We start from the raw sequence: 57,671 nt of genomic DNA on the forward strand, positions 1-57,671 counted from the left end.
AACCGTAGATGGATTGGGCAATGTTCTGATTGATCCCTGGCAGTTTGGTGCTTACCAGACCATTGCAAGGCAGTGGGACAACGTTATGTTTAATGCCCCTTATTACCTAATGGTGAAAGCCGCAGGAAATGACGGGCTGGATAATAGCTCCAATCCAAGTCCGTTGGGAGGCAACGTAGGTTATGACAAACTTACCGGAGCGGCTACCAGCAAAAACAATCTGGTTATTGCCAATGCCAACGATGCGGTCATTAATGCTACTACAGGAGCTTTAACAAGTGTAACAATCAACACGTCAAGCAGTCAGGGACCTACAGATGATTTAAGGATAAAACCGGATCTTGCAGGTAACGGAACCTCAGTATATTCAACAGCTACCCTTACATCAACACCGACACCTTTGACAAACAGCAGTTATGGTAATGCAACAGGAACTTCCATGGCGTCTCCAAATGTTACCGGAACTTTACTTTTATTACAGCAGCATTATAAAAATTTAAAAGGTAATTTCATGCGTGCCGCAACATTGAAAGGATTAGCATTGCATACTGCAGATGATGCCGGAGTTACAGGTCCTGATGCTAAATTTGGCTGGGGGTTACTAAATGCCAAATTTGCAGCGGAAACCATTACCAAAAACGGAACATTTGCTATTATTCAGGAACATACCTTGCCAAACGGAAGTACCTACAGTTTTCCTGTAACCTCAGATGGTGTAAATCCGTTAATTGCTTCTATATCGTGGACTGATCCTGCCGGAACAGCCAATTTGGGAAGTATTGTAAATGTAAATACCGCCAGACTTGTAAATGACCTTGATATCAGGGTAACCAATTCAGCAGGTACAGTTCTTCCGTACAGACTGCTCTCGGCTACAGTAAACGGACTGGGCGATAATACCAGAGATCCCTTCGAACGCATTGCGATTACAGGAGCAGCAGGCAATTATACCGTAACGATTAGCCATAAAGGCACTTTGGTAAACGGCAGTCAGAAATATTCTGTAATCGTGACCGGTATCACAGTTCCTATTGCTGATTTATACATAAAAGACAGACCATTTGATACCGGTATAGAACCGAACCCGGATTCAGGTCCGATGTGGATCAGTGATGACATTTGGGTAAGACAAAATACAGACGCCGGACTAACACATGAAAATCCGGAATATAAAACAAGTTCACCTAATGCAGTATACATAAGAGTGTACAATAAAGGAACAAATCCGAGTTCATCAGCAAAAGTAAAACTCTACTTTGCAAAAGCGTCCTCGGGATTAACCTGGCCGACTAATTTTGTAAATTTCAGTATAGGAACTGTTAAACATGGTGACGAAATCGGAGAAGTGAGTATCCCGTCTATAGTGCCGGGCGGCAGTACAATTGTGATGGTACCGTGGTATCCGCCAAATCCGGCCGATTTTACAAATGATATACATCATTTTTGTTTGACAGCCAGAATTGAATCACCAAGGGATCCAATGCCAAATGAAGTAAATAACATCTCCATTGGTGCCAATGTCAAAAACAACAACAACATCGCATGGAAAAACCTGAGTGTGTATAATTTAAATACAACAGATTTTGTGGCGCCTACAGCAGTATTTATAAGAGGAATTAAATCGAAATTAATCAATATAAAATTCGTTGATAAAGGATTTAATGAAGAACTTAAAAATAATTTCTTTGAATTGGGAGGTACAATTGAAGCGACGCTGGACGAACGCTTATTCGAAAGAGCACAATCCAACGGAAGCCTGAAAGGAGTGAAAATTTTGGATAAAAATAAAATCCTGATCAGCTCCAGAGATGCATCGATTGCTAATTTACCAATCGGTATCGGAGAAACTTTCAGCATAAAATTCGATTTCAGAGTAGCCAAGGATTTTCCGGACGATCAGCAGATCACCTTAGACCTTGTTCAGGAAGATGCTCAGAAAGGAGAGCTTGAAGGAGGAGAACGTTTTGCCCTGGTAAAAGCAGAGAAGCCTAAAAAAGAGTCCAGTGAAATAATGCTTAAAGAGGCAGCAGAATCGGGAGTAATTACCATTTATCCGAATCCTACTGATGGTATCTTTACCATAAATGTAAACAATGACCAAAAGGGAACTTTAAAAATAATCAATATGTACAACGGAGTTGTTTTTGAAGAAAAAAACAGCAAACAACCGGAATTTCATGTCAATATTGCCAAACAGATCCCTGGAATTTACATTGTCCAGTTTACCTCTGAAAGCGGAGTTGTAACGACCAGAAAAATCATTAAAAAATAATTTACTATTCTTTTGACCTACGTGGAAAAGCAGCCTTCGGGCTGCTTTTTTAGTTTCTCAAATAGTGCTGAATACACAGTATTTATTGAAGTTTTGTAATAAAGAATACTAAATCCTGTAAAATTTTATAAGCAGATATTTGCTAATTTTAGGAATCTGAAAATTACAAAATGAATCCTCCACTACTAGCTTTTAACGATAAAGGAATCTACTGCCAGCAGGCCGATGTCTATCTTGATCCGTGGCGTCCGGTAACCAACGCCATTATTACCCACGGTCATGCTGATCATTCGCGCTGGGGGCATAAAAATTATATCACGCATCATACCAATGTACCCATCATAAGACACCGCCTGGGAGAGATCAATGTGACAGGAAAAGACTGGAACGAAACATTTACCATAAACGGCGTTACATTCTCACTGCATCCCGCAGGACATATCATCGGATCGGCTCAGATTCGCGTAGAATATAAAGGCGAAATCTGGGTTTTTACGGGGGATTATAAAACTGAAGATGACGGAATCTCTGTTCCTTACGAAGTGGTAAAATGCCACTCTTTCATAACCGAATGTACTTTCGGACTGCCTGCTTTCAAATGGACGCCGCAGGCCGAAGTCATGACAGACATCAACAATTGGTGGGCAGAAAACCGGGCGGAGGGAAAAACCTCTGTTCTTTTTGGATATTCGCTGGGAAAAGCACAGCGATTGCTAAAATACTTAGATACCGATATCGGTAAAATATATACGCATGGCGCAATAGAAAATATGACCAATGTCTTAAGACCGCTGGTCGATTTCCCGCCAACCACCCGAATAACTTCAGAAGTAAAAAAAGAAGATCTGTTAGGCAGCATTGTACTGGCTCCGCCAAGTGCCCACGGAAGTACCTGGATCAGGAAAATGACGCCTTTCGTTACCGGATCTGCCAGTGGATGGATGGCTTTTCGCGGGGCAAGACGCCGACGTGCAGTAGATCGCGGATTTGTACTGAGCGATCACTGCGACTGGACTGGATTACTTGAAAGTATAAAAGCAACCGGTGCCGAAAAGGTAATTTCAACCCATGGCTATTCGGATATTTTCTCGAAATACCTTCAGGAGTTAGGCTATGACGCCCGTACAGCCCACACACAATACGAAGGAGAAGCGGGGGAAATGGAGGTTAAGAAAGAAGATGAGGAAGAGAATATCGGGAAAAGAGTATAGAACATAGAATATAGAATATAGAGTATAGAATATAGAATAGGAAAGAAAAGAGCAAAGAATAAAAAGTAGACAAAATAATATAGAGTAAGGTAAGATTATAAATTATCCAGCAATCTTGTTTCTGCTGTCTATACTCTATATTCTATATTCTTTCATCTCCAACAAATAACTTAACGTTACGAAAATGAAAAACTTTGCCGAACTTATAAAAACACTGGACAGTTCTAATAAAACTTCGGTAAAAGTGGATGCTTTAACGAATTACTTCCGCAATGCCAGTGATGAAGATAAAGTCTGGACCATTGCGATTCTTTCGCACCGTCGTCCGCCAAGGCCTGTCAATACTACTTTATTGCGATTATGGGCCAATGAACTTGCCGGTATTCCGCTTTGGCTTTTTGAGGAAAGTTATCATATCGTAGGCGATCTTGCCGAAACCATTGCACTGGTAATTCCGACTACAAAAGAACATTCCGACAGAAGCCTGACCGAATTTTTACAGGAAATCATAGCCTTAAAAAAGAAAACAGACATAGAGAAAAAAGAGTATCTCCAAACCAACTGGCTGGCTTTAAATTATTATGAACGCTTTGTTTTTACAAAACTAATCACAGGAAGTTTCAGGATTGGAGTAAGTCAGAAGTTAATGACGAGGGCACTTTCAAAAGCCGAAAATATTGATGAAGATGCTTTGGCTTATAAATTAATGGGCGACTGGAATCCCAATAAAATCTCATTTCAGGAATTGATTCTGGACGAAAAAAACAGCGACTATTTATCGAAACCCTATCCGTTTTATCTGGCGTATCCAGTGGAAGGAGAACCTTCTAATCTCGGAAATGCGGAAGACTGGAGTGCCGAACATAAATGGGATGGTATTCGTTCCCAGACCATTATCCGTGAAAACGAAATGTATGTCTGGAGTCGCGGCGAGGAATTGGTTACGGACAAATATCCTGAATTTGCCGCTTTCATAGGAGTGATTCCGGATGGGACAGTTATCGACGGTGAAATTCTTCCCTTTATAGATAATGAGATAGGAACTTTCAATGATCTTCAGACCAGAATCGGACGAAAAACGGTTTCTGCGGCCATCCTGAAAAAAGCACCGGTTATTATAAAAGCGTACGATTTATTAGAATGGAAAGGAGAAGACATCAGAAATCTTCCTTTTGAAGAACGGCGTGTCCTGTTAGAACAATTATATGAAGATATCAAACACCATGAAATTCCGCTGCAGCTTTCCGAAAGGGTAAAATTTTCAGACTGGGAAGAATTAACAGCAGAAAGACTCCGTTCCCGCGAAATGAAAAGCGAAGGACTGATGTTGAAACGAAAGGATTCACCGTATTCGGTAGGACGAAAAAAAGGAGACTGGTGGAAATGGAAAATAGAACCTTTAGTTATCGATGCCGTTTTGACCTACGCCATGCGCGGACATGGACGGCGCTCGAACTTGTTTACCGATTATACTTTTGCCCTGTGGCAGCAAAATGAAAATAACGAACGCGAATTAGTCACGTTCGCCAAAGCTTATTCCGGCTTAACGGATGCCGAATTCAGAATGGTCGATGACTGGATCAAGAAAAACACACTGGAACGATTCGGACCTGTGCGAAGCGTAACACCGCAATTGGTTTTCGAAATTGGCTTTGAAGGAATCGCGCTTTCAAAAAGACATAAAAGTGGCATCGCAACGCGGTTTCCAAGGATTCTGAGATGGCGTCATGATAAAAAAATGGAAGAGGCCAATTCGATTGAAGATTTAAAAAGTATGATTGTATAGCTGTAAAATAGCACGCGGATAGAACGGATTTTTTGCATTTTTTGTCATTTCGACGAAGGAGAAATCACACGAGAAACTCCGCAACTAAAGTCGCTAATCTTTGTTGAATTTCGAATGCGATTTACTTGTCTGTTCGCTATCGTTCTGATTTCCTGCGACGAAAGGACAGGATTATGGCTATAAAAAATAATTTAAAGGATTAAAATAAAATGAACAGAGAACAGCTTTTTACCGTAGCAAATGATTGGTTTCATCAACAGGGTTGGAAACCTTTTCCGTTTCAGACGCAGACCTGGACGGCTTTTTTGCAGGGTAAAAACGGTCTTCTGAATGCCCCGACAGGCAGCGGAAAAACCTATGCACTCTGGCTGCCGATTGTTTTAAACTACATTAAAAAAAATCCTAATTATAAAACGAAACATACGCCCGGACTCAAAGCCATCTGGATTACGCCGCTGCGGTCCCTTTCGGTAGAAATCAAACAGGCTGCCGAACGTGTTGTGCTGGATCTGGAAACCAAAATGACTGTCGGAATCCGTTCCGGGGATACGTCGGCCAGTGAAAGGGCCAAGCAAAAAGGAAAAATGCCCGATTTACTGGTCACTACTCCCGAAAGCCTGCAATTACTGCTGGCAACCAAAGGCTATGACAAAATTTTTGGCAATTGCGAAGCGATTGTAATTGATGAATGGCACGAATTGCTGGGCACCAAACGCGGTGTACAGACCGAACTGGCTTTATCACGATTAAAAAAAATAGCACCCAATTTGCGTATTTGGGGAATTTCGGCCACTATAGGCAATTTGCAGCAGGCACAGGAAGTTTTACTCGGAGTGGATTCAGAAGCGTATCACAACTCGGTTTTGATTAAGGCAGTCATTCACAAAAAAATAAAAGTCATTTCTATCATTCCCGATAAGATGGAAACCTATCCCTGGCGTGGCCATATGGGGCTGCATCTGATTGACGAAGTTGCGAAGATTATTAAAGCCAGTAAAACAACACTCATTTTTACAAATGTACGTTCAGCCTGTGAAATCTGGTTTCAGCGCTTACTCGAAAAATATCCGGAGTTTGCTGGGGAAATGGCCATGCATCACGGCAGTATCAGCCGCGAAACCCGCCTTTGGGTCGAGGATGCGATTCGCAATGAAGAACTGAAAGTCGTCGTTTGTACCTCAAGCCTGGATCTGGGTGTTGATTTTGCGCCAGTTGAAACGATTATTCAGGTAGGAGGACCAAAAGGCGTTGCCCGTTTTTTGCAGAGAGCCGGACGAAGCGGACACCAGCCCGGGAAAGAAAGTGTGATTTACTTTCTGGCTACCCATGCTATTGAATTAATTGAAGCTTCGGCCTTAAAAAAAGCAGTCGAAGATAATGTTATCGAAGACCGGGTGCCGTATCTGAACAGCTGGGATGTGTTGGTACAGTATCTCAATACGCTTGCCGTGTCAGACGGATTTTATCCTGACGAAATTTACGAAGAAGTGAAGGGAACATTTTGTTATCAGGCCATGACGGAAGAGCACTGGAAGTGGATCCTGAATTTTATTTCAAACGGAAGCCAGAGTTTACAGGCATATGATGAATATAAAAAAGTAGATGTAGAGGAAGACGGACGTTTTAAAATCAACAGCCGTCTGATTGCCATGCACCACAGAATGCAGATCGGAACAATCATAGGCGATTCGGTTTTGAATGTGAAATACATGAGCGGCGGTTATATCGGAACCATTGAAGAGTGGTTCATCACCAAATTAAAACCGGGGGACACTTTTATTTTTGCCGGTAAACGACTCGAATTATTCAAAATTCGGAACATGCAGGTTTTGGTGCGAAAAGCAGATCCGAAAAAAATATCAAAAGTAGTAAGCTGGATGGGAGGCCGAATGGCACTTTCGGCACAAATGAGTGAATTGCTCCGACAGGAATTATACCGCGCCAATACGGATAATCTTTCGCCGGAATTAAAAGCCCTTCAGCCATTATTTACAAGACAGCGAAAGGAATCTATTGTACCTAAAGCAGATGAATTTTTAATAGAGACTTTTAAAACAAGGGAAGGATATCACGCTGTTTTTTATCCGTTTGAAGGACGCTTTGTACACGAAGCTCTGGCAAGCTTACTGGCCTATAGAATTAGTCTGTTGGTATCGATTAGTTTTTCACTGGCGTACAATGATTATGGATTTGAATTGCTTTCGGACCAGGAAATCAATATGCAGGAAGTCCTGGATAATAATTTATTTTCGACAGCGTACGTTCATGATGATTTGCAAAAGAGCCTGAATGCCACCGAAATGGCCAGAAGAAAATTCAGGGACATTGCCGTGATTGCGGGATTGGTTTTTACAGGCTTTCCCGGAAAAATGGTCAAAACAAAGCATTTGCAAAGCGGTTCCCAGTTGCTGTTTGAAGTTTTTCGGGATTACGAACCCGATAATTTATTATTTCAGCAGTCGTATCGGGAAACCTTCGAACACCAATTGGAAGAAGGCCGTCTGATTATGGCTTTGGAGCGAATTCAAAATCAGGAAATTGTGTGGAAATCCTGTGCAAAACCCACACCATTCAGTTTTCCGTTGATTACCGACAGATTAAGAGAAAAGCTTTCGAGTGAAACATTAGCAGAACGAATTAAAAAAATGACCGCTTCCTACATGAAATAATTATGAAAATAACAATACAAGATCAGACATTCGTTTTACATCCAAGTGGCGCTTTATTTTGGGAAGACAAAAAATGGCTCCTGATTTCTGATGTACATCTGGGTAAAGTATCACATTTCAGGAAACACGGTGTTGCCATCCCTAACAATGCGATTGCAGAAAACTTCAACAGGCTGACAGCGGTAGTCGCATTTTTCAGTCCCGAAAAAGTGATTTTTCTGGGCGATTTATTCCACAGCTCCAAAAATCAGGAGTGGGATTTATTTGAAGAATGGGTTTCCTGCTGTGTCAGTGAAATTACCCTTATTGCCGGAAATCACGATATTATTAATAAAAAACATTATACCGATATTCACATAGACGTGTTGCAATTCCTTGAAATTGATGGCTTTTTACTAACACACCATCCAAAGGAAAACAAAGGCTGGTTTAACTTTTCAGGACATATTCATCCCGGAGTTACCCTGCGGGGTTTAGGCGGCCAGTCTTTAAAACTTCCCTGCTTTTTCCAGAAAGAAAATCAGATGATTTTACCTGCTTTCGGAGAATTTACAGGTAAACATATCATGAGACCGGAACAGGGCGATCTTATTTATGCAATTGCGCGGGATGAAATTGTGATTGTCAACAGTAAATAACTTAGAACCAATTAAAAAACAATAATAAATTATGGAAGCGTCAGCAAATTATATACGTTACAGTGAAAATATAGAGGTGAAACAACCGGACGAAGACGAAATCAATCAGAAAATTGTAGACTCCATGGCAAGGATAAACCGGCTGATGTATGAAAAATACCGTCATGCCATTCGCGATGCACATGCCAAAAGTCACGGAATCCTGAAAGGGGAATTGAAAATATACGATAATCTTCCGGAGCATTTAGCACAGGGATTGTTCCGCGAGCCCAAAACCTATCCGGTTATCATTCGCTATTCTACGGCACAAGGCGCTATTGTACCGGATAAGATGTCCGCATTTAGGGGAATGGCCATAAAAATTATCGGAGTAGAAGGAGAAAAATTACTGCCGGACCTTGCCAATGCACTGACCCAGGATTTTCTGTTGGTAAATTATCCTGTCATCCCAACCGGTACCATAAAAGAATACCTGAAGTTGCAGGAAGGACTCGAAAAACAGGCAGAAAGTGGCGAACTGTTTCAAAAAATAGAACAGCAGGTTGCGGTTGGGGTACAAAATGTACTGGCTGCCGTGGGACTTGCAGACGACACAAATACGCTGAGCGCACCGGGGCCTCATATTTTAGGTGATACGTATTTTAGTATGGCAGCGATTCGGTACGGCGATTATGTGGCCAAAATCAATGTAAAACCGCTTTCAGAAAATGTAAAAGAAGTATCGGGCAAAAAAATAGATAAAGAAGAAATCGAAGCAGATGAAAATGCTTTTTTAACCAAACTGATTTCGGATTTTTTTAAGTCCGATACAGCAGAATATGAAATGTGTGCACAACTTTGCACAAATCTGGAAACTATGCCTGTTGAGGATGGTTCAGTACAATGGCCGGAAGAACAAAGTCCCTATCAGCCCATTGCTAAACTGACTATTTTGCCTCAAAATACGTTTAGTCCCGAACGCAGGGTGTATGCCGATGATGTTTTGAGTTTCAATCCGTTTCACTGTCTGCCGGAACACCGTCCGTTGGGGAATATCATGAGGGTTCGAAAATTAGCCTATGAAACGTCAAGCAGGTACAGGCATCATATGAATGCACAGCCAAGGACTGAACCGGTGGGAATTGATGAGCTTCCGGATTAATTATTTGATTAATAAAGTATTATATAAAAAAATAGCAGAATCATATAACAAAATCGGCTGTGAAGATTCTAAATTTGATACATAAATTAGTATTAATTAAAAACCCATATTATGAAAACGTCATTGAAATCAAAAATTGCAATCGTTGTTGTAATTGCAGGGCTTTCGTTCTCCTGTAAAACTAAAGATACAACCCCGGTTGACGAAAATACTACGTATGAAACAGATTCTGCAGCGACCACTATTGACAGTACACAAACGCCGGTAGATACTACAACTGTTGATACCACAAAAACTGTAACGCCTTAATAAACGTTACCATTTTGAATTAGTAAATAGAAAAAAGCCAGCAATGATTTCTCACTGCCGGCTTTTTTAGTTCTTAAAAACTAATTTTTAGTTATGACCGGATTCCAGATAGGTTTTTAGGTTCTGAACATCATCATTTACTATTTTCTCAAAAAACGGGTTTAGCAATTTGGCGGCGCTTTCACCTGCAATTCCCAGAGGCGCACGATATGAAATGGTGATATCAAGTTCTGTTGCTTTTCCTTTTTGTTTAAAAACCACTTTTCCTACATTTTCAACAGACGCATCTGCTAAAGAATGCCAGCTCAAAAGTCTTTCTTTTTCATCTTTTATGATTTCTGCTTTCCAGGTCAGTTTACCGATTCCGGCCGGACCTTTGGCAACCCATTCCGAAGTGGTAGCGTTGATGGCTTTTACAGATTCCAGGTGGTTCATAAATTTAGGAAGGTTTTCCAGGTTTCTCCAGAATGCATATACTTCGCTCACCGGTTTATTAATCACACTGCTTACTCTGATATTCACATTATAAGCTTTGTCATTTTTCAGATGATCCACGGCATCGTAGACAGGACAATATCCGCTGATTCCTCTTAGGAGCATGGATCCGCCGAGCGTACTTTTTGTGATGTTTTTCTCTTTTTTGGCGAGGCCATTGTATAACAGATAGGCGCCGCTGGTTACCATAATGATTCTTTCAAATGTTGAAACATTATTTTTTAAATTGGGAGTATGTTCCTTTAAAAATTTTGCAGGACTGTTTGTTCTTGTTTCCATGATTTTATTTTTTGAAATTATTATTTTTTATTTTCAATTTTAAAATTACCTATAAATCAACAGGATAGCCTTACAGGATCTTTTGTTGATTTTACAAGATTTCATTTGAAAATCTGTATAAAAGAAAAATCCATTGTAATGAAAATTTCAGTTACAATGGATTTTTCGTAAGGCGTTATTTTTATTATACAGGCTGATTGGCAGCACCGGTGTTAGGTGTGTTTTTGCCTGTAAGATCTCCTGTAAAATCGGTTATTTTATCTTTTAAGTTGTTTAGATAATCCGATTTAAGATCTGCTAATTTGTTTCTTAGATCTTCTCCTTTTTCCGGAGCAAATAAAACTCCTATTGCTGCTCCTATTGCAACTCCTGTAAGCAATGTGCATACTAATTTACCTGATTCCATGATGTTTATTTTTAAGGTTAATGTTCAATTTTATTTAATTTATATACTAATCGGTAGCATATTTTTCGTTGTCGTTTATTTCAAAATCAGGATTCTGATCAGAATCATAATCATTCTCAAAACGGTATTCTTTTTCTTTTTCGGCCTGGGTCAATTCGTATTTCAGTAAATCTTCATTATAACCCGTATTAGAGTTATTCTGATCGTCTGTGTAATCCGCTTCGTATTCATCGTTGCGGCTGACCTGATTAATTTCCGTCCAGTTATTTATATTGATGTTCATTTTATTTATTTAAAGTGATTAATTGCTATTTCAAAAAACATTAAATGTATCTTTTACAAATTTGCAATTTTACTGACGTAATTACTTTACATAACTTTTGCAAATTTTTATACTATTTTAATTATGAGGGTATTATGAAGGGAACTGGTCTTATTTTGAATAAAGGAAGACTGTCTTAAAAAGTTTTAAAGCATTAAAAAATAAATAAGCCCACAACCTGTATGAATAAAAGCTGTGGGCTTACCTTTTTTATAGGTCTCTGTCTTTTCTCAGAGGGTTTCTTCGATTTTCGTCATCATAATTTTCATCATTCTGATTCATATCATCTTCACGGTTTTGACCGGTTCTCCTGTTTTCCTGATCACTGTCCGGAGAATTTATATCCCTGTCATTTTCATCATAACGGTTTGGATTTGTATCCATTTTTTCAGATTGTCCCTCATTTCTCTGGTTGGTCTGATTTGATTCCTCGTTGTAATTACGATCATCCCGATCATAATTACGGTTTTTGTTTTCTTCCATAATTAATTGTTTAAAAGTGTTTATTAATTTACTTTTTAGCAGGGCTTTTTTTCACAGCTTTACCGGCATCTTTTCCTGAATTTTTATCAGTACTGCTTTTGCCTGCTGTTTTTTTATCTGCCATTTTTTTTCCGTCATTTACATTTGTTGTGTTCATGATTTTTAATTTTAAATGATTACAATTCCAAAATTAGAATTTATGATTTTCTTTATTTTATAGAATTATAATTTGTAATTATATAATTATCAGTGTTCTATATTGTTAATTTCGTAAAATGCAGCCTATACAAGGAGAAGAGATTTTAAAAGGCAATACAACTTATAAGAAAAGAATAAAATATAAAATGACGGATTTTGAAAAAGAAGCAGGCTCCGTTTTAAATTTTTGCATAAAAAGAGTTTTTGTAGGGTATTGTTATAGGATAAAAAAAGATATGATTAGATTACTGTAGTATAAATAGCTGTTAACGAATAAATTGGTTGCTTCTAATATTATAAGATTCACTTGTAATTATGTAAGTGCTTCCGCTTTGGCTCTTTTTAAATTTGATAGCTTAAATTATCTAATTTTCTAAAGCTAAAAAGATGAAAAAAACCGACAAAACAAATCCGACCGGATCAGACGCAAAACAACAGGATTTAAATTTAAATAAATCAGATGCGAGCGATCAGTTTTTAACAACCAATCAGGGAGTTAAAATAAATGATAATAATAACAGTCTAAAAGCAGGCGAAAGAGGACCTTCCTTACTGGAGGATTTTATTCTTCGTGAAAAAATCACCCATTTTGATCACGAGCGTATTCCGGAAAGAATTGTTCATGCCAGAGGTTCTGCGGCTCATGGTTATTTCGAATTGTACAAATCACTGGAGCAATACACTAAAGCAGAATTTTTGAATGACACCAGTATCAAAACACCTGTTTTTGTGCGATTCTCTACCGTTGCAGGTTCGCGTGGTTCGACCGATTTAGCACGTGATGTACGTGGATTTTCGGTTAAATTTTATACACAACAGGGAAACTATGATTTGGTAGGAAATAATATGCCTGTATTTTTTATTCAGGATGCGATGAAATTTCCGGACCTGATACATGCTGTAAAACCGGAACCACACAACGAAATGCCACAGGCAGCTTCTGCGCACGATACCTTTTGGGATTTTATTTCCCTGATGCCGGAATCGATGCACATGATTATGTGGGCCATGAGTGATCGTGCTATTCCGAGAAGTTTAAGAATGATGGAAGGTTTTGGAGTTCACACATTCCGTTTTATAAACAGCAATAACGAATCACATTTTGTAAAATTTCACTGGAAACCAAAATTAGGAACCCATGCTGTGGTGTGGGATGAAGCACAAAAAATTTCAGGAAAGAATTCTGATTTTCACAGACAGGATTTATGGGAAGCAATAGAGACCGGTAATTTTCCGGAATGGGAACTGGGCGTTCAGATAATCCCGGAAGCCGACGAACATAATTTTGAGTTCGATTTACTGGATCCAACCAAATTGGTTCCGGAAGAACTGGTTCCGGTGACAATTATCGGAAGAATGGTTCTGGATAAAAATCCGGATAATTTCTTTGCCGAAACAGAGCAGGTGGCTTTTCACCCCGGACATGTGGTACCCGGAATTGATTTTACAAATGATCCCTTATTACAAGGAAGATTATTCTCTTATACCGATACGCAATTATCAAGATTAGGAAGCCCTAATTTTCATGAAATCCCCATCAACAGAACAGTAGCTCCAATGCACAATAACCAGCGTGACGGACATATGCGTCAGGAAGTAAATACGGGGCGTGTGGCTTATCATCCGAATTCACTTGGAGGTGGATGTCCTTTTCAGGCAAAAATCGATGAAGGTGGGTTTGTGAGTTTCAATGAAAGAATCGATGCGCAGAAAGTACGAGAGAGAAGTACCAGTTTTGCAGATCATTTTAGCCAGGCTACACTTTTTTACAACAGTCAGACGCCTGTTGAACAAAATCATATTATCAAAGCACTTCGTTTTGAATTGGGTAAAGTTGAGACTACTGCCATACGAGAAAGAACACTTGGACTTCTGTCTAAAGTGGACAAAACACTTGCAGAAAAAGTAGCAAAAGGATTGGGATCTACAGTTCCTTCGACTTTAGAAAAACCAATTAATCACGGTGTAGGTGCCGATGCCAATGACAATCAGGAACCTACTACGGTAAAACAGTCTTTAGAAAGTTCTGATGCCCTGAGTATGCTTAAAAACAAAACACTTTCCAATACAATTGCAACGAGACAAGTTGCCTTTTTATGTGCCGATGGTGTTAGCGCAGCGTCAGTAAATGCCATGAAAACTGCCCTTGAAGCGGCAGGGGCACAAGCCAAAATTGTGGCTCCTCATTTGGGAACCATAACTGCTGAGGAAGGTGATACTATTGTAGTAGATCAGAGTTATCAGATCGCGGCTTCCGTGTTGTTTGACGCAGTCTTTGTTCCTGCAGGGGAAGGTATCCTGACGTTAATGGATATTCCGGAAGTTCCTGAGTTTATTAATGATTCTTTCAAACATTGCAAATTCATTGCCGCTGAAGGTGAGGGGACAGATATCCTTTCGATTACGAATGCAAAAGTAAAGGATCATAACGCAGATGAGGGAGTGCTTACAAGTGAGAAAAAGGGTGAGAAAAATTTCGCCGGTACTTTCATTAAAATGATGGGGAAACATCGTTTTTGGGAAAGAGAAAAATTAGTATAAAACAATAGTATTTCATTTCTACATTTTATCATGAAAAAAATCATTTACCAAAATAGTCTGTCCCTGGTTTTTATACTATTATTCATAGGAGCTTTCCTCGGACAGACTCTTTTTGGTATTGACGAATACAACAAAGAGCTGACAGAAAACGGAGGTCATGCAGTCACGATGTACGAGTACCTGAGCAGCGGACACTTTATTGAATCTACTTTTGAGAATTGGGAAAGCGAATTTTTACAAATGGGTTTGTTTGTGTGGTTTACTATTTTTCTAAGACAAAAAGGATCCTCCGAATCCAAAAAATGTGAGGGAAAAGAAGAAGTCGACCGTGAGCCATCCCCAAAACGCAAAGATGCACCCTGGCCCGTAAAAAAAGGCGGAATCTGGCTAAAACTCTACCAATCCTCTCTGACACTGAGTTTGTTTGTATTGTTTATTGCCTCTTTTGTCCTTCACTTGTACGGAAGTTTAAAAGATGAAAATACAATGAACCTTTTAAAGGGAAAACCGGAAGTTTCACTTTCAGCTTATCTGGGCGAATCCCGCTTTTGGTTTGAATCGTTCCAGAACTGGCAAAGTGAATTTCTTTCCGTATTTGCCATCATTGTGTTGTCCATTTTTCTGAGACAAAAAGGCTCTTCGCAATCCAAACCTGTAGATGCACCGCACAGTGAAACAGGAGAATAACAAAGACGCTTATTGTTATGCAATGGAAGTTTAATTAATGAATAAAAAGCTATGTCACTTCTAAAATACAATCAAAAGAGAAATTTTAACGATACTGCTGAGCCGAAAGGGCAGGTGGGACGATCTGAAAATCAATTGATTTTTGTGATTCAAAAGCACGCTGCTTCCCATTTGCATTACGATTTTCGATTGGAAATGGATGGTGTGCTGAAAAGCTGGGCGGTTCCAAAAGGGCCTTCTTTAGACCCTGAAATCAAACGCCTTGCGATGATGGTAGAAGATCATCCGTACAGTTATAAGGATTTTGAAGGTGCTATTCCGGAAGGAAATTACGGTGCCGGAAATGTAATTGTCTGGGATAACGGAACGTACCTGCCAGCTGACGAGGATTATAAAGGCACAGCCGAAAAAAAACTGCTGGCAGATCTTAAAAAAGGACATTTGAGTTTTACCTTAAAAGGAAAAAAGCTGAAGGGAAATTTTTCTCTGGTCAAATTAAAAGGCAAACAGGAAAATGCCTGGCTGCTTATTAAAAAAGAAGATAAATATGCCACAACAGAAGATGTTCTCAAAAAAGACAAGTCGGTTATTTCCAAACGTAGTCTGGATACGTTAGAAAAAAAAGCAGCCAAAGAAAAAACAGTTTCCAAAAAAGCAGCTGTAAAGCCACACGCAGCGGCTGAAAAAAAAAACACTAAGAAATCAGTTATAGGATTTAAAAAGCCAATGCTCGCTGGCCTGACAGAAAAACCTTTTGATGATCCGGACTGGATTTTCGAAAATAAATTCGATGGTTACCGCACAGTTGCAGTGATTAAGGAAGAGGATGTACAGCTTTTCAGCAGAAATCAGATTTCATTCACTAAAAATTTTCAGCCTGTAACCGATGAATTAAAAAAAATAAACCATGAAGCCATTCTGGATGGTGAAGTGGTGGTGGAAGATGAATCAGGTCGCTCCGATTTCCAATTACTGCAAAATTATCTAAAAACAGGAAAAGGGAAATTAAAATTTTATGTTTTTGATATTCTAAATCTGGATGGAAATGATACGACTAATTTAACGTTACTGGAACGAAAAGTATTGCTGAAAATGCTGGTCTCTAAATCTAAATTTTCGAATATCATTTATTCGGAACATATCGGGGAAAAGGGAATTGAATTTCTCGAAGTTGCGGCAAAAAAACAAAGCGAAGGCATAATCGCTAAAAAAGCAAACAGTTTATATACGATTGGAAAAAGAACGGGAGAGTGGCTTAAAATAAAACTATCGCAACAGGAAGAGGCGATTATAATTGGGATCACCGAGCCCAAAAATTCACGTACCCATTTTGGTGCCTTGTTATTAGGGCAGTATGAAGAAGGTAAACTGAAGTTTATCGGTAAATGCGGAACCGGTTTTTCGCAGGAAGTCCTGAAAGAATTACATTCTAAATTTGAACCGTATTTTACAGATCAATCTCCGCTGGAAGAAAAAGTACCGCTTCGTGATACGATACAATGGATCAAACCCAAATTTATCTGTCAGGTTAAATTTTCGGAATGGACGCAGGACAACAATCTTCGTCAGCCCGTATATCTTGGACTGAGAGTCGATAAATCACTTAAAGAAGTTGTTTTTACCGGAAAGAAGAAAGACACTATCATTAAAAAGAACGAAAAAATGGAAAAGACCAATATAGCAGAAGAGCATAAGGAGAAAAATTTTGATTTGAAAGTTGGGAAAACTACCCTGCATTTAACCAATCAGAATAAAATTTATTTTCCAAATGACGGAATAACCAAAGGCGATATTGTTGCGTATTACAATGAAGTTGCCGATTTAATGCTGCCCTACCTGAAAGACCGCCCGGAATCGATGTACCGTTTTCCTAACGGAATCGAACAATCCGGTTTCTATCAGAAAGATGTTGATGATGATAAAATTCCGTCCTGGCTTAAAACCAAAAAGATTTTTTCTGAATCTACCAATTCCGATATCGATTATCTGATCTGCAATGACAAAGCAACCTTATTGTATATGGCCAATCTGGGCTGCATCGACATTAATCCGTGGAATTCAACTACCAAACATATTGATAATCCGGATTGGGTGGTGATTGATATTGATCCCGAAAAGGACGACTTTAAAGAAGTTGTAAAAGTGGCACTAATGGTAAAAGAAGTCATGGATGAATTTGAATCGGAATGTTACTGTAAAACTTCCGGTGCTTCGGGACTTCACGTATATATTCCGCTGGGAGCAAAATATGATTATGATTCCGTAAAATTATTTGCTGAACTTATTGCTCATGAAGTTCATACGAGATTGCCGGAAACAACAAGCTTAGAACGTTCCATCAAAAAAAGGGATCACAAAATATATATCGATTACCTGCAAAACCGAAAAGGACAGACCCTTGCAGCGCCCTATTCCGTGCGGCCAAAACCAGGTGCGACCGTTTCTACACCGCTGGAATGGAGTGAGGTAAATGAAAAGTTATCCCCTTCACAATTTACAATCAAAAATGTATTAAAACGATTTGAGAAGAAAGGCGATTTATGGAAACCCGTTTTGGGAAAAGGTGCCGATATCAAAGCAATAATTAAGAAAAGTTCCCAGGCCTAGGAACTTTTCTTCTTTTTGTTTTGGAGACTTGCTTTAAGCATTTCCATTAAATCGTCATTTTGTTTATGAACAACTTTTAGTTTTGGAGGAGCCTGTTTTTTTCCTTTGGCTTTATCCTTAATAATTTTAAGCAGTTTAGCGGTGTACTCATCTTTATAACTGGTAATGTCAAATTTTTCGGTAAGCTGTTCGACCAGTTTATTCGCCATATCCATTTCTTTGACTTTTGTTTTGGATACAGCCGGAAGTTTAAGTTCAGAAGTATCCCTGATTTCCTGCTGAAAACGGATCCGGTTTAGAACGATCACATTTTTATATGGTTTTAAGATCGCCAGACCTTCCTTATTTCGCATAACGAAACTGGTGACGCCAACCTTACCGGAAGACTCCAGGGCATCACGCAATAAAGCATACGCTTTCATGGCCCCTTTGTCCGGTTCGAGATAATACGGCTGCTCGTAATAAAGGCTGTCAATTTCTTTTTCGTGTGTAAAGCTGAGAATATCGATGGTTTTTGTTTTTTCAGCATCGGCAGCTTCAAAATCTTCATCGTCGAGAATTACATATTTGTCCTCTATTTTGTAGCCTTTTACGATATTGCCGTACGCAACTTCTTTTCCGGTACTTTCATTCACTCTTTTGAATTTAATATTGGAATGATCATTTTTATCCAGCATATCCATATCTAAGGTACTTTCCTGTACAGCGGAAAATAATTTCACGGGGATATTAATTAATCCAAAACTAATTGCACCTGTCCATATCGCTCTCATAATAATTAATTTTAAAATTTATTTAATCGTAAGACGCAGCGATCAGATACCCAATTAAGGCAATGCTCATAAAAGACAGCGTCATGGTAATAAAAGTCAGCAGTCGGGTAGAATATTGATAACTGCCCTGCTGCAAAAGTTTTATAGTATGCATGTATCGGAAATACGACAGTATGATGGTCAGTGCACCTGCAATAAGAAGTCCAATTCCGAGATAAATACTCAAATTGCTGCCCGGTAAAGTAGTATCAGGCAGGAATTTTTCGGGTAGTTGTTTTATAAATAAAGAAAACTTGACCGCGACGAAACCAAAAACCATTATACCAATACCAGTTCGTATCCAGGCCAATAAAGTTCTTTCATTTGACTGATACTCCTTCATCATCTGTTCATCATTCTTTGGTGCCATTGGTATAATTGTATTAAAGTGTCTCTTCAGAAACCCAGATCAGGGCCTCATCATATTCTTCTTTTTTAAAACCTTTAAATTCACCCGGAATCAGATAACTGAATCCGTTGGTAAACGAAATTATCGTATCAGAATCCGTAACGATGGCCGCCCTGTTCCATTTTCCAATGTTTTTCAGCCCAAGCATCGCATCCTGAACCCAGGCTCCTGTGGTGAAATTTTCTAATTCAGTATCCAGGACCAACAGGAAATTAAGATGGTTAATCTGTTGGATCACACGATTTACTTCGGGAATTACAACATTTTGAAAGTGTTCTTTGGTAACTTCTCCGGTGGCACGAAAGGCCGCTATATTATTTGGGGTATCAGGTATTACTTGTATCATTTTATATTTTTTATATTTTTAAATAAAATTAGTTAACACTGCATTTCTCTGCTTACACTTAAAAAGTTAAATCTTACAAAATCGTAATGCTTTTTTTCTGAAGGTGCTGAGGGACTAAGGTTCTTAGGTGCTGAAGTTTTTTACTGGTAGGGCTCAATAGTATATTTTTTCGATCAGGAGAGTTATACTAAACTCCTGCCTGATTCTTGTTTGTGTACGTAGGAGTACATTTTATAGGACTGTTCCTGTAACATAATGAATAAAAAACTACCTATAGAGGGAAGTGAACGGGTAGTACAGGAATTACATTTTAAGAAGGCTCACTTCGAACTCAAATTTTTATAACTAAAAAAGGAAAAAGATGAATGTATCAGAATGGCTCATTTTTATTTTAATCATGCAAATTGTTCATGGACTCTCAACCTGGAAACTTTATAGAAAGGCAGGCAGAAAAGCGGTCGAAGCATTTATACCGGTCTATAATTTGGTAATTCTCATGAAAATCATCAATCGTCCCCGTTGGTGGTGTATTTTACTTTTTGTACCTATTATCAATCTCATCATGATTCCGGTAGTCTGGGTAGAAACAATTAGAAGTTTTGGAAAGAATTCCACATTGGATACCCTTCTGGTTGTATTAACATTGGGTTTTTACATCACTTTTTTAAACTATACCTCCGAAAAACTGACTTACATTGAGAATAGGGACCTGAAGTCCCCGACAAAAACGGGTGACACGGTAAGTTCTCTTTTATTTGCAATTATTGTAGCCACATTGGTTCATACATATGTGATACAGCCGTTTACAATTCCCTCTTCTTCATTAGAAAAAACATTATTAATCGGGGATTTTTTATTTGTAAGTAAAATTAATTTTGGTCCCAGAACACCCATGACTACCGTTGCATTGCCAATGGTGCATGATTCAATTCCTTTTTTAGGTGTGAAATCGTATTTGTTTAGTGATGATGTGACTAAAAAAGAAACCTCATTATTAAACAAGTTTCAGTTACCGTATTTTAGGTTCCCTGCCATAGAAAAAATTGAACGTAATGAAATTATAGTATTTAACCAGCCTGCAGACACTTTGCGCGATATGGATAATTTTAATCCGGACAGAAATTACTATAAACCTATTGATAAAAAAACAAATTTAGTAAAACGATGTGTAGGGATACCGGGAGATTCTCTTGAAATCAGGGATGGGGATATTTACATTAACGGAAAAGTAAGCCAGTTGCCGGAAAGTGCGAAACCACAGTTTAATTTCTTTGTGGACACAAAAGGAGAAACAATTTCTCAGGATGCCCTTGTAAACCGATATGGGGCGAGAGAAGGCTTAAAATATGAAAATGGAGATTTTGCGCTCACAGACAAAGGGCAATATTTTTTGACATTAACAGATAAAGAAGCTGCTTTACTGGCGAATAACCCAACCGTAAAAAGTGTAAAGAAATACATAGCACCAAAGGGAACAGACGGGCAGGTGTTTCCTCATATTCCCTCACTGGGCTGGAACATCGATAATTTTGGTCCTGTTTATATTCCTAAAAAAGGAGTGACGGTCAAATTAGATATAAAGACGCTTCCTTTCTATAAAAGAATTATACAGGAATACGAAAATAATACGCTGCAAATTAAAGGAGATAAAATTCTCATCAATGGAAAAGTAAGCTCTGCTTACACTTTTAAACAGGATTACTACTGGATGATGGGTGACAACCGCCAAAACTCTTTAGATGCAAGATTCTGGGGATATGTGCCCTTTGATCACGTAGTCGGTAAACCGGTATTTATCTGGTTTAGCTGGAATAAGGATGGAAGTGGAATTAATAAAGTAAGATGGAATCGCGTTTTTTCTGTAGTGAATGGAAATAGCGAACCTAAATCGTATCTCATTCACTTTTTAATCCTGATCGCTTTTTATGTTATAGGTAAAAAAGTCCTAAAGAAAGTAAGGAAAGAATAATAGGTATTGTCGAAAAATAACCTTGGGGCAGCTTGTATTTTATTGGAATCATTATTTTATTTCCTATATTCGTTTCATCAGAAAATACACTAATTTATGGCTTCGGCCTCGCGCAGTCATGAATATTAACGAACAAAACTATTCTTTATGAAAAAAAGATTTCAATTAGTAGTCCTATTTATGGTGATTTCATTTTGCAGCATCATAAATGCTCAGGTTAAAATGAATTTTAAATTTAATACACCCTATGGTGAAAATAAAGCGGTTGGAAAATATGCGGAAATAAATGGTGCTAAAATCTACTACGAGGAATATGGAAATGGAGAGCCTTTATTGCTGATTCACGGAAATGGGGGAAGCATTAATTCCATGGGAAACCAGATTGATTATTTTAAATCGAAATACAGGGTCATTATTGCGGATAGCAGGGGACAGGGAAAATCAGAGATGAAAACAGATTCACTGACTTATGTGCAAATCACAAAAGACTGGGAAGGTTTAGTGAATCACCTTAAATTAGATTCGATCAGTATTATCGGATGGAGTGATGGTGGAATTGTCGGATTGGAAATGGGTATTTCCGGTAAAACAAAAATAAAGAAAATTGTCGCGATGGGTGCCAATTTAAGACCGGATTCAACAGCTGTGAAGGACTGGGCCGTTAAAGAAGTTAGCAAACACAAAAAAGAAGTTCTTTTAAAAATTAAGGAAAAAGATGCTACCCAAAACTGGAACGTTGAAAAGCAGATGCTGGGCCTTTTAGGAGACCAGCCTGATATTCCGGTTACGGATTTAGCAAAGATAAAAGCAAAAGTTTTAATTATGGCGGGCGATGAAGACATCATTAAAAACAAACACAGTCTAGAAATCTATGAAAATATCCCAAAAGCACAATTGAATATAATGCCTGGAGAAACCCATTTTGCACCGGCGTCAAATCCGGTCCTGTTTAACGAAATTGCCAGTAAATTTTTATCAGAACCCTTTAAAAGGCCCGATTCGAACTGGACCAAATGGAAATAATAAGACTTACGTTTAAAAAAAACGTTAATTATTTAAATAAAACTACTATAAAGAGAGTTGAAATAGCCCTATTTCAGCTCTTTTTTGTTGGTGGTTTGCTGAAATGGTAAATGACGACTTTCACTTTTTAAATAGTACAGATGAAGCAATTACGGATAAATTGATATAAGATTTTTCGATTGTTATAGAAATGTGATAAGTTTTAGCTATTTGTTAATAGAGAATATCAGTTTTACTTTAAAAGGTAATTGTCGTACTTTTAATACTTTTATAACTCTTTTATTTTTTGTCGGACAGACTAATAAATGAAAGACTTTATATTTTCTGGTGTCTTTATGGACACCGTTAATCTGATTTTAATTACATGCATGGTTTATAAAATTTGATTATTAACAATAAACTCATTTAAAAAAAATGGAAAACAATTCAAACGACATCGGTAAATGCCCATTCCATAACGGAAGCACAAAGCAGGCTACTGCGGTAAATGCCGGTACAAAAAATCAGGACTGGTGGCCGAATCAATTAAAAGTAAGCGTACTTCGCCAGCATTCTTCTTTGTCCAACCCGATGGAGGAAGACTTTAACTATGCAGAGTCTTTTAAGACACTGGACCTGGAGGCTCTTAAAAAAGACCTGCATGCACTAATGACGGATTCACAGGATTGGTGGCCGGCTGATTTTGGTCACTATGGAGGTCTTTTTATCCGTATGGCATGGCACAGTGCAGGAACGTACCGTGTAGGAGACGGACGCGGAGGAGCAGGTGCCGGACAACAGCGTTTTGCACCACTTAACAGTTGGCCTGACAACGTAAGTTTAGATAAAGCAAGAAGACTGTTATGGCCAATTAAACAAAAGTATGGAAGAAAAATTTCATGGGCCGATTTAATGATACTTACCGGAAATGTAGCACTCGAGTCAATGGGGTTCAAAACATTTGGTTTTGCCGGAGGACGTGAAGATGTTTGGGAACCGGAACAGGATATCTACTGGGGATCAGAAAAAGTGTGGCTTGGCGGTGATGAGCGATACGCACATGGTTCTGAAGGAGTAGCGAAACACGCTGTAGTTTCTTCAGATGACAATACAGATGGCGATATCCATACCCGCGACCTCGAAAAACCTCTGGCTGCGGTTCAGATGGGATTAATTTATGTGAATCCCGAAGGACCGGACGGAAACCCGGATCCTATAGCGGCAGCAAAAGATATTCGTGATACTTTTGGCCGTATGGCCATGAATGATGAAGAGACTGTGGCACTAATTGCAGGAGGGCACACTTTTGGTAAAACGCACGGTGCAGCTCCGTCTGACAACGTAGGAGTAGAGCCCGAAGGAGGAGAGATGGAACAGCAAGGCCTTGGATGGCATAATAAATTTGGTTCCGGTAAAGGTAAAGATGCCATTACCAGCGGTCTGGAAGTAACCTGGACTACAACACCAACGCAGTGGAGCAATAATTTCTTTGAAAACCTTTTCGGTTTTGAATGGGAACTTTCCAAAAGCCCGGCAGGCGCACACCAATGGGTAGCCAAAAATGCAGAGGCCATTATCCCGGATGCTTTTGATTCTTCAAAAAAACACCTGCCTACAATGCTGACTACCGATCTTTCTTTGCGACTGGATCCTGAATATGAGAAAATATCGCGTCGTTTTCTGGAAAATCCCGATCAGTTTGCTGATGCATTTGCCAGAGCATGGTTTAAATTAACACATCGTGATATGGGACCCCGTGCCTTATATCTGGGTCCTGATGTTCCGGCAGAGGAATTGCTTTGGCAGGATCCAATTCCGGCATTGAACCATACACTAGTAGATGATGGAGATATCAGAGAACTGAAATCCAGAATCCTGAATTCAGGATTAACGGTTGCCGAGCTTGTTTCTACAGCCTGGGCCTCGGCTTCTACATTCAGAGGGTCTGATAAACGTGGTGGTGCAAATGGAGCCCGCATCAGACTGGCTCCTCAAAAAGACTGGACCGTAAATAACCCGGCTCAGCTGCAAAAGGTTTTAGTGGTACTGGAAGGTATCCAGAGAGAATTCAATACAACACAATCCGATAACAAAAAAGTTTCCCTTGCTGATTTAATTGTTCTGGCAGGTGGGGTTGGAATTGAGAAAGCTGCCAAAGAAGGCGGAAACGAAATCACGGTTCCTTTTACACCAGGTCGTACAGATGCCTTACAGGAACAAACTGATGTGGAATCTTTTTCATTTCTGGAGCCTGTAGCAGACGGTTTTAGAAATTATAAAAAGACTAAATATTCAGTTGCGACAGAGGCCCTTCTAATTGATAAAGCGCAATTGTTAACTCTAACAGCACCGGAACTAACGGTACTTGTCGGAGGTATGCGTGCTTTACATGCTAATTTTGACGGATCAGCAAAGGGTATTTTTACCAATCGCCCACAAATATTATCAAATGACTTTTTTGTAAATCTGTTAGACATGGGAATCGCCTGGAAAGCAGTTTCAGAAGATAAAGAAGAATATGCCGGTCATGATCGCACAACTGGTGAAGTAAAATGGACAGGTACACGTGCCGACCTGGTATTTGGATCGAATTCAGAACTTAGAGCCATAGCTGAAGTGTATGCGAGCGCCGATTCGGAAGCAAAATTTGTTTCTGATTTTGTTAAAGCATGGACAAAAGTAATGAACCTTGATCGTTTTGATTTACTATAGTTACTGATAACGGGACGAGTCTGTATTTTAATTAAACTTACACGCCGCTCCCGTTATTCTTTATAATAGCGCTCTAGGATTGGTTAACTGTTAAGCAGTTAATCGGTCCTGGAGCTTTTTTTTTGGACACAGTTGTTAGAATTATTTTGAAAATTTTTTCAAAATAATTAATGATTCTAATGGTAACTCTGAATAACATTATTATAGTAAAACAATAAATTTTGCTTTTACACTTGTAATTAAAATTTTGCAATTTATAAAAAGATTGATTTAGTTCTCTTTTCATAAAACCCTGATAATGTAACTTTAAGTTTACGGATATACCGTAAAATTAAATCCAATTGTAGTCTTTTTTTTGTATAAATGATATTAAATCAAATTATTATGAAAACTAGATTATGTATTGCTTCATTTATTTTACTTTCTTTTTCTATTTTCTCCTGTTCAACAGATGATATTGATGAACAGACCGAAACTAAAACCTTAAAAATTACTTCTGAAAAAGATGTAAAAAATTATTTGCATAAAGATATAAACGTGAAAGCTATTGACTCCACTGCGATTATTTTAGATGCAAACAGCACCGCAGAAGGCGATCCAAGTAATCCAAAGCCACCCAGAAAGGATTAATTAACCTTTATTTCTACTAAAAGACTATATTATTTATTCGTAAATTTTATAGTCTTTTTATTTCAAAATACTATATTTGAGAGGTACAAATAACACTTCAACTTTGGTAACATCCTTTAGAATATTTTTTTTATTTATTACAATCCTGTTTTTTTCATGTAAAAAAACGGTACAAACCGATTCTGAAATCAATAAAGCAATTTTTTTTGATCATAATCATTTAGAAGGCAAAAAGAAAGAGCAATATTTAGATTCAATAGTTACTTTATTAAAACTTCAGAAAAATGATTCCATAATTAGAAATTTGTATTTTAAGATATCTACAGAATACTATTATAATAATAACCTCAAAAAATCTTTAAATACCAGCTTAGTTGCACTCAAATTATCCAAAGAAGTAAATGATAAGGAAGGTATTGCAAAAGCTCTTTTTTATGTAGGTGATAGTTATGGAAATATAAAAAAGGACAGTGCCTACTTTTATTATGTACAGGCAGAAAAGTTGTATTATCAGTTATCCGATTATGATAATATGTCTAAGATGCTGTTTAATAAGGCTTATGTTTTATTTTACGATGGTAATTATATAGAATGTGAAGTCGAAATTTCTAAAGCTCTGAAGTATTTAAAAGAATCTAAAGATCTGCGTTTAATTTATTCCTGTAATACATTAATGGGGAATTGTTTAGAGAAGCTGGATAATTATGATAAGGCATTATGGTATCATCAACTTGCCCTTAACAGTCTGGAAAAAATGAAATTCACCAATATTGATAAAGAGGAGATCAATAATTATAACATAACATCCATAATTAATATCTGTAATTTATATGATCTGAAAGGGGAATATTCAAAGTCCATTAAAAAATTACAAGCGCTGCTTTCAAAAGAGTTTAAGGAAAAATCACCCCTATTATATGCCAATGTCCTAAGTAATCTGGCGTATTCTAAAATGAAGAATAAACAATATTACAATGTTTATTCAATGCTTTCCAATTCATTGGAAATAGTAGAAAAAAGCGGAGACGAATTAGATGTTTTGTACAAAAAAATTCATATTGGCGAATATTTTTTAACACAAAAAGATACCCTCAAAGCAATTAAAATTCTCAAAGAAGCCAATCAGCTGGCTATTCGTCTTAAGAACAGTAATGAAATACTGACTTCCTTAAAACTTCTTTCCGGTTTAGATAAAAAGCAAAGCCTTTATTATTCCAATGAATATATCAAATTAAGCGATAGTATTAATATTGTTCAGAAGAACGCCCATGAAAAATACGCGAGAATTGAATATGAAACATCAAGAATAGAGGATGAAAATAAAATTCTGACCAATAAAAATTTTAATATTTTAATTATTTCGTTTGTACTAATTCTGTTATTGGTGATCATTTTTGTTTTGAGGTATTTTAAGTATAAAAACAAAGAGCTTAAATTTTTGAAAATACAGCAGAAAGCGAATGAGGAGATCTATTTGTTATTAACGGATCAGCATGAAAATATTAATGTTGCAAGAGATAACGAGAAAGCCAAAATTGCGAAAGAACTGCATGATGGTATCATGAATAAGATTTACGGTGTCCGCATGAACTTAGGTTTTTTTAATGCCAAAACAGAGACCGCAATAATCGAAAAAAGGAAAGAATATATTTCTGAACTGCAAAATATTGAAAATGAGATCCGGACAATATCACATGATTTAAGCCGGGGTTCTTTTTTTGACAGTAATGATTTTAATGTATTGTTGCTGGCCCTAATACAAAATCAAAAAGAAATCAGTACAACACGTTTCAAATATCGAAATGATGAAAAACTGGAATGGTCCAAGATTCAGAACATCTACAAAATAAATTTATACCGGATCATTCAGGAAGCTATTTTAAATATCAATAAATATGCAAATGCGAAAAATTGTGATATCATAATTCAGAGAAAAAGCAACAACCGTTTAAAACTCTGTATTACCGATGATGGAGAAGGATTCGATGTCGCAGGTACAAAAAACGGTATTGGCTTAGCTAATATGAGAGAAAGGGCAAACTTACTAAAAGGGCATTTTCATATTGTATCAAAAATTGGAACAGGAACAAAAATTGAAATCATATTTTATCTTAGGTAATCTTTTCTCAGGATTGGATATAGTACAACTTGTTTCCTTTTCAATTGCCTGAAATTTTTCAGACAGCATCATTATTATAGATCAGATTTTGACTTTTACAGGGAATTTCAAATCCTTTATAAAAATAAACCTCTGTTGTTATTACTGGTTCTACTGTCCGTAAATAAAGTTTCAGCCTTTTATCCGATGTTTTCTATTATTAGAATTGCGGAGTTAAAAAAAATAGTACTTAAGTCCCTTAAAAATTAAAAGAATTCTTTCTTCCTGTTTTGGTTTAAGAGGGTGTCATTGTCTTTTTTATGTGATTCAGGATGCCACTTTTAGGATAAATACAGTGGTTAGTTGTTTTGTTATCAGTGTTTTATGATTTCCGTGTCACAGTCCGTAGTTTTTCTTCTAAAAGTCCGTAATTTTTATATGAATGCTACTGCTATTTTAGCAGTAAATCTAATGCGTTTTTCAATTTTTCCAAACCAGTATTTAGATTAGTATTCTCGTAACAGAGAACAGCGTAGCTATTTAAAAACCCCTATTCTTAGTATTATTTATGAAATCAATTCAAAATGGTTGGTATGTTTTGTATGTTAAAAGCCATCATGAAAGAAAAGTATCTGAAGGGCTTAATAATTTAGAAATAAAGGCTTTTTCGCCAACAGTTCAGGTTCAGAGTACCCGAACAGACAGAAGGAAAATGATCCATAAATTGCTTTTTCCGTCTTATGTTTTTGTAAAGATCAATTCCTCAATGGATTTTCACAGAACCCTTTCCGTTAATGGAGCCTGCATGTATATTCGTTTTGGAATGGAATATGCCAAGGTAAGTGACACAGAAATAAAAAACATTGAGCTTTTGTTACAAAGCAATGACCTTACTGAGGTGGAAACAAATGCTGAAAATTTTAAAGTTGGAGATCTTAAGACAATCTCGTATGGTCCGCTGAGCGGATTAGAGTGTCAGGTTTTAAATATCAGCAACAGCAATAAGATTATTGTAAGAATTGATTCCTTAAAGAAAAATATAATCGCAACAATCCCTTCCGGTTACCTGGCAGGTTAGGACACTGCGAACTGTAGAACCAGTTTGCTCTTCTACGCTGAATAAGCATTCCCTATTTTTTAATTAAAATTGAATATCCCTCTGTTTTTTAATAAAGCAGCAGATTTTACGTGTCCTCTATTTATACAATAACCCTTATGATTTACTCATTTTAAAAGATCTCAAAAATGCTTAAAAACTATCTAAAACTTGCCTGGAGAACTTTATTGAAAAATAAATACTTTACTATAATCAATATTACTGGTATAGGCATTGGGATTGCAAGTTGTTTATTTATAGTGCAATATGTTTTTTTTGAATCTGATTTTGATAAATTTCACAAAGATTCAGATTTAATTTATCGTGTCACCCAAAGTCGTTTTGAAAATAATATGTTAGTGGAGAATTCAGCGATGAATTTCTCGGCTATCGGATCTACGATTAAACGCTATTTTCCTGAAATTACAGCCGCTACCAGTATAGGAAAACAAGATTGTATTGTTTCTGTAGACGGAACTTACGGAGATATCAAATCTTACAAAGAAAACGAAGTCTACTTTGTAGATGAAAACTTTCTGGATGTCTTTAACTTTAAAATTTTAAGAGGAGGAAAAAAAGCCTTAAAGTTGCCGAATTCTATCTTTTTGACTAAAAGTTTAGCCAAAAAATTATTTGGTAAAGAAGACCCTATTGGTAAAACAATGCGAATTGTGAACTTTAACCAGGGAACCAATTTAGAATTGGTTGTTCGTGCCATACTCGAAGATGTTCCTGCAAATTCACACCTGCAATTTACCTGTCTGGTAACAACTGCCGATACACTTGGTTCCTGGCATTTTATTGATGAATATGCGTACGTGAAATTTCTTCCGGACACAAACATCGAAAATTCAAATTCAAAATTAAGTGGCTATATCAATAAATACCTGGGTGATCATTCTGACGGGACCACTAATATTCAACTGGCCTTTCAGCCCATTGAAAGTATACACTTATATTCTGATCTTACGAAAGAAATTTCTGTGAACGGAAATGGTAAATTTGTTTGGTTCATGTTATTGATTGCCTCCCTGATTTTAGTTATTGCTTACGTAAATTACATCAATCTGTCTACTATAAAGTCTATGGACAGAGCAAAAGAAGTAGGGCTTCGAAGAACATTTGGTTCTCAGAAAGGAGCACTTATTATGCAGTTTTTTTTAGAATCATTAATCCTGAGTTTTGTCGGAATTATCATAGCGATCATTTTGGTATTGCTTTTCAGAGGCGGATTTGAAGGGCTGACCGGAATAAAAGTAACTTCTTTTTTCTGGACAGATTTTAAAATATGGCTGCCACTGGTTACCATACTCGTATTAGGAAGTTTTCTATCCAGTTTATATCCGGCTTATCTGTTATCTTCTTACAATCCCGTACAGATTCTTAAAGGAAAACTTCCCATTGGAGGTTCCGGAATTTTTATGCGAAAATGTCTGGTTCTCTTTCAATTTGTAATTTCAATTTCCCTGATCATCGGAACATTTACCATTTATAATCAGCTGGAATATATGCGTAAAAAAGATATAGGCATCAATTTAGAAAGAACTATTATTGTACCGGCTCCCTCCAATAATTTTGAATCGCAAATGGGAGGACGTAACTTCTATCAGAAAATGCAGGCCTTCAGGGCAAGTTTAGAAGAATATCCTGAAATTGAAAGCGTAACATCTGCGTCCTCTATACCTGGAATTGATCTCAACTGGACAAGGCCTTACAAACGAAAAAATGCGGTCAACAAAAATAATATGTACGCCACTTTTTCTATAGGCCCTGAATTTGTGGATCAATTTGAAATAGGCATGGTTGCGGGGAAAAAATTTACACGGGATATGATTTCCGTAAATCAGGTTCCAACAGGAAATACGCCAATTTTAATAAATGAAGCAGCCGTAAATGCATTCGGTTTTGAGAGTGCGGAAAAAGCTGTGGGAGAGTTCTTAACGGACAGCAATGGCTCAGGGGTGGAGTTTGAATACGAAATTATTGGTGTCATAAAAAACTTTAATCAAAAATCATTAAAAGAAACACTTACTCCTATTGTATTCAGGTTAGAAGACGGTTCCAGCATCGAATATTACGCTGTCAAAGTTTCTTCTCAGAACATGCCAGCTTCTATCAGCCGAATAGAAAAATCATTCAAGGATAACTTTCCTGCCAGCCCTTTCGAATACTTCTTCTTAGATGAGTTTTTTAATAAACAATATAAAGTAGATCAGCAATTTGGCCAGATATTTACGGTTTTTGCCGGATTGGCCATATTTATAACCTGCCTTGGCCTTTTTGGATTAACGCTGTTTACAAGTTTTCAAAAAGCAAAAGAAATCGCGATACGAAAAGTATTTGGAGCGTCAGTTTTTAGTCTCCTCATGCTGCTTATCAAAGACTTTCTGAAGCTTATATTATTTGCAAGTGCTATTGCATGGGTGCTGTCCTGGTGGGGATTAGAGCAATGGCTTCAGGGATATTCCACCAGAATTGGAATTAATTTCCTGTTTTTCGGCCTTGCAACACTCATTGTGATTTCCATAGCGTTTATCATCATTGGAGCGCAGTCCTGGAAGATCAATAAAAACAATCCTTTAAAAGCTATAAAGCAGGAATAAAGTTGTTTCAACCCGTTTATTTCAAAATAAACCAGCCTGCAATACTTCTGAATTTTCATAAAGTCTCTTTTTAGAAATTACTTAAACATTTTCCGTTGTGAAAGACAAATTCTTATACAAAACATTTGAGGATATTGTATCCTCTTATCCTGACCATACGGCATTAGCAGAAGCTAATGGCGGTACGACTTATGCCTCCTTAAATGCATTTGCGAACCAGTTAAGCGGTTTGTTAGCGGATACAGGCTTGTCTTCTGACGATTCAGTTGGTGTATTATTGCCAAGTGGAAAAGAATTAATTGGAAGTTTACTGTCTTGTTTGAAGACAGGGATTACCTATGTACCCCTATCTAATAGTTTTTCGCGGGCACGTATGCAGCAGGCTGTTTCAGAAACAGGTATGAAAGTTCTAATCACGGATGATGCTTCATGGTCCATATTTCAAAGTACCGATATTGATTATGCCTTTACACATGTTTTGGTTTTTAAAGCATCCGGTTCTTCTCTTTTAGGAGATTTGGGACTAGGAAATTTAGATTTGATTGCATTGGAGCAGACCAGTTTAGAAATATACAAAGCAAGCTCAGCAGGAGAATATCTGCTAACGGATTATAATTTAAATAATTATAGTCAAGAGAACATCGCTATTGATTATCCAATTGATAACAGCAGTTATATTTTCTACAGTTCGGGTACCACCGGCAAGTCGAAAGCAATCGTGGGGAATCAGGAAAGTATTGCGCACTATATCAACTGGCACAAAAACACCTTTGGATTCAATACCGAAAGCCGTGTAAGCCAGATTGCATCAATCACTTTTGATGCGAGTTTGAAAGACATCTTAACAAGTTTAACTTCAGGAAGCTGTTTGTGCATTCCGGCTGTGAAAACCCGTGAGAATATGCTTTTGCTGGGCCAATGGCTTTCAGCAGAAAAAGTAACCATTTTACAAACGGTTCCCTCTTTATTCAGATTATTAACGAACAGCCTGACAGAACAGAATCTTTCTTTACAAGACATCAAAGAAGTTGTTCTGGCAGGAGAAAAATTATACGGACGTGATGTTGCCTTATGGCGCTCACTTTCCGGGCATACAGCCCGTATGAGCAACTTATACGGACTAACCGAAACGACAGTTCTGAAAAGCTGTTACCACATTCCGGAGGGAGATTTAGATCCAGGGACCGTATTGCCTGTCGGTAAAGCGATTAGCAATACACTCATTGCAGTCATTAATAAAGATGAAATTTGCAACGACGAAGAAATCGGCGAAGTGTATATCAAAAGCCGTTTTTTGAGTAAAGGCTACCTGGATCAAGAACTTACAGCAGCGCTGTTTGTACAGAATCCATTGGTTACTGATCGGGAAGACCTGGTGTGCCGAACCGGCGATTTGGGCCGTTATAACAGTGATGGAAACCTTGAGATCCTGGGAAGAATCGACGATCAGATCAAACTTCACGGTGTACGCATAGAACTCGATGGAATACGCAGTTCGTTGTTAAACTTAGAAGGAGTGGGGCAGGTAGAATTGGTATTACACACCGATGCCACGGCAGATTCCCTGTTATGTTATTATAGCGGAACCGAATACGGTTCCGGAGAATTGCGTCTGCTTTTATCGGCAACATTAGACCGCAGCAGTATTCCGGATTACTTTATTTATATAGCGGAATTTCCGTTGACCTTAAATGGGAAAGTAGACAAGCGTTCTTTACCAAAACCTTCAGAATTATTGAAAGGCAGTAATTATGAAGCACCAAGCGGTACGATTGAAACTTCACTAAGCACTATTTGGGCAGAACTTTTAGGGGTTCCGCAAAACAGTATAGGAAGAAACGATTCGTTTTTTGATTTAGGAGGTTCTTCTCTAAAAGCGATTCAGCTGATCTCCCGCGTATACAAGCAGCACGAAGTACAGTTGAGCATTGGGGAAATCTTCAATCAGTCAACATTAAAAGCACAGGCCACATTAATAACCGCATCAAAAGGAGAAACGGTATACAGTTCGCTTAAGCAGGTGGCTGAGCAGGAGGATTATGCACTATCACACGCACAGCGCCGTTTGTGGGTTTTAGATCAGCTGCAGGAAGACCTTACAGCGTATAGCCGTCCGATCAGTTATGATATTCAGGGTACATTAGACCTTACTGCTTTAACGGAGTCTTTTAGAAGATTAATCGAACGCCACGAGAGTTTACGAACGATCTTTATTATAAAGGACGGCGAGCCGCGTCAGTTGATACAACAGAAAGAAAACATCCCTTTTGAGATACCCGTAACGGATGTATCCGGCAGCAAAAACAAAGAAGATGCTATTGAAGAAGTTTTGGCCTCAATGACTGCTTCATCTTTTGATTTATCAAAAGGCCCCCTGTTTAAAGCTGTATTATTAGATTTAGGAAACAATCATTATCGTTTGTTATTTGCTATTCATCATATTATTTCAGATGCCTGGTCGATGCAGGTATTGGTGCGTGATTTAGTAAATTATTACAACTCAATTGTAAAGGCAGAAGAAAAATCTTTTTCACCATTACCAATCCAATACAAAGACTATGCAGCCTGGCAGTTACAAGAACTTTCAAAAGGAGAGCTGGCAGATTCCCGCAAATACTGGCTGGAACAGCTGGCAGGAGAATTGCCTGTATTGGACCTGCCATCAGATCATGTCCGTCCTTCGGTACAAACCTACAACGGGGCACAGTCGTATGTTAGTTTTTCAGAACAAACCAGCCATGCTTTTAAGCACTATGTAAAAGAACAGGACAGTACAGCGTTCATGGGGTTTGTCTCGCTGATCAAAGTACTGTTGTACCGATACAGCGGACAGGAAGACATTATCATTGGAACACCGGTTGCCGGAAGAGAACACTCCGATTTAGAGAATCAGATTGGGTTTTATATCAACAATCTCGCCCTAAGAACCAGGTTTCAGGGAACTGACAGTTTTACAAAACTATTACAATTAGTCAAAAAAACGTGTCTGGAAGGCTATGAAAATCAATCCTATCCTTTTGATTTATTAGTAGATGAACTGCAGCTGTCGAGAGATTTAAGCCGCTTTCCGTTATATGATGTAGCAGTTATCCTGGAGAGTGATGATGCACTATTAGAAGATGCAATAGAAATGGAAGGCTTAGATGTTTCGTATGTACGTGTAGCCGTAGAAACAAGTTTATACGATCTTACTTTTTGGTTTAGAGAAAACACTTCAGGACACATTAGTCTTCACATTGAATACAATACCGATATTTATAGTGCTGAACGCATTAAACGATTAGGCATTCATCTCGGAAAACTAATGGAGAGTATCATTACCGATAGTACTCTTTCATTAGATCATCTACCCTTAATAGAAGCAGACGAACAAAAAATATTACTCAAAGAGTATCAGGGAGAAATAGTTTCCCGATTTTCAGCGAGTACCCTTATTTCACTTTTTGAAGCACGGGCAGACAAACAAAAAGAAGCCCTGGCTTTAAAGTACGAAAATATCACACTGAGTTATCAGGAACTGGAGGAACGCTCCAATGCCTTAGCCCATTACTTACAAACTCAGCATGCTATTGTTAAGGGAAGTATCGTGGGTATTATACAGGATCGAAGCGAGTATATGCTGATCAGTATTTTGGGTGTATTAAAAGCCGGAGGGGCTTATCTGCCTATAGATCCGGCCTATCCATCCGATCGTGTGGACTATATGATAAGCGATGGAAATGTATGCTTATTGCTTGCCGACAGAATATTGACAGAATATGCAGTAACAAGTGTAAATAGTAAGGATCTGAAAGAAACCTTAGAAAGCTATCCAAAAACACGATTGAATGTAGCGCTAAGCGGAGAAGATCTGGCTTATGTAATCTACACTTCAGGCTCTACAGGAAGACCAAAAGGAGTGATGATTCAGCATAATTCCGTAATAAATCTATTGAAATCAGTAGTAGATATTCTTGATGTTTCCAGTAAGGACCAATTATTGGCGATTACTACTTTTACATTTGATATTTCGGTACTGGAATTTTTTACCACATTAGGTGTGGGTGGTTCGGTTATTATTGCTCCGTCTGCAGTAATCACAGATCCAGGATTGTTATCCGCACTGATTGATGAAAGCGGAGCCACTATAGTACAGGCTACGCCAAGTGTCTGGAACTTACTTTTAGAAACAGGCTGGAAAGCTGCAACTTCAGTGAAAAAAATATCCGGAGGGGAGTTTTTACCCCTTGCATTAGGAAAACGTTTGTTAGAAATACCCGGCGAACTTTACAATATGTTTGGTCCGACGGAAACAACTATATGGTCAACCTCACAGTACATTCAAAGTGAAGCAGATTTAAATTCAATAGGGAAAGCCATATACAATACAACACTTTACATCCTTGATGAGCTTGGACAATTGGTGCCTCACGGGGTCACAGGAAAATTGTTTATTGGCGGGTCAGGAGTAGCAAAAGGATATACCGATCCTGAACTGACAATAAAAAAGTTTGTTAGAAATCCTTTTAACAACGACGAAATTATTTATGATACTGGTGATTTATGCCAATGGGATTTTAATGGAAGATTACTTTATATTGGAAGAGGTGATGGTCAGGTAAAACTGAGAGGATATCGAATTGAACTTGGTGAAATTGAATCATTACTAGAAAGCGATTCAAAAGTAAACCAGGCCGTTGTAATCGTCAAAGGAAATGATCTGCTGGCCTATATTACCGGAAAAGAAATTGTTGATGTGACAGATCTAAAAGAACTGCTTCGCAGCAAGTTGCCGGCTTATATGGTACCGGGCCACATAGTGCAACTAGAAGATTTTCCCTTAACACATAATGGTAAAATCAGCAGAAAAAAACTGGCAGAAAGAGGTATTGAATTAAAGGAAAGAATACTTACAGTGCCACAAACCAATACAGAACAGGTACTGGCTGAATTATGGCAATCCATACTGGTTGTGAACGAAATAAGTACGACCGATGATTTCTTTGAAATTGGCGGACATTCCTTAAAAGCGATTCAGTTGATACTTAGCCTACATAAGAAATTAAATGTTCAGATACGATTAAAAGATGTTTTCGAATATCCAAAACTGGTTGATTTGGCTGCATATATAGATCAGTTAAGTGTAAGTCGCTATACAAACATCACTCCTGTAAAAGCTCAGGATCATTATAAACTATCACATGCACAACGCAGATTATGGATATTGGAACAATTTGAGTCTTTAGGTTCAACAGCTTACAATATCCCCATGAGTTACTGGCTCAATGGAAGTCTGAATATCGCGTCTGTAACAGAAGCATTTAAGCGTCTTATTGAACGTCATGAAATTCTGAGAACGAATTTCAGGGAAATCGACGGAATTCCGTATCAGTTTGTTGCTGATCCGGATAAAGTTGATTTTAGCATTGACTATCACGATCTGTCAGATGACTATAATGCTATACAAACAGCTACAACTTTATCTGAAAAAGCAGCTTTTAACTCTTTCAATCTGGCAGGCGGTCAATTGTTAAGAGTGCAAATAAGTAAAGTTGAGGACAAAAGATACTTGTTCCTGCTAAGCATGCACCATATTATTACAGATGAATGGTCTATCAAAAACTTAATTACTGAATTTTTGACGATATACAATGCTTTAGAACAAAAAGCAGAAATCAGCTTACCATCCCTTTCAATTCAGTATAAAGATTATGCTGCATGGCAATTACAGGAATTGGCAGGCGATGCTCTTAATGTACACAGAAGCTATTGGCTGGATAAATTAGAAGGTGAAATTCCTGTAGTAGATTTACCAACAGATGCACCAAGGCCTTCCCTGAAAACATTTAACAGCACCCAGCTTAAATATTCTTTTGATTCCCAATTGGTGGTAGAATTCAAATCGTTAGTAGCAGCTGAAAAAGCAACTTTGTTTGCCGGACTGATGGCAATTACAAAAGTGCTGGTTCATAAATATACAGGTGAAAAAGACATCATAGTAGGAACACCCGCGGCAGGAAGGGACCATGCAGATTTAGAGGATCAGATTGGTTTTTATATCAATGCGCTGCCTTTGAGAACACTACTCAATACCGATGAAACTTTTACGGACTTTTTAAAGAAGGTAAAAAATGTTGTTATTGAAGCATTTGACCATCAAATCTATCCGTTCGATTTATTGGTAGAGGATTTGGGTTTTAGCAGGGATTTAAGCAGGTCTCCTTTATTTGATATTGTGGTTTTGATTCAAAACATGGAAAACAACCATAAGCTGCCGGATATGGAAGGCATTCTTATTGAAGACCATATGCTGATCAATGAAAAGAGTAAAGTCGATCTCAGGTTGTTTTTTGTAGAAAACGAAAACGAAATTAACTTAAATATAGAATACAATACAGATCTTTTCCTTGAAGAAAGAATGCAGCGATTCTGTATACATTTTGAAGAGCTGATGCGCGCAGTGGTGGAAAAACCAGCTCAAAAAATAAAGGAACTGAATTATATTACAGCCAAAGAACGCCAGCAAGTACTGTATGATTTTAACCGTGAATCTTTTGACTATGATGAACAATTAACTTTAGTTCAGTTATTTGAACAACAGGTTGAGGCGACGCCTCATGCCATTGCACTTCAGACGGCAGCAAAATCCTGGACGTACGACGAACTGAACATTGCTGTCAACACACTTGCAAAGTCTTTACAAGAACATTTTGATGTGACTAAAGGCACGCATGTTGGTTTAATGGTGAATAGAAACGAATGGTTAATCATCGGAATGCTTTCTATTCTGAAAGTGGGTGCAGTTTATATCCCGATAGATTTCTCCAGCCCGGCGGAACGCATAAAATATATCATTTCGGATGCTGAAATTTCATTATTGATTACGGAAAGCAGCATGATAAATCGTTCTTCAGATTTTATCTCTAATGCTTTTAGTGTAGATGAAATTTATGAAGCGATCGGGAAACACGAACAAAATCTCATACCGGACTATACTGCAGCTGATTCGGCTTATGTAATTTATACATCAGGTTCTTCAGGGCAGCCAAAAGGCGTATTGGTTTCTCATGAAAATTGTGTCAATATGGTTAAAAATGAGCACATTATATTCAGCCCGTCTGTAGGAGATAATGTGTTGCAGTTTGCTTCGCCATCCTTTGATGCTTCGATTGCCGAAATTTTTATGGCGATTACTTCAGGCGCAAGTTTGGTACTTGCAGATAATAAAGTCTTAAAAGATGTTGCCGCGCTTACCAGTTATTTAAAAACGAAAGAAGTATCTATCGTTATTCTTCCTCCGGCTTATTTAGCAGCAATACCTGTAAAAGAACTTTCTTTTTTACGATTGATCATTACGGCGGGGGATGTAGCAAATAAACAGCTGGCCATAGAGTATAGCAGGTCATTAACTTATATGAACTGTTATGGTCCTACGGAATGTGCCGTCTGGGCAACCATTCATCAGGTTCATTCTTCAGATCTTAAATATCAGAGATTGCCAATCGGAAAACCAATCGGCAACCTTCAGATATACATTTTAAATGAATTTCTTCAGCCCCAGGCTGTAGGAATTCCCGGTGAAATGTATATTGGCGGTGTTGGTGTTGCGCAGGGATATTTAAATAAAAAAGAGTTAACAGAAAAAAGCTTTTTGAAAAATCCTTTTGGTAACGGAAAATTATATAAAACAGGCGATTTGGCTTCCTGGTATTCAGATGGAAATATTGATTTCCTGGGCCGTGTCGATACACAGGTAAAAATAAGAGGCTACAGAATAGAACCGGGAGAGATTGAGAGCGTATTGAACAATCATCCGCAAATTGACAATGCAGCGGTAATTACCAAAGGAGAAGGTAATGATAAGTTTTTAGTAGCCTATTACGAAGGTCCGGAGGCGCTGGAAACCAATGTTGTTCAGGAACACCTGAAAAACTTTTTGCCGGACTACATGATCCCGTCCCATATTATTTATCTAAAGCAGTTACCCCAAAATAATAGTGGAAAAATTGATAAAAAAGCATTGCCGGGTTATTTAGAAACGGCCGCAAAAGAAATCGTAGTTCCCAAAGATGCGATAGAAGCCGGATTACTGGAAGTATGGCAAAATGTTTTAGGAATTCAGGAAATCGAAATTCAGGATAACTTCTTTTCTGTCGGAGGTCATTCCTTACGGGCCATTCAATTAATTTCACAATTGTTTAAAAAACTGGAAATCAAACTGGAACTGGAAGATATCTTTATCCATCCGGTTTTTAGAGATCAGATCTCTTTGTTAAAAGCTTCCGCCAAAACGAGTTACCAAAAAATTGAAAAAGTTGCCGGGAAGCCTCTTTACAAACTTTCCTATGCACAGCTTAGATTATGGCTGCTGGAACAATTTGAAGATGAAACAGAAGCTGTAAACAGTATTCCTGTAACCTATTGGCTTCAGGGAGACCTAAATAGTAAAGCTCTAAACAATGCCTTTCAATTCGTAATAGAAAGACATGAAAGCTTACGAACTTGCTTTATCACCGTACAAGGAGAAGCGTATCAAAAAATCCTGACCTCAGAAGAATATTCATTTGAAGTGACGCAGGAAGATGCTGTAAATGTTGCAAATCCTAAGGAATATGCACAAGACAAGGCACTGGAATTATCCTTAATTCCTTTCAATCTGGAAAAAGCACCATTAGTAAAAGCGCATATCATTAAAGTCGCAGAGGAAGAATACCTTTTCTTTCTTTGTGTGCATCATATTATTTTTGATGAGCGATCCGTTCATGTTTTTGTTAGAGAAGTACTGGAAGCATACAAAGCATTTTTAGAAAATACAACACCTGTATGGCCAGCATTGCCAATTCAGTACAAAGACTATGCAGCCTGGCAGGAGAAAGAAATGCAAACGGAGCAATTATCTGTGCACAGAGCCTATTGGTTAGCGCAGTTTGAAGAAGAAATAGAAGTATTAGATCTGCCGACAGATTTCCCAAGACCTCCGGTGCAAACCTTTAAAGGCGATCAGGTACATCTTCGTTTAAGCCCGGAAATAAGTACTGCATTCAGAGCTTGTTTAGAAGCACAGGAAACAACGCTTTATATGGGTCTGGTAACACTTGTAAAATTATTACTGCACCGCTATACAGGACAAAATGATATCATTATTGGTTCACCTTCTGCTGGCAGGGAACATCCGGATTTAAGAGACCAGATCGGATTTTTTATCAATACACTGGTATTAAGAACTAAAATTAGCGAGAACGAGACATTTAATTCCCTTGCTAAAAAAGTAAAAGACAATGTCCTTAATGCGCACAAACATCAGATCTATCCCTTTGACTTATTAATAAACGAACTGCATGTCGAACGCGATATGAGTCGGTCGCCATTATTTGATGTAGTGGTTGTGTTAGAAAATTTAATCGATAAAAATGAAATTCCGGAATTTGAAGGTCTTTTGGTTACTGAAAATCAATTAGATGTGCCTATTAGTAAAGCAGACCTGCGTTTCTATTTTATAGAAAACGAATCCAATATTTCACTGACGTTAGAGTTCAATAGCGATATCTACAGCAAACATCGTATGGAAAATGTATTAGGGCATATAACAGCTTTAATAAATTCAGTAATCGAAGGACCTGCAGCAGCAATAAGCAGACTTAACTATCTAACAGAAAGAGAACAAAACTGGCTACTTAATGAGCTGAACCAAAAAGTAATAAACTACGATAAGAACGAAACATTAGTAGATATTTTTGAACAGCAGGCAGCAGCAACACCAAATGCCATAGCACTTGAGTTTGAAAACAAAACATTTACATATGAGCATCTTAATGCACTGGCGAACCAGTTAGCACATCATTTACGTGAAGAATATAAAGTAACAAGAGGAGAGACGGTTGCGTTAATGGTAGAGCGAAACGAATGGCTTATAATTGGATTTCTGGGAATTTTAAAATCCGGAGGTGTCTATCTGCCAATCGATTCGGGTAATTCGACAGAGCGAAATAACTTTATGCTGTCAGATGCAAATACCAAAGTACTCATCACAGAATCCGTAAATCTATTTAATGCGGGCAATTTTGAAGGAAACCTGTTCGCAATTGATATAGAGTTTGATTTGTTGGAAACATCCATAAAGAACCCTGTAAAAGTAAACGAAGCTTCAGATTTATCCTATATTTATTATACTTCAGGATCTACCGGACAGCCAAAAGGAGTAATGCTTGAACATCGCAATGGGGTACACATGGTGTACAATGAGAGAGAAGAGTTTAAAGTAACCACAAACGATTGTGTTATTCAATTTTCCTCCCTGATTTTTGACGGGTCTGTATTTGAATTCTTTTTAGCATTAGCTAATGGAGCACGTTTGTTAATCGCAAAAAACAATATCATCAAAGATGCTGTTGCGCTGGTAAAATATATGGCTGCTAAAGAGGTAACGATTGCAATATTACCGGCGGCATATTTTTCTTTAGTTGCTATTGACGAATTGAAATTTTTAAGGAAAGTGATGTCAGTCGGAGATGCTATCAACAAAGATCAGGCTGTAAAAAGTAGCGCCGTAACAGTTACTTATAATGGTTACGGGCCGACAGAATGTGCTGTTTGGACAAATATTTATGAAGTGAAAACGGAAGATAATCACAGAGTGAGATTACCAATCGGAGAAGCTATCGGGAATGTTCAGGTGCATATTCTTGATCAATTATTAAACCTAACCGGAGAAGGAATTTATGGGGAAATCTGTATCTCAGGTGAAGCAGCAATTGCAAGAGGATATTTAAACAGAGAAGAGCTTTCTAATGAAAAATTTATAAAAAATCCATTCGGTGCCGGAATGATGTACCGTACAGGAGACAAAGGAGTTCGTTTACCGGATGGGAATATTGATTTCCTGGGACGTATTGACAATCAGGTAAAGATTAGAGGATACCGCATAGAATTAAATGAAATTGAGAAAGTCATTAAATCACACGCTCTGGTAATTGAAACGTTAGTGACCAAATATGTCAATGAAGGCGATACAGCTTTGGTAGCATATTACACAGCTAGCGAAGAGATTAAGCCTGCAGCAGTGAAGGATTACCTGAAAACTTTCCTGCCGAATTATATGGTTCCTCCTTATCTGATTCAATTGGCAGATTTTCCATTAAATGCAAGTGGTAAAATAGATAAAAGAAAATTACCCGAACCGGAAATTAAATTAGATACTACCTATGTTGAACCAAGAAATACTGTTGAAGAAAGTCTGGTAATTATATGGAGAGAAGTTTTAAATAGGGAAAGAATAGGAGTTGAAGATAATTTCTTTGATTCCGGAGGACATTCGCTAAGAGCCATTCAATTAATAACAAAAATTCACAAACAATACCAGGTACAGCTAAACATTGGAGACATCTTCAGCAGACCGACGCTTGCAGAACAGGCATTCTTAATTTCGAATTCGGATACCGTAAATTATATTTCGATTCCGAAAATCCAAGAGGAAGATACCTATCCGTTATCAGCAACACAGTTAAGAACCTGGCTGCAGGTAGAACAGTCCAAAAATGCCATTACTCATAATGTACTGACGAGTTATATGCTGACCGGGGCGTTTCATAAGGATGCTTTTGAATTTGCTTTTCAGCAAGTAATCGCCCGTCATGAAAGCTTGAGAACCATATTCGAATTGGTAAACGGATCACCGAGACAACGTATTATAGACGCTTCTGACCTAACAATCGGAATCGATTATTTTGATATTTCGAAAGATAATGAGGCGGCAAAACAAGCAAAAAAAGAAACACTTTCCACTAAAGTCTTCCATTTGGATACAGCTCCATTATTCAATATTGATATACTGAAGCAGGAAGAAAATAAGCACGAACTGCTATTTGCCATGCATCATATTATTTCCGATGAATGGTCCATGCAGGTTATGGTAAGAGATCTGGTCGTATTTTACAACGCCGCTGTAAAAGGAAAAATAAGCGATTTGGAGCGTTTGCCAATTCAGTACAAAGATTACACTGCCTGGCAGCTGGCAGAACTAAGCGGCGATAAATTGTTGGAGCATAAAGAATATTGGTTGGAACAATTTAAAGGAGACATTCCTGTGCTGGAACTTGCTTCTGACAGGCAACGTCCTGAAATAATGAATCACGAAGGAGCACAATATTATTTCAGGCTGGACGAAACACTAAGTTCAAAACTAAAAGAATTATCCAAAACTCAGGGGGCGACCTTATTTATGGGGGTTACTTCTTTAGTAAAAGCATTATTTTATAAATACACCGGAAATCAGGATATTATAATCGGAACTCCGGTAGCAGGAAGACAACATCCGGATTTGGAAGACCAAATTGGATTGTATTTGAACACCCTGGCACTGCGATCCAGATTTTCGGGAGAAGAAGGATTCAATGCATTACTAAGCGAAGTCAAAAAAGTAAGTTTAGACGGATTCAGTCATCAGGTATATCCTTTAGACATGCTGATTGAAGATTTAGGCGTCTATCCACCGAAAAACAGAGGTGCCCTTTTCGATGTTGTGGTGATATTGCAAAATGTACAGCTCGATCTTTTGGAAGGTATTGAAATGGAAGGTCTGGAAGTTTCAGCGCAGGGAGAAGACTTAAAAATCAGTAAAGGTGATTTGCGCTTCCAGTTTATGGACCAGGGAACTTTTCTGGAGGGAAGTATCGAATATAGTACTGAATTATATGATGAAGCACGTATTTCCCGTATGGTAACCCATATGAAAAATCTGTTAACCATTATAGTTGAAGCCCCGGAGCAGCCCCTGAAAGAAATTCAGTATTTAGAAAATACAGAATCGGAAAACTTAGACTGGTTTGAGAAAACAATACAAAAAGAACAACCACAATACATACACAAAGCGTTTGAAGCAATTGTAGCGGCATATCCTCAAAAAGAAGCGCTGGCACTGGAGGAAGTATCATATACGTATCAGCAAATCAATGGATTTAGTAATCAAATCGCCCGTTTGTTAGGAGATCTTGACCTACAGCCTGAAAATGCGATTGGCGTATTACTGCCTTCAGGAAAAGAATTGATCGCAACATTGATGGCGTGTTTCAAAACCGGTGCCACTTATGTTCCGATGGCTGCTGAATTTTCAAAAAACAGAACAGCGCAGGTATTTTCAGATACGAAAATGACGACTCTGATAGCGGCTGAAAAAGCGTATAATGCCTTAAAGGAAACACTTGACCTTTCACAAACAAGACTGGAAAAAGTTGTATTATTTTCTGAAGAAGGAATACTGACCGTTCAGGAACGTAACGCTTCAGGCGAGTTTGTCGTTTCCGCTTATAGTGTAGCAAATTACAGTGAAGAAAATGTTGCCATTGATTATCCAATTGATAACAGCAGTTATATTTTCTACAGTTCGGGTACCACCGGAAAGTCGAAAGCAATCGTTGGGAATCAGGAAAGTATCGCGCACTATATCAACTGGCACAAAAATACCTTCGGATTCAATACCGAAAGCCGGGTAAGCCAGATTGCATCAGTGACTTTTGATGCCAGTTTAAAAGACATCTTAACAAGTTTGATTTCAGGAAGCTGTCTGTGTATTCCGGCTGCGAAAACGCGTGAGAATATGGTGTTGCTGGGCCAATGGCTTTCAGCAGAAAAGGTAACCATTATACAAACGGTTCCTTCTTTATTCAGATTATTGACCAATAGCCTTGTAGAACATAATATTCATTTAAATAATATAAAAGAAGTTGTACTGGCAGGAGAAAAATTATACGGACGTGATATTGCCTTATGGCGTTCGCTTTCGGGACACTCGGCCCGTATGAGCAATTTATACGGACTAACCGAAACGACAGTATTGAAAAGCTGTTACCACATTCCAAACGAAGATTTAGATCCCGGTACCGTTTTACCGGTGGGACAGGCCATTGCCAACAGTATGATCGCAGTGATCAACGATAGTGGACTGAGCATGTGGGGAGAAATCGGAGAAGTATACATCAAAAGCCCGTACATCAGTAAAGGCTATTTAGATCAGGAACTTACGGCAGCTTTATTGGTACAGAATCCACTGGTTTCAGATCGTGAAGACCTGGTGTGCAGAACGGGGGACTTAGGGCGTTATGACAATGATGGTAACTTAGAGATACTGGGAAGAATTGACGATCAGATCAAACTTCATGGCGTACGTGTCGAACTCGATGGAATACGCAGTTCGTTACTAAACTTAGAAGGAGTAGGACAGGTAGAATTGGTATTACACACCGATGCCACGACAGATTCATTGCTGTGTTACTACAGCGGAACAGAATACGGTTCCGGCGAATTGCGTCTGCTTTTATCGGCACAATTAGACCGCAGCAGTATTCCGGATTACTTTATTTATGTAGCGGAATTTCCGTTGACCCTAAACGGAAAAGTAGACAAACGTGCCTTACCAAAACCATCAGAATTATTGCGAGGCAGTAACTACGAAGCACCAAATGGTGCGATTGAAACTTCACTAAGTGCTATATGGGCAGAATTACTAAATATTCCGCAAAGCAGCATTGGAAGAAAAGACTCCTTTTTTGATTTAGGGGGATCGTCTTTAAAAGCAATTCAGCTGATCTCAAGGGTTTATAAAAATCACGAAGTGCAGTTGAGCATTGGGGAAATTTTCAACCATTCGACATTAAAAGCACAGGCTTCCTTAATAGCCGCATCAAAAGGAGATGCCTACACTGCTATTGGAAAAGCAGTAGAGCAGGAAGATTATGCCTTGTCACACGCACAGCGTCGTTTATGGGTGCAGGAAACCCAACAGCAAAACGGGGAAAGCACTTTTAATATCTTTATGCGTTACCAAATGGAGGGCAAACTTCAGATAGAAATATTGCAGGAAGCTTTTGATCAGATTATAAATCGTCACGAAAGTCTGCGCACCATCTTTGTTTTAAAAAATGGAGAACCAAGACAAAAAATTCAATCCATGCAAGAGCAATCTTTTGAATTGGAATTTGCAGATCTTCAGGAAATCAAAGAACAGCAGGTCATTATTGATAAAGAGGTTCAAAACCTTGCTTACCATCCTTTTGATCTTCAGAACGGACCTTTGATGAAAGTGAAACTTTTGAAGCTGGATGCTGAAAATCATATGTTATTGTTTGTCAAGCATCATATCATTTCAGACGAATGGTCTTTACAAATCTTTGTGAAAGAAGTATTGTCAATTTACAATGCTTTATTAGAAAATAAAGAGCACAATTTAGCACCATTAACTGTTCAGTACAAAGATTATGTTGCCTGGAAAGAAAACGAATTGTCTGCCAACGGACTTGTAAAACATCGTGAGTTTTGGATGAAAGAATTGCAGGGAGAAATTCCTGTTTTATACCTTCCTACTGATTTTCCGAGACCGCCGATTCAGACTTTCAACGGATCAGAACTGCATTTTGAGTTTCCTGCAGCTGCAGCAGCTCAGTTTAAACAATTGTTGCAGGATCAGAACACAACATTATTTATGGGGTTACTGTCCGTCGTAAAAACGATTCTGTACCACTATTCCGGACAGGAAGACATCATCGTCGGAACACCAATTGCAGGAAGGGAACATCCGGATCTGGAGGGACAGATTGGCTATTACTTAAATACGCTCGCACTGCGCAGTAAATTTGATCCTGCCCTGAAATTTGTTGATTTTCTGTCCGAAATAAAGAAAACGGCAATAGCGGCTTTTGAACACCAGGAATATCCTTTTGATACGCTTATTGAAGACTTGAATTTAAAGAAAGACTTAAGCAGATCTCCCTTATTCGATGTCGTAATGATTCTTCAGAATGTGGATTTACACAAAGAATCGGATTTGGAAATGAAAGGTATTACGGTAAACCCGATCAAAGAACCTATGAATATCAGTAAAAGTGATCTTCGATTCCAGTTTGCTGATGTAGGAGATACCATAATCGGTACTATCGAATATAATACCGGTTTATTTAAAAAAGAACGTATAGAACAACTCATAGCACATATGAACAGTCTGATAGCCCTGGTGATTACAGATTCACAACGTTCGCTAATAGAATTTGATTTCTTAACTGATACAGAACGCCAACAAGAACAGCTGGCTTCCGATTTTTTCGGTTCTGATATCAGTACAGACTTCTAACTTAATTAATAATCAACTAACATTAAAACTAAATCTGATGAATAGAAACATTATTGGCATCTCTGCTTTTTACCATGATTCAGCATGTTGCATAATTCAAAACGGAAAACTAATCGCGGCGGTAGAAGAAGAGCGATTTTCAAGAAAAAAAAATGATCCGGATTTACCGGTAAATGCTTTCATGTATTGCTTAGATCAGGCAGGGATAAGTATCTCTGATATTGACTGTATCGCTTATTATGAAGATCCGGTTAAAAAGTCGGAACGCCAGTTATGGAGTATCAGCAATCAGGCTACCACTGATTCCATTTACGAAATAGATCCGGGGCATGTTATCAAACAAATTCGCAAGGAATTGGGATATGATGGTCCGATTAAATTCTACGAACATCACCAGTCGCACGCAGCAAGTACTTTTTATTTCTCCGGATTTGATTCCGCAGCTATTTTAACGGTAGACGGCGTGGGAGAATGGGCTACTACGACTTACGGAACAGGAAAAAACAATAAGGTGGAACTATTTGGTGAAGTGACATTCCCGGACTCAATAGGATTGCTTTACAGCACCATCACCAGCTATTTAGGATTCGAAGTAAACGGCGGGGAATATAAAGTGATGGGACTGGCGCCTTACGGAGAGAACAAGTATCTGGAGCAAATGCATCAGTTGCTGAACCTGGAGGAAGACGGAAAATATACCCTGAACTTAAAATATTTTGACTTTTTACGAGGAGAACGCATGTATTCTGACGAACTGCCAAAACTATTCGGAATACCGGTAAGAGAGAAAGATGCAGAAATGGGGCAGCATTATATGGATATTGCCAAAAGTTTACAGACTTTCCTGGAAGAAACCCTTATTAAAATGGCCAACTTCCTGCATGAAAAAACAGGAGAAGAAAATTTATGCATGGCCGGCGGAGTGGCTTTAAACTGTGTGGCAAATGGTAAAATATTAAAAAATTCCCCTTTCAAAAAAATGTATGTACAGCCCGCATCAGGGGATTCAGGCTGCGCATTGGGAGCAGCGGCACTGGCGTACACGGAATTATATCCTGAAGATAAAATCCAACCGCTTACAAATGTGTATTTAGGGCCTTCCTATACCGGAAAAGACGTTGAAAACCTTTTAAGTGCGACATCTTTAAACTACGAAGACTGCAGGGCAGACGGAGATACACTTGAAAGAGTAGCTCAAAAACTGGCAGAAGGAAAAGTAATTGGCTGGTTTAACGGAAGAATGGAATTTGGACCAAGATCATTGGGAGCACGTTCTATTCTAGGCGACCCAAGAGTACTGGATATGAGAGACCGTATCAATGCGATGGTGAAAAAAAGAGAGGGTTTCAGGCCTTTTGCACCGGCCGTTCTGGAAGAAAAAATGTTCGAGCATTTTGATATCGATCATGCTTCTCCTTTTATGCTGGAAACCTGCCAGGTAAAATCGGTTATAGATATGCCTGCCATTACACACGTAGACAATTCGGCCAGGATTCAATCGGTTAATGATGCGGATAATCCAAGATTTGCACAATTACTTCGTGAATTTGATAAGCTGACCAATTGTCCGATTTTGCTGAATACCTCTTTTAATATCAAGGATGAACCTATCGTTTGTACACCCGAAGATGCGTTGGTCTGTTTTATAACTACTGATATCGATTGTTTAGTGCTGGAAGATTTCATTATAAGTAAAGAAGGAAATGAAATTACAATGCTTGAAATGATTAATAACAACTTTACCGAAAGAGGACGTTTCGAGCTCAATCCAAATGTATACACATTCATTTAATCCTTAAAAGAGAAAAATCATGTCAAGACCTTCAGAATTAGATAAAGTAGTTGCTACTGACTTAGCAGCATTATTACCCGTTACCGACGAAAATCAACAAACTGTTTTGGACTTAATGGAAAAGCTGGGTTACACAAATCCGGAAAAAAACAAAGAAGAAACGGTTGCTGAAAATCCATTCAAATCACACGTGGGTATCTACAAGCCAGATACCAGGGATGGTAAAAAATATTATCAGAGAGATATTGTGCTAAAAGACAGGTGGAGTTATTTTGCAGATATACAGACCATTCCGGCGAAATCGAATAAAAAACGTATTGTCCTGTTGGGAGAATCTGTAACGAGAGGATTTTTATTAGATCCGGAATATACACCGGCAATTGTTTTAGACCAATTATTAAATTCTAATAAAGAACTGTATGGCTACGAAATAATTGACTTAGCCGAAACCAATCTGGGAATGGCCGGAATCAAAGAAAGATATCTGGAATGCATGGCAATGGAACCGGATATGGTTGTCTTTCTGGCCGGAAATAACTGGAGAGAAGACTTATTGGTGTCTATTGGCAACAGTCAGAAAAAGCAAACTGCCTTACAGGAATTAACGCAGGGGGAAGACGGAATTGCAATTGCAAAACCGTTAATTGAAGACTACTTCAGTACTATTGTCGATGACTTTTTAGCGTTTGTGGGAACCGTTTCGAAGAAAAACGGAGTTCCGGTACTGTTTGCAATTCCGGAATTCAACCTGTTAGATTGCAGAAGTACACCGGGAGAACGTGTCGTTTCTGAATTGCCTTATGAAAAATTAAAAAGCTGGATGGATGCGAAAGAAAGCGCTGAAGAAAATCTTGCATCAGGCAATATCGAAAGCTGTATTGCACAAGCACAGCAAATGACAGAAATCGACCCAAGCCATCCCTACGGATTTGAGCTATTGGCAGATTGCAGCATCAAAAACGAGCAGTACAAGGAAGCCAGGCATTATTTGGAAATGGCAAGGGATACCGCGCTCTTTTGCAGAACAAACAGTAAACCGAGAACCTTTAAGATCGTTCAGGAAACCATACTGGCCAAGGCAGCAAGCTATGGAATCGAAGTAATTGATTTACCGGCTGTCTTTAAAGCGCATTTAGAAGGCAAAGTACCGGGAAGAGAATTGTTCCTGGATTACTGTCACTTTAGTGTTGCCGGAATTCAGGTGGCTATGGAGGCGGTTTACAAAAAAGTGCTTCAGGAATTTGATGATTCCAGAAAAACACATAAAGATGTAAAAACAATCATTCCGTCAAACGAAGTACTGGCATTAGGGCACTTATTTGCGGCAATACACAATGCTCACTGGGGACAATCTTATGATATTCTGTTGTATCACTGTTCGGAATCCTTGTCAAAATGGAAGGATATAGCCAAAACAATGGTTTATTACTGTGATATGATTAGCAGGGGAGCAGCGAATAATGTTTGTAAGTCACTGGAGAAAATATTAGAAGACAATACCAAACTGGACCGTTATGTACATGCACTTGTTCCGGCAAGGAATATGAAAAACATGGAACTGGAACTGGTAGATGCCATGACAACAGTATTGAAATCGAATGGAGTTGATATTACCAATTACTTACTCAAAATTCGTTTAGACAATCATAGTGTCAAAAACAGACGCATCAACCTGCTGCAAAATTATTATCACGCGACTTCTTACGATGAATATCAGGGACAAAAAACGGCTTTCTTACAGGCAAGAGACAGCAAATCTGATTTTTTTGTCGTAGCAGATGCCAAAACAAAAGCATCACTATCCATATCCCTAAGAATACCGGGAATCATTACTGAAAACAAGGATGCAGTAACATTGTATGTGAATGATACAGAAGTGACCAAGCTTTCTGTTGGTGCTAAATGGCAAACCCATAAGATAGAAATCCCGACAGATTTTCTTCAAAACGGAATGAATGTATTCAGAATAAAATGGCCTGTCGTAGCCACAAGCAGGGCGCTGCAGGACAATAGTTCTTCTACGGCAATACTGGACGCCGCCTTCCGTGTTTTCGGGGAAATCTCCAGTATGACCGTATCAGGAATATAGTTTTTATAAAAAAACGAAGTAGTAAAGTGTTTAAAACAATGTTTTTAAGTCTGTTGAACATACAATTAAAAAAGTAAATCACTTATCATCATTACATGAAGTGTCATAACAGCAAGACTTACCAATTTAGAAAAATATGTGTGGAATAAGTGGAATTTATAATTTCGATAGAGAATCTGTTGCAAGAGAGGATATCATTGTGGCGATGGCCAACAAAATCCAGCATCGCGGGCCGGATGATTCGGCCTGTTATGTGGATGGCCATGTGGGACTTGGGTTTGTACGACTAAGTATTATTGATTTAAGCCATGGAATGCAGCCTTTCTTCAGCCCTGATAAATCGATCGTATTAACCTGTAACGGAGAAATCTACAATTACAAGGAGTTACGTCATGAAATGGAGGCGAAAGGATACAACTTTAATACCAATTGTGACATTGAAGTCCTGGTTTACCTGTACATGGAATACGGAGTAGATTTCCTGAATAAGATCAACGGCCAGTTTGCCTTTGCGCTCTATGACAAAAAGAAGGAAATATTCGTCATGGCCAGGGACCATTTCGGAATTTGCCCTTTATTCTATGCAAAACTGGACCACGCTTTGGTATACGGTTCAGAGATAAAAGCGGTTTTGGAACATCCTGACGTTTCGAGAAGGATAGATTACAAAGGGCTGGATCAGATTTTTACATTTCCGGCTAATATCGCTCCAATTACCTTTTTTGATGATGTAAAAAGTTTAGAACCGGGACACTATGCGGTATTGCGAAATAACAAGCTGGAGATAAAAGAATACTGGAATCTGGATTATCCTACGGCGGATTATGACTACGGTCAGAAAACTGAAGAATATTACATAGAAAACCTGAATGACTTACTGCTGAAATCGGTAAATTATCGTTTAAATGCTGATGTTCCCGTAGGTTTTTATCTGAGTGGCGGACTGGATTCTTCAATGATTGGAGGCATGATGCGACACCTGGATAAAGAGAAAGAATTCAACTCGTTCTCCATTTGTTTCCCTAACACGGAAAACAAGGATATCAATGAGCAGCGTTTTCAACGGATTTTAAGTGAGCAGGTAAAATCAAAACACAATGAGATAGAATTTGAGTGGAATGATTTTGAAAGTAAACTTCGCGATGTGATTTATTATTCTGAATCTCCGCTCAAAGAAACCTATAATATCTGTTCCATTGCTCTATCTGAAAGAGCCAAACGTGAAAAAATAAAAGTAGTCCTCTCCGGAGAGGGAGCCGATGAATTATTTGGCGGTTATGCAGGCTACAAATTTGACGGAAGGCGTGAAGGAAACATTGGTTACAAAGACTTAGAGCATTTACGGGAGGACGAGGTACGAAAACAGCTTTGGGGAAATCCGGATTTCATTTACGAAAAAAATGAAAATGTATTCAGGGAAACCAAACAGGCGATTTACTCGCCGCTTTTAAACGATTCCTACAAAGATTTTGACTGCCTGAAAGAACCCGCTATAGATCACGAACGCATTAAAAACCGACATCATTTTCACCAGCGTTCCTATGTAGATTTCAAACTGCGTCTTGGCGGGCACCTAATAGCCGATCACGGAGACCGTATGACACTGGCCAACAATGTCGAAGGCCGTTATCCGTTTTTGGATGTAGACCTGATCAACTTTGTAAAAACAGTGCCGCCATCGTTAATGGTGAAGAATATGGAAGAAAAGTACATCCTTAAAAAAGTGGCACAAAAGTATGTTCCTTCCCAGATCATTAATCGGGAAAAATTCGGATTCGTAGCACCGGGAAGTCCGCATTTACTGAAAACAAACAGCGAATGGATTAATGATTTATTGTCTTACGATCGCATCAAAAGACAGGGATATTTTGATCCGGATACCATAGAACGACTTAAAAAAATGTACAGTAGGGACGGATTTATTTTAAATCCTCCTTACGATTTAGACTTGCTGATCATCGTATTGACTTTCAATATGTTTCTTGACATTTTTGATGTACCAAATGTGTAATAAATTAATTCTTCTTTCCTAAAACCAATACGAAATGAAATTTATAAAAACCTTATTAGTCAGATCCAAAAAAGCGCTGGGATTTATGCTCGTCTTAGGAGTTTTCAACAGCATTCTTAACGCGGGATTGTTAATTTTTATAAACAATACCATAATGAAGCAACCCATTCCATTCTTTCCGGAATACGACTGGGCACTTTTTATAGCAATTATTCTGGCCTCTTTAGTCTGTTCCCGTTTCTTTCAGACCTACATGATTAAGTTAACAAATACCTTATTGTTTGATTTTGAAATTATGATCCTGAAAAAACTGCGTATGGCTTCCTATCAGGATTTTGAGGAAATAGGAAACGAAAAGATCTATACGGCGATCAACGATACAAAAGTATTGGGAAGTATACCTGAAGTATTCATGAATGCATTCAACTCCCTAATCGTAATCTTATGCTGTTTCGGATATTTATTCTATATCTCTCCAGTTGGAGCAGGTTTAGTGGTTGCGGTAATGGTACTTTTATTGGTTTTTTACCTCGTAAGGAACAATGCTATCGAAAAAGATTTAAATGAAAGAAGAGATTTGCAAAATGCTTACTATCAGTATTTAGCAGATATGCTTTACGGTTTCAAAGAATTAAAAATGGGCATTACACGAAGCAATAATATCTTCAGCAAATTCCTGGTAAAAAACAGGATAAAAGGAAAAGACATTGCCATAGACACTTCCATAAAATATATGGATAACGAATTGACAGGCTATTACAGCTGGTACATCATTCTTGGAATAGTCATGTTTGTACTGCCGGTTTATTTCAATATCAGCACTGAAAAAACAACAGCTTTTCTGGTAACGATCTTGTATCTTATCGGTCCTGTAGCGGTTTTGATCACGTTAATTCCTACCTACACTATGGTAAAGATTTCAATAGAACGTTTAAATCTAATCGAACAAATGCTGGATCCCATTCAGGATAGGATTGTTCCGAGCAAATTAGCGAATGAACTGCCATTTGAAGAAATCAGATTAGAAAATGTGACCTATTTCTACAATGATGAAGAGCGAAATCAGAAGTTTTATCTGCAGCCTGTAAATCTTACCATTAAAAAAGGGGAGATCATCTTCGTTACCGGCGGAAACGGCAGTGGAAAAAGTACTTTCGGAAACTTACTTACCGGATTGTACAAACCCTATGAAGGCTCCATATATTTTAATGGTCAGAAGATTGATTCAGGTCAGTTAATGTACTACAGTGATAAAATAGCCGCCGTTTTTACCACCAACTATATCTTCAGTGAAAACTATGATGAATTTGAATTAAAGGAAAATACAGGTGAATTAAATGCACATATTGACATGATGAAAATGCAGGAAGTACTGCATCTGGATCAGGAACGAAATGTGTATGATAAAAACTTATCCAAAGGGCAGCAAAAAAGACTGGCACTGATCTATGCTTTACTGGAAGAAAAGGAGATCATCATCTTGGATGAATGGGCAGCAGAACAAGATCCCGGATTCAGAAAATATTTTTATGAAGACATCTTGCCGAAACTTAAAGAACAAGGAAAAACAATTATCGCCATCACGCACGATGACGAATATTTTGACAGGGCTACCAGGGTGATCAAGTTTAATTTTGGAAAAATTGTGAGCGATAAAAATAGTATACCCGATTTTACGGCGAGTATAAAAACGGCTAATTAATTAAGAAAAAGTGATTTGATATGATGGATTTAATCTGTTTACATTTTGCGGGAGGAAATAAATACTCCTACTATCCCCTGGAAGAATTTTTAGATAGAAATATTAATCTGATTACACTGGAGCTTCCCGGAAGAGGAAAAAGATTTCACGAGTCTTTGCTGACAGATGTTCATCCGATAGTCGATGATTTGTTTGAGCAGTTAACACAAAATGTTTCAAGGCCTTATGCGATTTTCGGACATAGTATGGGGGCAATCCTGACTTTTTTATTAGCGCATAAAATAGAGGAAAATGACTTCCAGCGCCCGGTTCATTTATTTGTTTCAGGCTGCAAGGCACCAAAAGTCAAAAGAGAACCTCCTTTTTATCATGATCTGCCTAAAGAGGAATTTGTCAATAAAATAAGGGATATGGGCGGTTGTCCGGAAGAAATTTTAGGTAACGATGAACTCATGGCACTTTTTGAACCTTCGTTAAGGGCAGATTTTAAAACCATTGAAACCTACACCTACCAAAAGCGGGATCCATTAAAAATGCGGCTAACAGTTTTTATCGGTAATAAAGACAAAGTCAGTTGGGAAGAAGCAAAAGCCTGGGGAGAAGAAAGTATTCATCCAGTTGATGTTAAGGAGTTTGAAGGAAATCATTTCTTTATATTTCAACACAAACAGGAAATCACAGCTTTATTTAAATATTATATAAGTACAAAAAAATTATTGAACAACTATTAAAATTAAAAACCATGAACTTAAAAATGAAAACGTTATCAATCGCTTTACTAATTCTGTTTGTTGCTTCTTCAGTAACAGCACAAAAGAAAACAAATCTCGATATCAAACAGAATTTAGTTTTAACCTATTCCGCGAAAGATCCGAAGGGAAATGAAGTATTGCTTCCGTTGGAAATAAAAGAACTGAATGCTAAAAAGACAGTGCTGGAATATACGATGATCAATGGAGATAAGAAAATTTCCGGAAAATGGGTAATTTCTCCAAAAGGACTTGAGTCAGGTAAATACTTTAACTGGCAGGCACTAAATCCGTCAGAAGTTAGAATACTGCCTAAAGACCAGACTATTTTTTGTGTTTCAAAAAAGTTTCTGGATGAAATAAAAAGCAAAAAGACAGCAAAGTATGATGATAAAACTTTCGAATTAAAAGAAATTCCAAAAGGAAAAGAAATTATAGTAGATGGTAAAGAAATTGACGCCATATACATAGCTGAAAAAAACGGAGACTCAAAATATTGGATCTTAAACAACAGGGATTTGCCTTTTATCATCAATTCTACCGGAGGAGACGGTCCTTCATTTAAGCTTTCAAAAGTTAGTAAATAAAAGCACAACGTTAAGATAACCAACACCTAAATAATGTGAATGCATCCGGAAACGTTTCCGGATACATTTTGCATTACTGTAAAAATCATGCGAGTTTATTATGCTATTGTAAGCCAGCCGTTAAACGACTTTGATTTTAAGAGGTATCTTAAGCAAATGCCGTCTGCCATTCAGCAAAAAATTGCCCGTTATAAAAATTGGGAAGATGCCCATACTTCTTTGATCGGAAAGTTATTACTGATACAGGCATTGCAGGACAGCGGACTTCAGGAAACGGATCTTTCCGTGCTGACCTACAATAAATACGGCAGACCTTCTGTTCCCGGGATAATGGATTTTAATATTTCACATTCCGAAACTTTGGCAGTGTGTGCCATTGCAGCAAACGGAAGTATCGGAATAGACGCTGAAGCCCTGAAACCAATCAATAAAACAGATTTTTATAATTGCTGGACCCCGGCTGAGGCAAAAGCAATATATCACGATCCCGAAGATTACAAAACCTTTTACGGCTACTGGACTAAAAAAGAAGCTGTAGTAAAAGCAATCGGAAACGGATTAAACATTCCGTTGACAGACATCGAAATTAAGGGTGATCTGGCAACCGTTGCCCATTATGGAAACTGGCATGTAAAAGAAATTCCGCTTTCCGAAAAATATATAGTGCATATGGCTGCCAAAGAGCCATATAAAGCCCCTGTTGAGGTAATACAAAAAGAATTTTAATAAGCGCTGTATCACAATCGTTTATTTACAATTCAAAACAGTCCCTGAAAACAAACCGAATTCTTTAAAGAATATATTTTTTCGCTGCTTCCGTAGTGACGAGAGTTAATAATGTTTTAATATGCTTATTAGTAATACTTTAGTTGATATTTTAGAAAATGCGGCACAAGAGCAAACCGGAATTACGTTTATTCGTTC

35 protein-coding genes (2 of these 35 cut by a window edge) are annotated in these 57,671 nt (G+C 38.1%); 27 read left to right on the top strand and 8 right to left on the bottom strand.

Annotated elements, in window-relative coordinates:
- The 7 genes from LPB89_RS20085 to LPB89_RS20115 form a co-directional block, all read left to right on the top strand.
- Positions 1 to 2,272, top strand: partial view of a S8 family serine peptidase gene (locus LPB89_RS20085; protein WP_230703426.1) — the 3' portion only. It extends 647 nt beyond the left edge of the window; the window shows 2,272 of its 2,919 coding nt (coding positions 648–2,919); its start codon lies beyond the left edge, outside the window; the stop codon is at positions 2,270 to 2,272.
- Positions 2,273 to 2,442: 170 nt separating this feature from the next.
- A complete protein-coding gene (locus tag LPB89_RS20090) occupies positions 2,443 to 3,483 on the top strand; it encodes a ligase-associated DNA damage response exonuclease (protein WP_230703427.1) in 1,041 nt (346 codons plus the stop codon).
- 184 nt (positions 3,484 to 3,667) lie between these two features.
- A complete protein-coding gene (locus tag LPB89_RS20095) occupies positions 3,668 to 5,269 on the top strand; it encodes an ATP-dependent DNA ligase (RefSeq protein ID WP_230703428.1) in 1,602 nt (533 codons plus the stop codon).
- A 209-nt stretch (positions 5,270 to 5,478) separates the two neighbouring features.
- Positions 5,479 to 7,938, top strand: coding sequence for a ligase-associated DNA damage response DEXH box helicase (locus tag LPB89_RS20100; protein WP_230703429.1), 2,460 nt, complete (start codon positions 5,479 to 5,481; stop codon positions 7,936 to 7,938).
- Between the two features lie 2 nt (positions 7,939 to 7,940).
- Positions 7,941 to 8,576, top strand: a complete 636-nt coding sequence (gene pdeM / locus LPB89_RS20105) for a ligase-associated DNA damage response endonuclease PdeM (protein ID WP_230703430.1) — start codon at positions 7,941 to 7,943, stop codon at positions 8,574 to 8,576.
- A 31-nt stretch (positions 8,577 to 8,607) separates the two neighbouring features.
- Positions 8,608 to 9,717: a catalase family protein gene (locus LPB89_RS20110; RefSeq protein WP_230703431.1), complete on the top strand. Its 1,110-nt coding sequence runs from the start codon at positions 8,608 to 8,610 to the stop codon at positions 9,715 to 9,717.
- Positions 9,718 to 9,828: 111 nt separating this feature from the next.
- The gene (locus LPB89_RS20115; protein ID WP_230703432.1) at positions 9,829 to 10,026 is read left to right on the top strand and encodes a hypothetical protein; all 198 of its coding nucleotides are present in this window, start codon (positions 9,829 to 9,831) and stop codon (positions 10,024 to 10,026) included.
- 87 nt (positions 10,027 to 10,113) lie between these two features.
- On the opposite strand, the gene LPB89_RS20120 is transcribed toward LPB89_RS20115, so the two are convergent.
- The 5 genes from LPB89_RS20120 to LPB89_RS21990 all read right to left on the bottom strand — a co-directional run bounded on the left by LPB89_RS20120 (position 10,114) and on the right by LPB89_RS21990 (position 12,168).
- Positions 10,114 to 10,800 (bottom strand): SRPBCC family protein, encoded by a 687-nt coding sequence (locus LPB89_RS20120; protein WP_230703433.1) that lies wholly within the window; start codon positions 10,798 to 10,800, stop codon positions 10,114 to 10,116.
- Positions 10,801 to 10,984: 184 nt separating this feature from the next.
- Positions 10,985 to 11,206 (bottom strand): YtxH domain-containing protein, encoded by a 222-nt coding sequence (locus tag LPB89_RS20125; protein ID WP_230703434.1) that lies wholly within the window; start codon positions 11,204 to 11,206, stop codon positions 10,985 to 10,987.
- Between the two features lie 46 nt (positions 11,207 to 11,252).
- Entirely contained in the window at positions 11,253 to 11,489 is a 237-nt protein-coding gene (locus LPB89_RS20130; protein ID WP_230703435.1) for a hypothetical protein, read from the bottom strand.
- A gap of 249 nt (positions 11,490 to 11,738) precedes the next feature.
- Entirely contained in the window at positions 11,739 to 12,011 is a 273-nt protein-coding gene (locus LPB89_RS20135; protein ID WP_230703436.1) for a hypothetical protein, read from the bottom strand.
- 28 nt (positions 12,012 to 12,039) lie between these two features.
- Entirely contained in the window at positions 12,040 to 12,168 is a 129-nt protein-coding gene (locus LPB89_RS21990) for a hypothetical protein (protein WP_255667786.1), read from the bottom strand.
- A gap of 118 nt (positions 12,169 to 12,286) precedes the next feature.
- On the opposite strand from LPB89_RS21990, the gene LPB89_RS20140 reads away from it, so the two are divergent.
- From LPB89_RS20140 to ligD, 4 genes are all read left to right on the top strand, one after another.
- The gene (locus LPB89_RS20140) at positions 12,287 to 12,463 is read left to right on the top strand and encodes a hypothetical protein (RefSeq protein WP_230703437.1); all 177 of its coding nucleotides are present in this window, start codon (positions 12,287 to 12,289) and stop codon (positions 12,461 to 12,463) included.
- A gap of 133 nt (positions 12,464 to 12,596) precedes the next feature.
- A complete protein-coding gene (locus LPB89_RS20145) occupies positions 12,597 to 14,750 on the top strand; it encodes a catalase (RefSeq protein WP_230703438.1) in 2,154 nt (717 codons plus the stop codon).
- A gap of 30 nt (positions 14,751 to 14,780) precedes the next feature.
- On the top strand, positions 14,781 to 15,437 hold the full coding sequence (locus LPB89_RS20150; RefSeq protein ID WP_230703439.1) for a DUF6766 family protein: 657 nt from the start codon (positions 14,781 to 14,783) through the stop codon (positions 15,435 to 15,437).
- 51 nt (positions 15,438 to 15,488) lie between these two features.
- Entirely contained in the window at positions 15,489 to 18,044 is a 2,556-nt protein-coding gene (ligD, locus tag LPB89_RS20155; protein ID WP_230703440.1) for a DNA ligase D, read from the top strand.
- On the opposite strand, the gene LPB89_RS20160 is transcribed toward ligD, so the two are convergent.
- From LPB89_RS20160 to LPB89_RS20170, 3 genes are read right to left on the bottom strand one after another with little or no spacing between them, the layout of a single operon-like run.
- Positions 18,041 to 18,817, bottom strand: coding sequence for a Ku protein (locus tag LPB89_RS20160; RefSeq protein ID WP_230703441.1), 777 nt, complete (start codon positions 18,815 to 18,817; stop codon positions 18,041 to 18,043). The two genes, ligD and LPB89_RS20160, sit on opposite strands and share 4 nt — an antisense overlap.
- Before the next feature lie 22 nt (positions 18,818 to 18,839).
- Positions 18,840 to 19,226: a YidH family protein gene (locus LPB89_RS20165; RefSeq protein ID WP_230703442.1), complete on the bottom strand. Its 387-nt coding sequence runs from the start codon at positions 19,224 to 19,226 to the stop codon at positions 18,840 to 18,842.
- A 13-nt stretch (positions 19,227 to 19,239) separates the two neighbouring features.
- Positions 19,240 to 19,611 carry an STAS/SEC14 domain-containing protein gene (locus LPB89_RS20170; RefSeq protein WP_230703443.1) on the bottom strand — a complete coding sequence of 124 codons (372 nt, stop codon included), beginning with the start codon at positions 19,609 to 19,611 and terminating at the stop codon, positions 19,240 to 19,242.
- 361 nt (positions 19,612 to 19,972) lie between these two features.
- Here LPB89_RS20170 and lepB point away from each other — a divergent pair, with 361 nt between their 5' ends.
- The 16 genes from lepB to LPB89_RS20250 form a co-directional block, all read left to right on the top strand.
- Entirely contained in the window at positions 19,973 to 21,580 is a 1,608-nt protein-coding gene (gene lepB / locus LPB89_RS20175; protein WP_230703444.1) for a signal peptidase I, read from the top strand.
- Between the two features lie 147 nt (positions 21,581 to 21,727).
- The gene (locus LPB89_RS20180; RefSeq protein ID WP_230703445.1) at positions 21,728 to 22,603 is read left to right on the top strand and encodes an alpha/beta fold hydrolase; all 876 of its coding nucleotides are present in this window, start codon (positions 21,728 to 21,730) and stop codon (positions 22,601 to 22,603) included.
- A 414-nt stretch (positions 22,604 to 23,017) separates the two neighbouring features.
- The gene (gene katG / locus LPB89_RS20185; protein ID WP_230703446.1) at positions 23,018 to 25,294 is read left to right on the top strand and encodes a catalase/peroxidase HPI; all 2,277 of its coding nucleotides are present in this window, start codon (positions 23,018 to 23,020) and stop codon (positions 25,292 to 25,294) included.
- A gap of 384 nt (positions 25,295 to 25,678) precedes the next feature.
- A complete protein-coding gene (locus LPB89_RS20190) occupies positions 25,679 to 25,924 on the top strand; it encodes a hypothetical protein (protein WP_230703447.1) in 246 nt (81 codons plus the stop codon).
- Positions 25,925 to 26,000: 76 nt separating this feature from the next.
- Positions 26,001 to 28,043: an ATP-binding protein gene (locus LPB89_RS20195; RefSeq protein WP_230703448.1), complete on the top strand. Its 2,043-nt coding sequence runs from the start codon at positions 26,001 to 26,003 to the stop codon at positions 28,041 to 28,043.
- Between the two features lie 547 nt (positions 28,044 to 28,590).
- Positions 28,591 to 29,100 (top strand): UpxY family transcription antiterminator, encoded by a 510-nt coding sequence (locus LPB89_RS20200; protein ID WP_230703449.1) that lies wholly within the window; start codon positions 28,591 to 28,593, stop codon positions 29,098 to 29,100.
- Positions 29,101 to 29,267: 167 nt separating this feature from the next.
- A complete protein-coding gene (locus LPB89_RS20205) occupies positions 29,268 to 31,721 on the top strand; it encodes an ABC transporter permease (protein WP_230703450.1) in 2,454 nt (817 codons plus the stop codon).
- 97 nt (positions 31,722 to 31,818) lie between these two features.
- On the top strand, positions 31,819 to 47,817 hold the full coding sequence (locus LPB89_RS20210; protein ID WP_230703451.1) for a non-ribosomal peptide synthetase: 15,999 nt from the start codon (positions 31,819 to 31,821) through the stop codon (positions 47,815 to 47,817).
- A 37-nt stretch (positions 47,818 to 47,854) separates the two neighbouring features.
- On the top strand, positions 47,855 to 49,609 hold the full coding sequence (locus tag LPB89_RS20215) for a carbamoyltransferase (protein ID WP_230703452.1): 1,755 nt from the start codon (positions 47,855 to 47,857) through the stop codon (positions 49,607 to 49,609).
- Positions 49,610 to 49,628: 19 nt separating this feature from the next.
- A complete protein-coding gene (locus tag LPB89_RS20220) occupies positions 49,629 to 51,698 on the top strand; it encodes a hypothetical protein (RefSeq protein ID WP_230703453.1) in 2,070 nt (689 codons plus the stop codon).
- A 136-nt stretch (positions 51,699 to 51,834) separates the two neighbouring features.
- Positions 51,835 to 53,709 carry an asparagine synthase (glutamine-hydrolyzing) gene (gene asnB / locus LPB89_RS20225; RefSeq protein ID WP_230703454.1) on the top strand — a complete coding sequence of 625 codons (1,875 nt, stop codon included), beginning with the start codon at positions 51,835 to 51,837 and terminating at the stop codon, positions 53,707 to 53,709.
- 34 nt (positions 53,710 to 53,743) lie between these two features.
- The gene (locus LPB89_RS20230) at positions 53,744 to 55,411 is read left to right on the top strand and encodes an ATP-binding cassette domain-containing protein (RefSeq protein WP_230703455.1); all 1,668 of its coding nucleotides are present in this window, start codon (positions 53,744 to 53,746) and stop codon (positions 55,409 to 55,411) included.
- 20 nt (positions 55,412 to 55,431) lie between these two features.
- A complete protein-coding gene (locus LPB89_RS20235) occupies positions 55,432 to 56,142 on the top strand; it encodes a thioesterase II family protein (RefSeq protein ID WP_230703456.1) in 711 nt (236 codons plus the stop codon).
- Positions 56,143 to 56,165: 23 nt separating this feature from the next.
- Positions 56,166 to 56,747, top strand: a complete 582-nt coding sequence (locus LPB89_RS20240; RefSeq protein ID WP_230703457.1) for a hypothetical protein — start codon at positions 56,166 to 56,168, stop codon at positions 56,745 to 56,747.
- Between the two features lie 39 nt (positions 56,748 to 56,786).
- Positions 56,787 to 57,473 carry a 4'-phosphopantetheinyl transferase superfamily protein gene (locus tag LPB89_RS20245; protein WP_230703458.1) on the top strand — a complete coding sequence of 229 codons (687 nt, stop codon included), beginning with the start codon at positions 56,787 to 56,789 and terminating at the stop codon, positions 57,471 to 57,473.
- A 121-nt stretch (positions 57,474 to 57,594) separates the two neighbouring features.
- Positions 57,595 to 57,671 carry part of the coding region annotated (locus LPB89_RS20250; RefSeq protein ID WP_230703459.1) for an AMP-binding protein on the top strand (this coding region is incomplete at its 3' end). The annotated region continues 2,026 nt past the right edge of the window, so 77 of the 2,103 annotated nt are shown.

The organism is Flavobacterium sp. ENC, assembly GCF_020991415.1.
Classification (GTDB): domain Bacteria; phylum Bacteroidota; class Bacteroidia; order Flavobacteriales; family Flavobacteriaceae; genus Flavobacterium.

What these genes read in the sequence shown, in the direction of transcription:
- LPB89_RS20090 (WP_230703427.1), top strand. Translation starts at nt 2,443, where the DNA reads ATGAATCCTCCACTACTAGCTTTTAACGATAAAGGAATCTACTGCCAG.
- LPB89_RS20095 (WP_230703428.1), top strand. Translation starts at nt 3,668, where the DNA reads ATGAAAAACTTTGCCGAACTTATAAAAACACTGGACAGTTCTAATAAA.
- LPB89_RS20100 (WP_230703429.1), top strand. Translation starts at nt 5,479, where the DNA reads ATGAACAGAGAACAGCTTTTTACCGTAGCAAATGATTGGTTTCATCAA.
- pdeM (WP_230703430.1), top strand. Translation starts at nt 7,941, where the DNA reads ATGAAAATAACAATACAAGATCAGACATTCGTTTTACATCCAAGTGGC.
- LPB89_RS20110 (WP_230703431.1), top strand. Translation starts at nt 8,608, where the DNA reads ATGGAAGCGTCAGCAAATTATATACGTTACAGTGAAAATATAGAGGTG.
- LPB89_RS20115 (WP_230703432.1), top strand. Translation starts at nt 9,829, where the DNA reads ATGAAAACGTCATTGAAATCAAAAATTGCAATCGTTGTTGTAATTGCA.
- LPB89_RS20120 (WP_230703433.1), bottom strand. Translation starts at nt 10,800, where the DNA reads ATGGAAACAAGAACAAACAGTCCTGCAAAATTTTTAAAGGAACATACT.
- LPB89_RS20125 (WP_230703434.1), bottom strand. Translation starts at nt 11,206, where the DNA reads ATGGAATCAGGTAAATTAGTATGCACATTGCTTACAGGAGTTGCAATA.
- LPB89_RS20130 (WP_230703435.1), bottom strand. Translation starts at nt 11,489, where the DNA reads ATGAACATCAATATAAATAACTGGACGGAAATTAATCAGGTCAGCCGC.
- LPB89_RS20135 (WP_230703436.1), bottom strand. Translation starts at nt 12,011, where the DNA reads ATGGAAGAAAACAAAAACCGTAATTATGATCGGGATGATCGTAATTAC.
- LPB89_RS21990 (WP_255667786.1), bottom strand. Translation starts at nt 12,168, where the DNA reads ATGAACACAACAAATGTAAATGACGGAAAAAAAATGGCAGATAAAAAA.
- LPB89_RS20140 (WP_230703437.1), top strand. Translation starts at nt 12,287, where the DNA reads ATGCAGCCTATACAAGGAGAAGAGATTTTAAAAGGCAATACAACTTAT.
- LPB89_RS20145 (WP_230703438.1), top strand. Translation starts at nt 12,597, where the DNA reads ATGAAAAAAACCGACAAAACAAATCCGACCGGATCAGACGCAAAACAA.
- LPB89_RS20150 (WP_230703439.1), top strand. Translation starts at nt 14,781, where the DNA reads ATGAAAAAAATCATTTACCAAAATAGTCTGTCCCTGGTTTTTATACTA.
- ligD (WP_230703440.1), top strand. Translation starts at nt 15,489, where the DNA reads ATGTCACTTCTAAAATACAATCAAAAGAGAAATTTTAACGATACTGCT.
- LPB89_RS20160 (WP_230703441.1), bottom strand. Translation starts at nt 18,817, where the DNA reads ATGAGAGCGATATGGACAGGTGCAATTAGTTTTGGATTAATTAATATC.
- LPB89_RS20165 (WP_230703442.1), bottom strand. Translation starts at nt 19,226, where the DNA reads ATGGCACCAAAGAATGATGAACAGATGATGAAGGAGTATCAGTCAAAT.
- LPB89_RS20170 (WP_230703443.1), bottom strand. Translation starts at nt 19,611, where the DNA reads ATGATACAAGTAATACCTGATACCCCAAATAATATAGCGGCCTTTCGT.
- lepB (WP_230703444.1), top strand. Translation starts at nt 19,973, where the DNA reads ATGAATGTATCAGAATGGCTCATTTTTATTTTAATCATGCAAATTGTT.
- LPB89_RS20180 (WP_230703445.1), top strand. Translation starts at nt 21,728, where the DNA reads ATGAAAAAAAGATTTCAATTAGTAGTCCTATTTATGGTGATTTCATTT.
- katG (WP_230703446.1), top strand. Translation starts at nt 23,018, where the DNA reads ATGGAAAACAATTCAAACGACATCGGTAAATGCCCATTCCATAACGGA.
- LPB89_RS20190 (WP_230703447.1), top strand. Translation starts at nt 25,679, where the DNA reads ATGAAAACTAGATTATGTATTGCTTCATTTATTTTACTTTCTTTTTCT.
- LPB89_RS20200 (WP_230703449.1), top strand. Translation starts at nt 28,591, where the DNA reads ATGAAATCAATTCAAAATGGTTGGTATGTTTTGTATGTTAAAAGCCAT.
- LPB89_RS20205 (WP_230703450.1), top strand. Translation starts at nt 29,268, where the DNA reads ATGCTTAAAAACTATCTAAAACTTGCCTGGAGAACTTTATTGAAAAAT.
- LPB89_RS20215 (WP_230703452.1), top strand. Translation starts at nt 47,855, where the DNA reads ATGAATAGAAACATTATTGGCATCTCTGCTTTTTACCATGATTCAGCA.
- LPB89_RS20220 (WP_230703453.1), top strand. Translation starts at nt 49,629, where the DNA reads ATGTCAAGACCTTCAGAATTAGATAAAGTAGTTGCTACTGACTTAGCA.
- asnB (WP_230703454.1), top strand. Translation starts at nt 51,835, where the DNA reads ATGTGTGGAATAAGTGGAATTTATAATTTCGATAGAGAATCTGTTGCA.
- LPB89_RS20230 (WP_230703455.1), top strand. Translation starts at nt 53,744, where the DNA reads ATGAAATTTATAAAAACCTTATTAGTCAGATCCAAAAAAGCGCTGGGA.
- LPB89_RS20235 (WP_230703456.1), top strand. Translation starts at nt 55,432, where the DNA reads ATGATGGATTTAATCTGTTTACATTTTGCGGGAGGAAATAAATACTCC.
- LPB89_RS20240 (WP_230703457.1), top strand. Translation starts at nt 56,166, where the DNA reads ATGAAAACGTTATCAATCGCTTTACTAATTCTGTTTGTTGCTTCTTCA.
- LPB89_RS20245 (WP_230703458.1), top strand. Translation starts at nt 56,787, where the DNA reads ATGCATCCGGAAACGTTTCCGGATACATTTTGCATTACTGTAAAAATC.